Annotated in this window: 59 protein-coding genes and 1 tRNA gene (2 of these 60 running past the window's edge); 39 read left to right on the top strand and 21 right to left on the bottom strand. The window is 33.6% G+C overall.

Annotated elements, in window-relative coordinates:
- A protein-coding gene (gene secA / locus TAGGR_RS00845) for a preprotein translocase subunit SecA (protein WP_059175491.1) crosses the window boundary here: on the bottom strand, nucleotides 1-2329 show its 5' portion. It extends 311 nt beyond the left edge of the window; only the first 2329 of its 2640 coding nucleotides appear in the window; the start codon lies at nucleotides 2327-2329; its stop codon lies off the left edge, out of view.
- Nucleotides 2330-2395: 66 nt separating this feature from the next.
- Between secA and TAGGR_RS00840 the strand changes: the two genes are divergently transcribed.
- Entirely contained in the window at nucleotides 2396-3439 is a 1044-nt protein-coding gene (locus TAGGR_RS00840; RefSeq protein WP_153000402.1) for an Sfum_1244 family protein, read from the top strand.
- Entirely contained in the window at nucleotides 3436-4494 is a 1059-nt protein-coding gene (hypD, locus tag TAGGR_RS00835) for a hydrogenase formation protein HypD (RefSeq protein WP_059175489.1), read from the top strand. The genes TAGGR_RS00840 and hypD overlap by 4 nt, the downstream gene beginning before the upstream one ends.
- On the opposite strand, the gene TAGGR_RS00830 is transcribed toward hypD, so the two are convergent.
- Entirely contained in the window at nucleotides 4491-4913 is a 423-nt protein-coding gene (locus tag TAGGR_RS00830; RefSeq protein WP_059175488.1) for an OsmC family protein, read from the bottom strand. The two genes, hypD and TAGGR_RS00830, sit on opposite strands and share 4 nt — an antisense overlap.
- Nucleotides 4914-4964: 51 nt before the next feature.
- Between TAGGR_RS00830 and folK the strand changes: the two genes are divergently transcribed.
- Complete coding sequence (gene folK / locus TAGGR_RS00825; protein WP_059175487.1) at nucleotides 4965-5423, top strand: 2-amino-4-hydroxy-6-hydroxymethyldihydropteridine diphosphokinase; 459 nt, start codon at nucleotides 4965-4967, stop codon at nucleotides 5421-5423.
- A 33-nt stretch (nucleotides 5424-5456) separates the two neighbouring features.
- Here the strand turns inward: folK and TAGGR_RS00820 are convergent, their stop codons facing one another.
- From TAGGR_RS00820 to TAGGR_RS00785, 8 genes are all read right to left on the bottom strand, one after another.
- A complete protein-coding gene (locus TAGGR_RS00820; RefSeq protein WP_059175486.1) occupies nucleotides 5457-8207 on the bottom strand; it encodes a tetratricopeptide repeat protein in 2751 nt (916 codons plus the stop codon).
- Nucleotides 8188-8844: a hypothetical protein gene (locus TAGGR_RS00815; protein WP_059175485.1), complete on the bottom strand. Its 657-nt coding sequence runs from the start codon at nucleotides 8842-8844 to the stop codon at nucleotides 8188-8190. The genes TAGGR_RS00820 and TAGGR_RS00815 overlap by 20 nt, the downstream gene beginning before the upstream one ends.
- The gene (locus TAGGR_RS00810) at nucleotides 8810-11512 is read right to left on the bottom strand and encodes an endo alpha-1,4 polygalactosaminidase (RefSeq protein WP_059175484.1); all 2703 of its coding nucleotides are present in this window, start codon (nucleotides 11510-11512) and stop codon (nucleotides 8810-8812) included. Before TAGGR_RS00810 ends, TAGGR_RS00815 begins: the two co-directional genes overlap by 35 nt.
- Nucleotides 11475-12905, bottom strand: coding sequence for an exopolysaccharide Pel transporter PelG (gene pelG, locus TAGGR_RS00805; RefSeq protein ID WP_059175483.1), 1431 nt, complete (start codon nucleotides 12903-12905; stop codon nucleotides 11475-11477). Before pelG ends, TAGGR_RS00810 begins: the two co-directional genes overlap by 38 nt.
- Nucleotides 12853-14340, bottom strand: a complete 1488-nt coding sequence (pelF, locus tag TAGGR_RS00800) for a GT4 family glycosyltransferase PelF (protein ID WP_059175482.1) — start codon at nucleotides 14338-14340, stop codon at nucleotides 12853-12855. The genes pelG and pelF overlap by 53 nt, the downstream gene beginning before the upstream one ends.
- The gene (locus TAGGR_RS00795; RefSeq protein WP_161936151.1) at nucleotides 14337-14924 is read right to left on the bottom strand and encodes a tetratricopeptide repeat protein; all 588 of its coding nucleotides are present in this window, start codon (nucleotides 14922-14924) and stop codon (nucleotides 14337-14339) included. The genes pelF and TAGGR_RS00795 overlap by 4 nt, the downstream gene beginning before the upstream one ends.
- A gap of 356 nt (nucleotides 14925-15280) precedes the next feature.
- The gene (locus tag TAGGR_RS00790; RefSeq protein WP_059175480.1) at nucleotides 15281-16510 is read right to left on the bottom strand and encodes a hypothetical protein; all 1230 of its coding nucleotides are present in this window, start codon (nucleotides 16508-16510) and stop codon (nucleotides 15281-15283) included.
- Between the two features lie 12 nt (nucleotides 16511-16522).
- Nucleotides 16523-17008 carry a DUF4136 domain-containing protein gene (locus TAGGR_RS00785; protein ID WP_082673503.1) on the bottom strand — a complete coding sequence of 162 codons (486 nt, stop codon included), beginning with the start codon at nucleotides 17006-17008 and terminating at the stop codon, nucleotides 16523-16525.
- Nucleotides 17009-17179: 171 nt separating this feature from the next.
- Between TAGGR_RS00785 and TAGGR_RS00780 the strand changes: the two genes are divergently transcribed.
- From TAGGR_RS00780 to TAGGR_RS00760, 5 genes are all read left to right on the top strand, one after another.
- Nucleotides 17180-18079: a manganese-dependent inorganic pyrophosphatase gene (locus TAGGR_RS00780; RefSeq protein WP_059175479.1), complete on the top strand. Its 900-nt coding sequence runs from the start codon at nucleotides 17180-17182 to the stop codon at nucleotides 18077-18079.
- 31 nt (nucleotides 18080-18110) lie between these two features.
- Nucleotides 18111-19040, top strand: a complete 930-nt coding sequence (locus tag TAGGR_RS00775; protein ID WP_059175478.1) for an AAA family ATPase — start codon at nucleotides 18111-18113, stop codon at nucleotides 19038-19040.
- 89 nt (nucleotides 19041-19129) lie between these two features.
- On the top strand, nucleotides 19130-19894 hold the full coding sequence (locus TAGGR_RS00770; RefSeq protein ID WP_059175477.1) for a DUF58 domain-containing protein: 765 nt from the start codon (nucleotides 19130-19132) through the stop codon (nucleotides 19892-19894).
- Entirely contained in the window at nucleotides 19866-21731 is a 1866-nt protein-coding gene (locus TAGGR_RS00765; protein WP_059175476.1) for a transglutaminase TgpA family protein, read from the top strand. The genes TAGGR_RS00770 and TAGGR_RS00765 overlap by 29 nt, the downstream gene beginning before the upstream one ends.
- Nucleotides 21697-22293, top strand: a complete 597-nt coding sequence (locus tag TAGGR_RS00760; protein WP_059175475.1) for an L-threonylcarbamoyladenylate synthase — start codon at nucleotides 21697-21699, stop codon at nucleotides 22291-22293. The genes TAGGR_RS00765 and TAGGR_RS00760 overlap by 35 nt, the downstream gene beginning before the upstream one ends.
- Here TAGGR_RS00760 and TAGGR_RS00755 read toward each other — a convergent pair.
- On the bottom strand, nucleotides 22276-24384 hold the full coding sequence (locus TAGGR_RS00755; protein WP_059175474.1) for a RelA/SpoT family protein: 2109 nt from the start codon (nucleotides 24382-24384) through the stop codon (nucleotides 22276-22278). The two genes, TAGGR_RS00760 and TAGGR_RS00755, sit on opposite strands and share 18 nt — an antisense overlap.
- A gap of 38 nt (nucleotides 24385-24422) precedes the next feature.
- On the opposite strand from TAGGR_RS00755, the gene murA reads away from it, so the two are divergent.
- From murA to TAGGR_RS00710, 10 genes are all read left to right on the top strand, one after another.
- Nucleotides 24423-25673: a UDP-N-acetylglucosamine 1-carboxyvinyltransferase gene (murA, locus tag TAGGR_RS00750; RefSeq protein WP_059175473.1), complete on the top strand. Its 1251-nt coding sequence runs from the start codon at nucleotides 24423-24425 to the stop codon at nucleotides 25671-25673.
- A gap of 66 nt (nucleotides 25674-25739) precedes the next feature.
- Nucleotides 25740-26129 (top strand): glycine cleavage system protein GcvH, encoded by a 390-nt coding sequence (gene gcvH / locus TAGGR_RS00745; RefSeq protein ID WP_059175472.1) that lies wholly within the window; start codon nucleotides 25740-25742, stop codon nucleotides 26127-26129.
- Entirely contained in the window at nucleotides 26129-27451 is a 1323-nt protein-coding gene (gene lpdA / locus TAGGR_RS00740; RefSeq protein ID WP_059175471.1) for a dihydrolipoyl dehydrogenase, read from the top strand. Before gcvH ends, lpdA begins: the two co-directional genes overlap by 1 nt.
- A complete protein-coding gene (locus TAGGR_RS00735; protein ID WP_059175470.1) occupies nucleotides 27448-28644 on the top strand; it encodes a DUF401 family protein in 1197 nt (398 codons plus the stop codon). The genes lpdA and TAGGR_RS00735 overlap by 4 nt, the downstream gene beginning before the upstream one ends.
- A gap of 26 nt (nucleotides 28645-28670) precedes the next feature.
- Entirely contained in the window at nucleotides 28671-29951 is a 1281-nt protein-coding gene (eno, locus tag TAGGR_RS00730) for a phosphopyruvate hydratase (protein ID WP_059175469.1), read from the top strand.
- Nucleotide 29952: 1 nt separating this feature from the next.
- On the top strand, nucleotides 29953-30282 hold the full coding sequence (locus TAGGR_RS00725; protein WP_059175468.1) for an FtsB family cell division protein: 330 nt from the start codon (nucleotides 29953-29955) through the stop codon (nucleotides 30280-30282).
- Nucleotides 30279-32411 carry a glycoside hydrolase family 57 protein gene (locus tag TAGGR_RS00720; protein WP_059175467.1) on the top strand — a complete coding sequence of 711 codons (2133 nt, stop codon included), beginning with the start codon at nucleotides 30279-30281 and terminating at the stop codon, nucleotides 32409-32411. Before TAGGR_RS00725 ends, TAGGR_RS00720 begins: the two co-directional genes overlap by 4 nt.
- A gap of 51 nt (nucleotides 32412-32462) precedes the next feature.
- Nucleotides 32463-32555: transfer RNA gene (locus TAGGR_RS10370), tRNA-OTHER, on the top strand.
- A 47-nt stretch (nucleotides 32556-32602) separates the two neighbouring features.
- On the top strand, nucleotides 32603-33466 hold the full coding sequence (locus TAGGR_RS00715) for a UbiA-like polyprenyltransferase (protein WP_059175466.1): 864 nt from the start codon (nucleotides 32603-32605) through the stop codon (nucleotides 33464-33466).
- A gap of 196 nt (nucleotides 33467-33662) precedes the next feature.
- Entirely contained in the window at nucleotides 33663-34982 is a 1320-nt protein-coding gene (locus tag TAGGR_RS00710; RefSeq protein WP_059175465.1) for an amidohydrolase family protein, read from the top strand.
- 7 nt (nucleotides 34983-34989) lie between these two features.
- On the opposite strand, the gene holA is transcribed toward TAGGR_RS00710, so the two are convergent.
- Together holA and lptE are read right to left on the bottom strand one after the other, a co-directional pair.
- Nucleotides 34990-35859: a DNA polymerase III subunit delta gene (gene holA, locus TAGGR_RS10550; protein ID WP_059175464.1), complete on the bottom strand. Its 870-nt coding sequence runs from the start codon at nucleotides 35857-35859 to the stop codon at nucleotides 34990-34992.
- Entirely contained in the window at nucleotides 35859-36371 is a 513-nt protein-coding gene (lptE, locus tag TAGGR_RS10545) for an LPS assembly lipoprotein LptE (protein WP_161936149.1), read from the bottom strand. The genes holA and lptE overlap by 1 nt, the downstream gene beginning before the upstream one ends.
- A 125-nt stretch (nucleotides 36372-36496) precedes the next feature.
- Between lptE and TAGGR_RS00695 the strand changes: the two genes are divergently transcribed.
- The 5 genes from TAGGR_RS00695 to TAGGR_RS00675 are packed head-to-tail and all read left to right on the top strand — an operon-like array spanning nucleotide 36497 to nucleotide 40553.
- Nucleotides 36497-37120 (top strand): indolepyruvate oxidoreductase subunit beta, encoded by a 624-nt coding sequence (locus tag TAGGR_RS00695; RefSeq protein ID WP_059175462.1) that lies wholly within the window; start codon nucleotides 36497-36499, stop codon nucleotides 37118-37120.
- On the top strand, nucleotides 37071-38366 hold the full coding sequence (locus TAGGR_RS00690) for a phenylacetate--CoA ligase (RefSeq protein ID WP_059175461.1): 1296 nt from the start codon (nucleotides 37071-37073) through the stop codon (nucleotides 38364-38366). The genes TAGGR_RS00695 and TAGGR_RS00690 overlap by 50 nt, the downstream gene beginning before the upstream one ends.
- A gap of 9 nt (nucleotides 38367-38375) precedes the next feature.
- Nucleotides 38376-38798, top strand: a complete 423-nt coding sequence (locus TAGGR_RS00685) for an ACT domain-containing protein (RefSeq protein WP_059175460.1) — start codon at nucleotides 38376-38378, stop codon at nucleotides 38796-38798.
- Between the two features lie 9 nt (nucleotides 38799-38807).
- Nucleotides 38808-40112 carry a phenylacetate--CoA ligase gene (locus TAGGR_RS00680; RefSeq protein ID WP_059175459.1) on the top strand — a complete coding sequence of 435 codons (1305 nt, stop codon included), beginning with the start codon at nucleotides 38808-38810 and terminating at the stop codon, nucleotides 40110-40112.
- A 9-nt stretch (nucleotides 40113-40121) separates the two neighbouring features.
- Complete coding sequence (locus tag TAGGR_RS00675) at nucleotides 40122-40553, top strand: ACT domain-containing protein (protein WP_059175458.1); 432 nt, start codon at nucleotides 40122-40124, stop codon at nucleotides 40551-40553.
- Here the strand turns inward: TAGGR_RS00675 and TAGGR_RS00670 are convergent.
- Nucleotides 40542-42092, bottom strand: coding sequence for a thiamine pyrophosphate-dependent enzyme (locus TAGGR_RS00670; RefSeq protein WP_059175457.1), 1551 nt, complete (start codon nucleotides 42090-42092; stop codon nucleotides 40542-40544). The genes TAGGR_RS00675 and TAGGR_RS00670 overlap by 12 nt on opposite strands.
- Nucleotides 42093-42172: 80 nt before the next feature.
- Between TAGGR_RS00670 and cimA the strand changes: the two genes are divergently transcribed.
- The 4 genes from cimA to TAGGR_RS00650 are packed head-to-tail and all read left to right on the top strand — an operon-like array spanning nucleotide 42173 to nucleotide 44998.
- The gene (cimA, locus tag TAGGR_RS00665) at nucleotides 42173-43759 is read left to right on the top strand and encodes a citramalate synthase (RefSeq protein ID WP_059175456.1); all 1587 of its coding nucleotides are present in this window, start codon (nucleotides 42173-42175) and stop codon (nucleotides 43757-43759) included.
- Nucleotides 43756-44091, top strand: coding sequence for a phosphoribosyl-AMP cyclohydrolase (hisI, locus tag TAGGR_RS00660; protein ID WP_059175455.1), 336 nt, complete (start codon nucleotides 43756-43758; stop codon nucleotides 44089-44091). The genes cimA and hisI overlap by 4 nt, the downstream gene beginning before the upstream one ends.
- Nucleotides 44088-44429, top strand: a complete 342-nt coding sequence (locus TAGGR_RS00655) for a histidine triad nucleotide-binding protein (RefSeq protein WP_059175454.1) — start codon at nucleotides 44088-44090, stop codon at nucleotides 44427-44429. Before hisI ends, TAGGR_RS00655 begins: the two co-directional genes overlap by 4 nt.
- A 5-nt stretch (nucleotides 44430-44434) precedes the next feature.
- Nucleotides 44435-44998, top strand: coding sequence for an NUDIX hydrolase (locus TAGGR_RS00650; protein WP_059175453.1), 564 nt, complete (start codon nucleotides 44435-44437; stop codon nucleotides 44996-44998).
- Between the two features lie 35 nt (nucleotides 44999-45033).
- Here the strand turns inward: TAGGR_RS00650 and TAGGR_RS00645 are convergent, their stop codons facing one another.
- Entirely contained in the window at nucleotides 45034-45216 is a 183-nt protein-coding gene (locus TAGGR_RS00645; protein WP_059175452.1) for a ferredoxin, read from the bottom strand.
- Between the two features lie 89 nt (nucleotides 45217-45305).
- Here TAGGR_RS00645 and TAGGR_RS00640 point away from each other — a divergent pair, with 89 nt between their 5' ends.
- From TAGGR_RS00640 to TAGGR_RS00600, 9 genes are all read left to right on the top strand, one after another.
- The gene (locus tag TAGGR_RS00640) at nucleotides 45306-46562 is read left to right on the top strand and encodes a glutamate-5-semialdehyde dehydrogenase (RefSeq protein WP_059175451.1); all 1257 of its coding nucleotides are present in this window, start codon (nucleotides 45306-45308) and stop codon (nucleotides 46560-46562) included.
- Nucleotides 46559-47179, top strand: coding sequence for a nicotinate-nucleotide adenylyltransferase (gene nadD / locus TAGGR_RS00635; protein WP_059175450.1), 621 nt, complete (start codon nucleotides 46559-46561; stop codon nucleotides 47177-47179). Before TAGGR_RS00640 ends, nadD begins: the two co-directional genes overlap by 4 nt.
- A gap of 4 nt (nucleotides 47180-47183) precedes the next feature.
- The gene (locus TAGGR_RS00630) at nucleotides 47184-48050 is read left to right on the top strand and encodes an AAA-type ATPase lid domain-containing protein (protein WP_059175449.1); all 867 of its coding nucleotides are present in this window, start codon (nucleotides 47184-47186) and stop codon (nucleotides 48048-48050) included.
- Nucleotides 48051-48145: 95 nt separating this feature from the next.
- Nucleotides 48146-48517 carry a 30S ribosomal protein S6 gene (gene rpsF / locus TAGGR_RS00625; RefSeq protein WP_059175448.1) on the top strand — a complete coding sequence of 124 codons (372 nt, stop codon included), beginning with the start codon at nucleotides 48146-48148 and terminating at the stop codon, nucleotides 48515-48517.
- Complete coding sequence (locus TAGGR_RS00620) at nucleotides 48510-48896, top strand: single-stranded DNA-binding protein (RefSeq protein WP_059175447.1); 387 nt, start codon at nucleotides 48510-48512, stop codon at nucleotides 48894-48896. The genes rpsF and TAGGR_RS00620 overlap by 8 nt, the downstream gene beginning before the upstream one ends.
- Nucleotides 48897-48907: 11 nt before the next feature.
- On the top strand, nucleotides 48908-49141 hold the full coding sequence (rpsR, locus tag TAGGR_RS00615; protein ID WP_082673502.1) for a 30S ribosomal protein S18: 234 nt from the start codon (nucleotides 48908-48910) through the stop codon (nucleotides 49139-49141).
- A gap of 2 nt (nucleotides 49142-49143) precedes the next feature.
- On the top strand, nucleotides 49144-49425 hold the full coding sequence (locus TAGGR_RS10970) for a DUF507 family protein (protein ID WP_059175445.1): 282 nt from the start codon (nucleotides 49144-49146) through the stop codon (nucleotides 49423-49425).
- Nucleotides 49422-49700 carry a DUF507 family protein gene (locus TAGGR_RS10965; RefSeq protein WP_059175444.1) on the top strand — a complete coding sequence of 93 codons (279 nt, stop codon included), beginning with the start codon at nucleotides 49422-49424 and terminating at the stop codon, nucleotides 49698-49700. Before TAGGR_RS10970 ends, TAGGR_RS10965 begins: the two co-directional genes overlap by 4 nt.
- A complete protein-coding gene (locus TAGGR_RS00600; RefSeq protein WP_059175443.1) occupies nucleotides 49700-50014 on the top strand; it encodes an HNH endonuclease in 315 nt (104 codons plus the stop codon). The genes TAGGR_RS10965 and TAGGR_RS00600 overlap by 1 nt, the downstream gene beginning before the upstream one ends.
- Here the strand turns inward: TAGGR_RS00600 and TAGGR_RS00595 are convergent.
- Complete coding sequence (locus tag TAGGR_RS00595; protein ID WP_059175442.1) at nucleotides 50011-50889, bottom strand: cation diffusion facilitator family transporter; 879 nt, start codon at nucleotides 50887-50889, stop codon at nucleotides 50011-50013. The genes TAGGR_RS00600 and TAGGR_RS00595 overlap by 4 nt on opposite strands.
- 4 nt (nucleotides 50890-50893) lie before the next feature.
- Entirely contained in the window at nucleotides 50894-51565 is a 672-nt protein-coding gene (locus TAGGR_RS00590) for an N-acetylmuramoyl-L-alanine amidase-like domain-containing protein (RefSeq protein WP_059175441.1), read from the bottom strand.
- Between the two features lie 15 nt (nucleotides 51566-51580).
- Here TAGGR_RS00590 and TAGGR_RS00585 point away from each other — a divergent pair, with 15 nt between their 5' ends.
- On the top strand, nucleotides 51581-52405 hold the full coding sequence (locus tag TAGGR_RS00585; protein ID WP_059175440.1) for an N-acetylglucosamine-6-phosphate deacetylase: 825 nt from the start codon (nucleotides 51581-51583) through the stop codon (nucleotides 52403-52405).
- Here the strand turns inward: TAGGR_RS00585 and dksA are convergent.
- The gene (dksA, locus tag TAGGR_RS00580) at nucleotides 52392-52778 is read right to left on the bottom strand and encodes an RNA polymerase-binding protein DksA (RefSeq protein ID WP_082673501.1); all 387 of its coding nucleotides are present in this window, start codon (nucleotides 52776-52778) and stop codon (nucleotides 52392-52394) included. The two genes, TAGGR_RS00585 and dksA, sit on opposite strands and share 14 nt — an antisense overlap.
- Before the next feature lie 108 nt (nucleotides 52779-52886).
- Here dksA and TAGGR_RS00575 point away from each other — a divergent pair, with 108 nt between their 5' ends.
- Nucleotides 52887-53609 carry an ABC transporter ATP-binding protein gene (locus TAGGR_RS00575; protein WP_059175439.1) on the top strand — a complete coding sequence of 241 codons (723 nt, stop codon included), beginning with the start codon at nucleotides 52887-52889 and terminating at the stop codon, nucleotides 53607-53609.
- Between the two features lies 1 nt (nucleotide 53610).
- Nucleotides 53611-54369 carry an ABC transporter permease gene (locus tag TAGGR_RS00570; protein ID WP_059175438.1) on the top strand — a complete coding sequence of 253 codons (759 nt, stop codon included), beginning with the start codon at nucleotides 53611-53613 and terminating at the stop codon, nucleotides 54367-54369.
- Here the strand turns inward: TAGGR_RS00570 and uvsE are convergent.
- The 3 genes in view from uvsE to TAGGR_RS00555 are tightly spaced (at most 2 nt apart) and all read right to left on the bottom strand, a layout consistent with a single transcriptional unit that may run on beyond the window.
- Nucleotides 54346-55251, bottom strand: a complete 906-nt coding sequence (gene uvsE / locus TAGGR_RS00565; protein WP_059175437.1) for a UV DNA damage repair endonuclease UvsE — start codon at nucleotides 55249-55251, stop codon at nucleotides 54346-54348. The genes TAGGR_RS00570 and uvsE overlap by 24 nt on opposite strands.
- A 2-nt stretch (nucleotides 55252-55253) precedes the next feature.
- Nucleotides 55254-55964, bottom strand: a complete 711-nt coding sequence (locus TAGGR_RS00560; RefSeq protein WP_059175436.1) for a hypothetical protein — start codon at nucleotides 55962-55964, stop codon at nucleotides 55254-55256.
- Nucleotides 55933-56549 carry the 3' portion of a bifunctional methionine sulfoxide reductase B/A protein gene (locus TAGGR_RS00555; RefSeq protein ID WP_059175435.1) on the bottom strand. The gene runs 295 nt beyond the window's last position, so only the last 617 of its 912 coding nucleotides appear in the window; its start codon lies beyond the right edge, outside the window — the gene reads right to left on this strand; its stop codon occupies nucleotides 55933-55935. The genes TAGGR_RS00560 and TAGGR_RS00555 overlap by 32 nt, the downstream gene beginning before the upstream one ends.

Raw genomic sequence — 56549 nt, 5'->3', positions numbered from 1 at the left:
TTGCCAATAAATGGTCTTTCCACTTCGTATCTATGACATGCAGAAAAATCATCTTTTCCACATCTCGCATTAATTGAGTTCCAATTTTTGCCTCTTTCTGTTCATAGGCTTCTTTGAGTTTTTCCAGTATGTGCTGTTTTATTTCATCTTTTGATTTATTGCTCAAATCAACATCTACATCAAATCTCGCATTGATTTGATCTCTCAGTTTTTCAATACCTTCATCTTCCTGAGCTAAATAAAAATCAACCATTTCATCAATTTCTATCTCAAGAAGTTCAAAAACTTTATCTTTTAAAGAATCACTCTCTAAAACTTCTCTGCGAAATGCGTAGATTTCCTTTCTCTGACTATTCATCACATCGTCATACTTAAGCAAATGTTTTCTTATATCAAAGTTATGAGCTTCAACTCTTTTTTGAGCATTTTCAATTGCCTTTGAGACCATTTTATTTTCAATTGGAGTGTCATCTTCGATTTTCAAAAATCGCATGAGACTCTGAAGTCTCTCTCCACCGAAAAGTCTCAATAATTCATCTTCAAGGGAAAGATAAAAACGAGAAGAACCCGGATCACCCTGTCTTCCTGCCCTACCCCTGAGCTGGTTGTCAATTCTTCGGGATTCATGCCTTTCTGTACCAATTATGTGAAGTCCGCCAAGAGAGACAACTTTTTCATGTTCCTGTTTGCAGATTTCTTTTGCCTTTTCTAAAGCCTCTTTGTAATCTTCTTCGGTGTAATCTTTTCCGGCAAGCATTTCCCTTGCTAAGAATTCAGGATTTCCACCAAGAAGAATGTCTGTTCCTCTTCCAGCCATGTTTGTAGCAATTGTGACAGCACCAATTCTTCCTGCCTGAGCAACAATCTCAGCTTCTTTATCATGATACTTAGCATTCAAGACATAGTGAGGAATGCCCTTTTTCTTAAGCATTTTACTTAAGAGTTCAGACTTTTCGATTGATGTCGTTCCAACGAGTACCGGTCTTCCAACTCTATAACACTCCTCAATCTCTCTAACAACTGCTTCATATTTAGCTTTTTCAGTTTTATATACTGCATCTGGATAATCCTGTCTTATCATTGGCTTATGGGTAGGAATCACAACAACCTCAAGATTGTAAATCTCCGCAAACTCAGCCGCCTCAGTATCTGCTGTTCCAGTCATTCCAGCAAGTTTTTTATACATTCTAAAGTAATTCTGAAAGGTTATGGTTGCAAGTGTTTGATTTTCCGCCTCTATTTTTAATCCTTCCTTTGCTTCAATAGCCTGATGAAGTCCGTCAGACCAGCGCCTTCCTGGAAGAAGTCTTCCTGTAAATTCGTCAACAATGATGACTTTTCCATCCTTTACAACATAATCGACATCTTTCTTAAAGAAGTAATGGGCTCTTATTGCCTGATTTATGTGGTGGACTATCTCAATATTTGAAGGGTCATATAGATTGTCTATACCCAATAGTTTTTCTGCCTTACGAGAACCCTGCTCAGTTAATACTACTGTTTTAAGCTTTTCATCAAGTTTAAAGTCTTCATCAGGTTTTAAATACTTAATGATTCTGTTTACAGCATAATAAATATCAGTTGATTCCTCTGAAGGACCTGAAATAATAAGCGGAGTTCTTGCTTCATCTATGAGAATGCTGTCAACTTCATCAACTATTGCATAATTCAGTTCTCTCTGGCATAGTTCATCAAGGCTGTATCTCATGTTATCTCTTAGATAATCAAAGCCAAATTCATTGTTTGTTCCATAGGTTATATCAGCAAGATACGCCTCTCTTTTGGTGCAGGGACGAAGTCTGTCAAAACGTTTGTCAGGAACACGATATTTTGGGTCATAAACAAAAGAAGCATCAGGCTGAATCACTCCAACACTTAGCCCGAGAAAATTGTAAATTGGTCCCATCCATTGAACATCTCTTCGGGCAAGATAATCATTGACTGTTACTACATGAACACCTTTGTCTTCCAAAGCGTTTAAGTATGCAGCAAGAGTTGCAACGAGAGTTTTACCTTCACCAGTTTTCATTTCCGCAATTTTACCTTCGTGTAAAACTATTCCACCAACGAGCTGAACATCAAAATGTCGCATTCCAAGAGTTCTCTTAGCGACTTCACGGACAACTGCAAAAGCTTCTGTCAGAAGCTCATCAAGAGTTTGTCCTTTAGCAAGTCTTTCTTTAAATTCTTCAGTTTTTGCTTTTAAGGCATCATCAGAAAGAGAGGAAATTTCGGGTTCAAGGGCATTGATTTCTTCAACAATTTTAAAATATCGTTTAAGTTCTCTCTCATTCTTTGTTCCAAAAATCTTTTCTAAAATTTTCACCATAGTTGTATGTTAAAATACTGTAGATTGTTAATTCAAGAAAAATTGCTGATGTAGAGTGATAACGCTATGTTAGATCCAGATTTTTTTAATACTGTACGCTATAATTGTAATGTATCAGACGCTAATTATTGGGGATATTTTTCCATCTGTACCTTGCTTCTTCGCCTCAGACAACTTTTTAAAATCGAAAAAGACCTTGAACCATGGGACAAAATCAACAACGAAGATATATTTCCGTGGATTGAAAAAAAAGAAGAAACCTGGAAAGAGCTAGAAGATGCTAAATTGATACCAATTAGAATTAATGGAAAATCTTATTCACCCTTTGATATTGACAACATAAACAATGCTATTGTAAACGATGGTTTTGTATATGGAGCTGGTTTTGCATTATTTATGAAACCGAGCTTTTTTGTTGGTTTAATTCATAACGTTGAGAAAATTGAAGGATATGATGTTTACTTTGTTGATAAAGAAGTTGTAAGAGATATTTTTTCATCCCCAGGAATGAGTATTGAAAAAAAAGTCTATATAAGATTAACAGATATAAAATACAGAATATGGGAGGAACTACATAGCTGGATTGGGAAAAAGGGTCTCTATGAGTATATTTTAAAAAAATTTGGCAATCCCTCTGAGTGGCAGAATCCCTTTAGAGAGTTTAAAGAGATTATTGATAAATACTCAAAAATTGTTCTTTACCATGAGATAGCAGAACAGCAGGTAAGTATACCTAAATGGAACGAAATGATAAAAGAATGTAATAACTCAAAAACAGAGCATATTTTAAGAGGAATTAAAGATTTTGTTGCTGATTTCTCTGAAAAAGGACCTCTTCATAAAGCGTTTATAGAAAAAGACAAGGAGTTTCTTGCTCTTTACATTATATTTCAGGGAGCATATCAGAAAAAAATCTTAAAACCTGCTTTATTGCAAATAGAAAAGGCATTAATAGCCGATGACTGGGATGCAATCGAAGAAGTAAGGATTAGAGAGCTAAATAAATGGAAAAATAATTATGAGCAAATTTTAAAAATATTTGAATCTCAGGGTATTGAAGCAGTTAAAAATTTAACCAATAAGATATTTGAAAGAGGAGGAATAAATTGAAAGAATTCATTGAAGCTATTGAAAAACTCTCAAAAAAAATTGAAAAACAAGTAAATCTTATGGAGGTTTGCGGAACCCATACAGTATCCATCTTCAGACATGGCATAAGAAGTCTCATACCATCCAACATAAGACTGCTTAGCGGACCTGGATGCCCTGTGTGTGTTACTCCAATAGAAGACATTGACAGAATGCTCTACATTGCAAAACAGCCTGATGTAATTCTTACAACTTTTGGAGACATGATGAGAGTTCCTGGAAGTGACGGCTCTCTTTATAAGGCAAAGGCAGAAGGAGCTAATATAAAAATGGTTTACTCTCCTCTTGATGCATTAAAAATAGCTCATGAAAATAAAAATAAAAAAGTAGTATTTTTTGCAGTTGGATTTGAAACAACTGCTCCTCTCATAGCAGCAACAATTGCTGTTGCAGAAGATAAAAAAATTGAAAACTTTTATATTTATTCAGTTCATAAACTGGTTCCACCTGCATTGGAAGTTTTAGTGAATACTGAAGAATTAAAGCTTGACGGATTTATTCTTCCAGGTCATGTTAGCACAATAATTGGGACTAAACCTTATGAGTTTATTTCATCAAAATATAAAAAAGCCTGTGTTATCACAGGATTTGATGCAGATGATATTTTGCAGGCAATACTTATGCTTCTTAACCAAATTATTAATAATGAACCAAAGATTGAAATTCAATACAAAGATGCTGTAAAAGAGGAAGGTAATCCTAAGGCAGTTGAATTTCTATACAAATACTTTAAACCAGTTGACAGTAATTGGCGAGGTATTGGAGTAATTCCTAAAAGCGGTCTTAAGCTCAGAGAAGAATACTCATCCTACGATGTTGAAAAAGTTTTTGACATACCTCCAATACAATCAAAAGAACCAAAGGGATGCCAGTGTGGTCTTGTTCTTAGAGGAGTCAAGATACCACCTGAATGTCCTCTATTCGCAAAAATATGCACACCAGAGAATCCTGTTGGAGCATGTATGGTAAGCTCTGAAGGAAGTTGCGCAGCCTATTACAAGTATGGAAGAAGTTAATCAACTTCTACAATTTTGTATGAATGAATTATCTTTGCAGAATGCTCAAGTGTTGCCTTAACTGAGCAGTATTTTTCCATACTTAGCTCAACAGCTCTTTTTACAGCCTCCTCTGATAGATTTTTACCTTTGACAATAAATTCAATTTCTATTTCAGTAAATCTTTTTGGGTATTCCTCAGCCTGTTTTCCCTGAACATTTATCTCAATACCCCTTACATCCTGCTTTTTCTTTGCAAGAATGCTTGCTATATCCATACCACTGCATCCACCGAGTCCAACAAGCAAAAGTTCCATTGGACGCATTCCTGTATTGTCACCACCGTAATCTGGACTTCCATCCATAACAATTGCATGACCTGTCCCTGACTGTCCTATAAACTGCAGCCCACCTGCCCATTTTACCTTTGCTTTAAGCATAAAGCCCTCCTATTGATGAATTTTTTTAATTTTACCATTAAAATATTTTTTATGCATAGAGTTTTTCTTTCCATAGGATCAAATATTGGTGAAAAAGAAAAAAACTGTCTTCAGGCTATTTCTATGCTTGAGCAGTCAGGATTGATTATTGATAAAAAATCTTGCATTTATATTACAAAACCTTGGGGCTTCAAAAATCAGCCAGATTTTGCAAATATGGCTGTTGAAGCATTTACTGAACTTGAGCCAGCTGAACTTCTTAATTTAATAAAAAAAATAGAAAAAAACATGGGACGCAAACCTACAGTAAAATACGGTCCGAGAGTCATTGATATTGACATTATCTTTTACGATAACCTCATATATGAAAGTAAAAACCTAACTATACCACATCCACTTATGCATGAAAGATGCTTTGTTCTCAAACCCTTGAATGACATTGCACCAGATTTTGTCCATCCTGTCTTAAAATTGACAGTAAAAGAACTCCTTGAAAATCTTAATCTTTAGGATTTATTCCATTAAGCACCTTTGCAAATTAATTTAAAACCATATTTTATAAGAAAAAGTTATTCTAAGAGAGTTATCTTTTAATCCTCCTTTATTTTGTTCAAAACCTAATTGCAAGCTCAAATTGTCTTTACTTAAAACAGATCCGCCAACTCCAACTAATGTCGCAAAAGAAAAAGCTCCTATGCTGTTGTAACCAGTGTCAAAACTGAAGAAAGGCCTCCAAACTCTTGTATAAGAATCCCTATTTTCAAAACCGTAGGAAAATTCTATACCTGTATTGAAATAATTTTCAGGTAAAGCTTTAAAGTCCTCATAAGGTGAAAGTTCTGAAATGCTTCCTTTTTTTTCTTTTTCTGAATAAGTTCCGTAATTAGTATAAAATCTTATTACATAATCAGGATATCCGGTTCTAAGTTTGTATTGCACATCAGCATTGTAGTTGAATCCTCGCCCAATCCTTTCACGATCAGAAGAATAATAACTAGATTGCTGTAATTCTAAATGAAACAAGGTTTTGGGTGTAATATTATAATAAGCACCAACTTTTAAACTATCTTTCATACCATCAAGTAATAAATACAATGTCTCATCAGTTTTAAGATTTTTCCCTATTTCATAAAATACGGTTATGTTTTGAGAAAACATCATCTCTCCATAGAGCTTAGCGGAAAAATTTTCATTTAAACTTTTTATTTGTCCCATGTAAATCCTTGCGAAACCTCTGTCAAAAATTTTTTCAAAAAAGAGATACTCTCTTTGAACGAATACAGTTTTACTAAGCTCTGAGGAATTCCTGCTGATAGGGCTAAAACTATCAAAGTTTAGTCCAAGTCCAAATCCTTTTTGTAACATACCAATGTATAGTTCGTTTTCGATCTGTATGCCTGAAAGCTCTTTTCTTTTCAAATAACTAATTTCTGAACTAAATTTATCTTCATATTTAACAATAGCATCCCTAAAATCTTTATAAAGAAGGCTGTCATAGATATTTTCTTTAAGCCCTTTAGATGCATAATATAAAGATTTCTTTATTTCCCCTGTTCTCTGCAATGCAATTACTCTATCTCTTATAGGAAGCATATCTGCATTATTTTCAAGCATTTCAGACATAAGATATCTATCATCCTGCCATAAAGCTAAATTTAACCACATCCAGGGCTTTAGTGGATACTTGTAAAATTTTGCAAGTCTTAACACTTTTTCTTTTTTTTCATGATAAAACAAATAAGACAGATATATGTCTTTCCATACAGGAGCCGAAAGAGTTTGTTTTGCTTCATAGAGAAGTTTTTCATAGGTCGGTGCATTCATAGAGTAAATTCCAAGTGAAAGATAAATTCTTAGAAATTCCGGGTCTTTTAAAAGTTCTCTGTTTTGTTTAATCATATCTGTTCTTTTTTTAAACTCTTTAACTCTGAGATTTTTTGCTTCCCATTCCTTTCCCGAAAGACTGAGTATATCAGCCATTAAAACAGGGTCATTAATTGAGGCTTTCTTGTAAATCTCGTATGCTTTATGTCCATTTTGTAAATTTAAATAGGCATTACAAAAAGCTTGGGCTACTTCTGAATCAAATTGGTATCTACCATATTCAATTAAAATTTTCCTCAATTTCTTTAACTCTTCAAGCTCTATAAGTGAGTATATATAAAATGAAAGAACAGGCTTAGAAAGTCTTTCTTTGAGTACGGATTCCATAACAGTCAAAGATTCTTTGTTTTTGCCCATCTGCCTTAGTGCGGTTAAGTAAGCTATGAGAATGTTATCATTGTTAAACATTTCAGGTTCTGAAAGTGAAAACATCTTTAAAATCTTATCCCAGTTTTCAGTAGAGTAAGCTAAATAAAATGCTTTTTCAAGTAGCAATCTTGATTTCAGTTTTTTCCATCCTTCAAAACTGACTTCTATAGCCTTCTGGGAATCCTCAAAGGACAAAACAGTAGAAAGTCTATCATAATCCTGAAGCTGTGCTTGTCCTGATTTTATCAGTATAAAAGAGGCATACTTGACAGAATTCCAATCCTGTAACATCCATGCAAGATCAGAAAAAGTATTCCAGAATTCTTTTTCTTCAGGTTTTACATTGTGGTAAAATTTTTTAAAAACCTCTAATGCCTCAGCAAATTTTTTTTGTGAATAAAGAATATTTGCCTTTAGTAGCACTTCCTTCACAGTAAAGGCATGTAATTTTTCTATTTCATTTAAAATTTCCAGAGATTCCTCTTTTCTGCCTGTTAAAAAGAGTATTTCAGAAAGTAAAACTTTTGAGTCTTTGTCTGTGAGTTGTTTTAAAATTTTTATTAATCCTTCAACATCTCCCAATCCTTCATAAATAGCTTGTTTTTCCTGAGGAGAAGTTTTTACAAAACTTAAAAGCTGTTTAGCAATATCATATTTTTTTAATGCAAATGCTAAGCGAAAGGCTTTTTCGGCTATACTTCTGTCTTTTGAGATTTCAAAGGCTTTTACCAGAGGAACAATAGCCTCTTCAGCCTTGCCATTCCATATCAAAATGTCTGCATAAGTTTTCCACCAAAAAGAGTTTTTTGGAAACATAGAAGTTGCTTTTTTAGCCAATTTTTCTGCTTCTTGAAGTTTACCTGCTCCTAAAAAAGCAGACAATAAAAGCCTGTAAAGTTCTTCATCTTTTGATATTTCCTTATATTTTTCAGCATTATTTTGTTTAGCAGAAGTTTCTGGCTTCAATACATTTTTTTGTGCAAGGCATTGATCTAACTGAAACAATAAACTGAAAATTAAACTAAAAATTAGAATCCACATTGATGATACCTCTTTTTTTTGCAATTTTAATAGCTATTTGGCTGGCAAACTCTGAATCTCCTGTGGCAAGAGCAGACTTGAGTATAAACGAGTCACATTCTGTATCATCATTACAAAGATACATGTACTTTTGTATCAAATACTTTACAAATGCATATCTTCCGAGAGTTTTACTTTCTTTAATAGCCCAAAAAAGGTCATCTGAGTCTTTTGTCGTTGAAACCAAATTTTCTAAAAGTCTTTCGATTTTTTCAATGATTTCTTTTTTTTGTTCCTGATTAGAAAAATACATGTTTTTTAAAATAGTGTACTCTGCTATTAATAAATTTTTTTTGTCATATGAAAAAAATTTTTTACTTTCATTAATTGTTTCATAAGCTTTTGAATAATCACCTTTCATCGCATATCTTATTGCTAAGGCTCCTACAATTTCTGGAGTTTTGTAAATTTTTGAAATATTTTTAAGATAAACTATTGATAAATCAAGATTTGAATTTTCTTCTTGAAAAATTCTTTTTTCAAGCTCGCCTTGAGGGAAAAGAAAAATAAAGAGTCCTGCAAAAAGCACTACAAAGCCAAGAATTTCTTTTATAGGGAAACTCTTAATCAGGACATACTGATTTGATTTCTGCTCCATATTTCCCTTCTTTTTTAAGTAAAACTTCACAGTTTCCTTTTTCATAATTTAGTTCCAAAGGAACATAAGATTTTAATTTTATTGAATAAAAATTTTGTTGTTTTGTAAAGCTTTCTATCTGACCATTTGAACTCACCAGGTAAAAAGTTTCAGGTTTTTTCTGTGAGAGCTTTATTACATGATCTCCTGAACCGTCAAGATGTACATAAATCTCATCTACTCCAATTGAAAAGCCGACGACACCCTTACTTTTTCTTATATCTGGAAATCCCAATTTTATTGGCATTCTAAGAGTTCTTAAATAACCTGCGTTTTTTACTATAAAACCTTCTGGTATTTTTATGATTGCTGTTTGCCTGAAATCAAGCACTCTTTCTGCGTATTCTGACAGAAACATAGGATTAGGTGACTGAGAAAGAGCATATCTGTAGACTTTTTTTAAAGCATTTAAAGAAGCAAGTTTTTTCCCAGAGTAAAAGTGATAATAAATAGAGATAGGTTTTAGTCTTTTTGGCTTTTCTGTAAGCTCAAAACTCTGTATTACATTTGAATATCCCCAAAATGGACCCTTCCATAGATTAGTAAATATATTTTCGTTTGTTATTGGAGCATAAACTTGAAAATAATTTCCATAGTTTAATCCCATTGGTGATACTCTAGAAAGAAAAGGTTCTTGTTGAGTTATTGCGGTGTCTCCACCATTTACATTAAAAACTCTGGCTTTATAGGTAAGTTTGATTTGTTCCTCATCAGGGCTACAATCTCCAGTCCAGAGAAAAACCTTAACTGTTTTTTTTGTATCTTTCAATAGACTTTGGATATAGTTTATAGAGCCAATAATCTCTCTTTCAAAATTTGTTTTATAATTCTTAATCGGCAGATTATGCCCGTATTTAAGTTCATAGGTACGAAACTCTGCAATCATATTGTTTGTTTGCCATGCAAAAGGATGTGAAAAAGAGTGAGAAGCCATTTCAACATTTGGAAGCTCAAAAATGCTTTTCGCTATTAATTCTAATTTTTTGCTTTTTTCAGGATATAACCCCCATGGAGCAACTTCACCCTCTATAATTGATACAGTATGAGGAATAGTGAAGACTTTAATAATTTCGTCTCTAATTATTTCTCCTGTTGTTTTCAAAGTATTAAACTCAGAAATTTCAGTAAAACCATCTCCATATATGTGAGCAGTTAAAATTCTTCTTCCATTTTCGGTAGTTGTATCAGGTATAGGGAATAAGTCATTTCTAAAAACTCTTGCAAATATCTCAAAAGGATTGTAAATCCAAAGTTCATTTTCATTATTTATAAGAGTATTATTAACCGCATATCCACCCCACTTTGTAATCGCAAAGGGAATGTGTATTTGTCCTGCAGAATTTTCTAACTCAATCATATCCTCTGCCTCTGAAATTCTGATGAGACTGTCTGTATATGAAACTACTAACGGAGCTTCAAACCCATCTCCTGATATCTTTCTAAGTATCCTAAAACTCAAAATTTTTTTGTCTTTATTTTCGTACAAGCTAATTCCTAAATCATTAAAGGCTTGAGAATTTCTTGCAAAAGGAAAGGCGTTTATAAAAAATAGCTTTAAACCGTATTTTTTAGCCTGAAGAAGCCATTTTTCGAGCTTTTCATTTTGACTATCTATATTCATAGAGATCACACCTGCATATCCAAGATTCGGATATACCTCTGGAAGTTCACTATTAATATCATAAACTTCTGGGACAAAACCTAAATACTCCAGGGGCATCTGGATCAGCCTGTGAACATCTGCCAGTTGTCTTATAGGTGTTGAATTAGAGTCATAAAGTAAAATTACTTTTCTTGGTATTATCTCACATTCACAATAACCTACTTTTGAAAGTTCTGCATCGGAAACATAAGGAATAACACCTAAAGCTGAAATTTTTTTTACGACTGAGATTGATTTTTGTCTTTCATCTGGCTCTACATAATCAATCGCTATTACTGGAATTCCATAAAATTTTATCTTTTCAATCTGTCCAAGTAAGTATTTTCTTTCGTCTTCACTGACAGCTCTATATTTTTTATTTTTATCAAGTCCCCAGAACAAGCTTTCCACTGCAACTCCATCTACTTTAGTTCGAACCTGATCAATTATTTCAAAACCTCTGTTTAAAACTATTAATTTGTCTGGAAAGAGTTCTCTTAACTTTTTAATTAATTCAATCTCTGCTTCTTGAAAATCTTTCCATTCTTTCTGAGACACCGCTAATTGATAAGAATCTAAGGTATCCAGGAAAAAACCATCAAAACCTTTATTTACAATATCTTTTGCCACTATATTAACAAGAAAATCCCTGTATTCTTTACTTCTTAGATCTGCTATGAAACTGTCCCAGGTTATGTTTCTACCTATTGCAAATTTTTTTAAGTCGTTAAAGTATTTTCTGTGCTTTTGTATTTCTCCTACACTTATGTAACCTATTAATTTGGCTCGATTTTTCATGTAGAACTTTTCTTTTATTTCTTTAATATGAGAGTAATCTTGATCTAAAAATATCCAATCATAGGTATAAAAAATATCATCTGGAAGAACATTGTCGTGGTAATAAAACAAAACACATCGTGGAGTTATTGTAGCATTAACATCAACAAAACTAAACAATAGAAACAAAAGTCCTATAATGTATATCATCAAGAAACCTCCTTAAAAATAATATACCAGTGGTTGTAGCAATAAGCAATGATAAAGCAAATCCATAACCATAGTAATAGGGACCTAAAAACTGAGTCAAGATGCTTAAAATAATGTTTCCTGTGCAGAATATAATGCTTATCAAAGCTATTTGTCTTCTTTTGTCAAAATAAGACAAAAAAGCAAAAACTACCATAAATGAAAGCTGAAGCAATGCGCCAGTTAAAAGAATATTGAAAAGAGGTATATAAAGTGAAGGAAGTTTAAGAAAGTAAAAAATTTTTTCCTCAAAGAAAAAAATAAGTACTGACCATATTCCCTGAACCCTTAATGTATCGTAAAAAGTTGTTCTTACATTTTCTATCATTTTATTACCAAGTCTATAAAGATCATCAAGCCTTCCCCAGTCTCTCACTGCTCTGTAGTAGTTATCATAGCTTTCTGCGAACTCAATTTCAACTTTCATGAAAAAAATCGCTATACCAGGAATTAAACTAATATAAGCAAGAATAATAGGGATATCATAAAGCACAGAAGTTCTTAAATTACCAAATACCTGATTTCCTGTAAATGGGTTAAACCAAAAAATAAATTTATCTGACCAGATACCAAGATTATAAAAAAAACCAGCTACACCAAGACTGTAATAGGACTTCCTTTTGCTAAGAAAGTCAAATTCAAATAATCTGTCTGTGGAATAATCAAGAATTATTCTTGTAACTAAAAGAAATAAAAGCAAAACCTGCCCAGTATAAAAGGATATAAATGTCCAAATTATACCGAATCTTGAAGTAAAGAAAAGTAATACCCCTATTAATAAATAACAAAAACAGAATGAAAAAATAATGTATCTGTAACTTTTGAGTCCTGACAGAAGAGCATTACTTAGCCATACACCGCTTAGAGTTGATATTGTGAATGAAAAAATTATGTGATAATAAAAGGGAAGAGATTCAAAAAAATAAAATGAAATAAACAGAGATATTACAAAAGAATATCCCATGCAAATAGCAAGAGCTCCAAAGTAGTTTGGCAAAACTCTGTCTATCTGTTTTTCAAAAAGCCTGTCTGCCACATAACGAGTAAACATTAACTGTAATGGACCTGACAGAATAAGACTTATAGCTACAGTGTATGTTATATAAATCTGATATATTAAAGTCGTGTTAGGTTCCTTTACGAATTTATTTGTCAACAAAGAAAAAAAGAATACACTAACAACTGCTATAATCCAATTACCCGAACTCAAAACAGCTGAATAAGCTGTCGCAGTTACCAGGCCTATCAGACTTCTCTTTTCTAAAAATTTTTTAAGCTGAATCGAAATCCCTGCCATACTTTTATTTAATAAAGTAGTTATAAATGCTTCTGTAGTTATTAATAAATCTTTCAAAAGAGTAAAACTTTTCTACTCTTTCAATACCTGCCCTTCGTGCCATTAAATATTGTTGTTTATCTGTAAGAAGCTTATAGTAAGCTTCACTGAGAGACTTTGAATCTCCTACACTAACAACTTCGCCTGCTTTTCCTAATTGTATGTCTTCTTTGTTCAATCCGCCATATACAAGCTGTCTGCATGAGCCTACATCAGTTGTTACACATGGCAGACCTGCTGCAAAAGACTCAAGAACAACAAGTGGCATTCCTTCACTGATTGAAGTAAGAGTGCACAGACCTATCTTAGGTAGTATATCTGTTAATTTTTGTGTTCCTAAAAATTTAACTTTTTTTTCTATACCCAATACTTCTACCATTAGTTTACACTCCTTAGCATAATCAGGGTCTTCCTCTTCAGGTCCAACTATCCAACCTTCTGCTTCAGGTAATTTTTCTACAAGTAGTTTTATAGCTTTTATAAAAGTTTTAATGTCCTTGATAGGTGTCACTCTACCAATCAAAGCAACAACTGGTGGAATACCTTGCTTTCTATCCCTTAAATGTGAATATCTTTGTATCTCAACTCCATTTGGTACAACTTCTATTTTTTCTGGCGGACAACCGAGAGAAATTTGCGCAGCTTTTGCATCTTCAAATAAACAAAAAACTCTATCTGCTTCTTGATAACAGATTTTACCCAGATTTACAAAAAAATTGATCCATAGATTTTTAGGCTCTTCAATTTTTAAATCTTTAAAAAAATAATTGGAACCTGTATTTATCCACTGTGCATTTAGAAGATCTATCTTTCTTTCTCTTGTGTAAATACCATGTTCAGTAATTATAAATGGAATACCTCTGACTTTCTTCAGTAATGCTCCTAAAAATCCAGCATATCCAGTAGATGGACTATGAATAAGTGAGATATTTCTGTCAATAACTGAAGTAATGGCTCTTACAACTATCCATAAAGGGATAAAAATATTCCTGAGGGTCCAGAAAAAATCTACAAAAGGTATACTTAAATTTAATTCAACATAAAGGTCTTCAATCATCTCAAAAGTTTTTCTGCTATAAAGAATCTCGCTGAATGTTACTTCAGATAGATAAAAATTAATATTTGACAACTCTTCTGGAAAGTGCTTTGAATTGATAAGAAGAGATTTTAATTTTTTTACCTTATCAGAGCCTTTTATATAACATAAAGGTGGATACTCCTTTTCAGAAAAGATAAAATAATCTTCAAGATATACTATGTTTTCAGGAAGTTTGTATTGAATACCCGGATAATCTTCCTGTTTTGAACCCAAGAAAATTATACCGAATCTGAGGTCTTTCATTGCTTCTATTATTGAATGAATCCAACTTGATACTCCACCAAGGACATAAGGATATGTGCCCTCTGAAATAAATAAAACATCTATGGGAACCTGTTTATCAATTATCTTCATCTCCACACTTTCAGTATTAATTCAGTTTTGGGATCTGGTAATGTAATGTTTTTTAATTTTTTCAAAATATTAAAAATTTCTGCAAAATTTCTTTTATAGTAAAGAATCTCCATTAGATACACCAAAATTCTTTCAGCAGGGAAACCGAGCTCTAAAGATTTATAAAAAGCCTCTTGAGCAGAATCATTATTACCTAACTTTAGATAAATTCTACCAAGAATAAAATAAACTTTTGGTTCTTCTCTTATTTGTAAAGCTTTCTGTATATATTTTAAAGCTTCCTTAAGATATGCCTCTATAAGTTCTTTATCAGAAATATTGAGATAAACAATCTCCCAGTAAAGTTCTCCTAAGGAGTAAAAAATTTCAAATTTCTCTCTTTCATCTTTCGTTTTTTCTAACTGTTTTTTCATTAAACTTATTTTTTCAATTATATTTTTTTCCAAATTTGTTAAAAGGGAAAAAGCTAAAAGTCTTATTTCATCTTGATCAGTATTGACAGTTTTTTTTAGAAATTTTGTAGAAGTTGGATGAATAAACTTGCTCATATAGAAAACTGTTTTAAAATTTTGAGCCTTTGGCATCCCTTCTCCTACCTTTCTGCCAGAAAAATCCAGTTTAGGCAAGTTTTCTGTACTTGTAGTTTCATAAAAATTAAGAAGATTTATTTTCCTTGAAACTAAAGCTAAGTACATAAAAAAGGAGAGAAACATTCCAGCAGGTCCTGTAAAATATGTCATGAAAAACAAAGCCCAGAAAATTTTTTTATTTTGTTGCCTTTTAAGAATTAGAATTAATCGTGTCAAACAATAAGACAGGATTAAGGAGGACAAACCATGCAAAACAAAAAACACTAATAAACCATAAATACTGTTTAAACTAAAAACAATTAATACTCCTTTAAGTTCTAATAACAGGGATAGATAAAACTTTTTGTCCACTATAATTCTACTCCTTGAAGAAATTTTTCAGGTGTAGGTTCATCTAAATCATATATACCCAGAAGTTTTACTCCCTTTAATTCAGACAATGCTCTATTAGAAAAGCTTACAGCACCAGCGTAGTTGGTGAATGGTAGTAAAAAAATTATTAAATTTTTTTCTTTAACAAAACAATAAAAATCAGATGTTCTTATCAAGTAACGAACTTTATGAATGAGGTTTTCTGTTTCTTCACAGGAAAAAACAACAATGCTGCTATTTATTTGTGATTTCTTTTTCAATTCATACATTTTGTAAAATTCTTTTATAAACTCAAATTCGCAAAGTGGTTCTCTGTCTGTATAATAATTAGATATTTTTCTGCTTATGGAAAACTCTTCAAGAAGATACTGAAGAAGAGTGTGAATATAATTTAGAACTTCTTCATTAAAATTTATAAATAACATATCTTTTATTGTAAGTAAGTAAATCGTTTCTTCTGTCTTTGCAGCTATAACTGCAAGATATTTTAAATTATTCAAATTTGATAAATTTTCACCAATTATTTTTGGTGATATATACTTCGCAGTTTCTATCTCAATTGCATTTTTAATCATCGGGTCATTTTCATCAATTTGCTCCTGTGGTCCTATGCTTGCCAGGACAGTAAAATCGTTTCCCTGTTTTTTATACAGACATGCAGTATAGACCTGAAAGTTTTTCATGATTATATTCATAATAAACTCTGCAAGCAGTTTTTCTTCAGAAGTTGATAGGAGTTTATTTCTGACTTCATTTATCATTTCCCTTAAACTGTAGGATTTCATTATGTAGTTAAATTCCATTTGTTCGTGAGAAAGATTAAGAAAATATAGATTTTTTCTTAAACTTTTTATTTGTTCTAATAAATAGTTCTTTTCTATCTCAGCAGTATTTATTCTTCTTTGCCAGTAATATCTAAATTCGGAGGCTATAAGAACTATGAGAAGATTCCATATAATTTGTTGGAGTGGGAAATCTTTATAAAAATAAAAACAACTTAGTACTAAAATGCCCCAAAAAATAAATCCTCCTAAAAAGCCGTAATACAAAGAAAAAACCATAGACATTAACAAAGTTGGAGAAAAGAAAGTATTAATAAAAAAAGGATCTCTTTTATTAATAAAATATTGAATACCAATTGAAAAAATAGAAAACAGAGAAATCTCGATCAGTATTAGATTGGGGATAAATTTTTTAATAAATTCCATTAATTCATTCTATCACTCTAGTTTGAAAATTTCTCTGACAAGCTTTTGGGATACTGTTCCAAGTGATTCGTGAGCCCATCCACACCAAGCACCAGAAGCTCCTTTCACTACAACTCCTTTTTGAGTATCATAAATAAAAATGCTCAAGCTCACAGTAGGTTCTCCATCTATTCCTGTTTTATATCTGAATTCATTTACTGTACCTGTTATTATGTAATCTGCATTTTGAGAAGCTTTTTTAAATATTCTATCTATCTCTTCTTTAGTGGGTTCTCTATCGTTGAAAATCCATTGTCTTTCTGATACTTTTAATCCTTGAGATCTTAAACTACCCTCTATTGTAGAAGCTATTGTATACCCTGCCAAAGGTGTGTCTGTATAGTTTTCAAAGGGTATTACAGCATATACTTTATCCTTTTGTAAATCAATAGTTTGAACAACACTGGCACAGGAGCATAAAAAGAGAAAAATTACTACTAAAAAATATTTTTTTATCACTTTTACCTCCTATAAATTTTAATAATTGTTACCAGTATACCAGATTAAACTGAATTTTGAAAACCTTTAATAACTCTATTTTAAATTTTAATGGCTGTTTTCTTGACTTTTTGAATAAAAAATTGTCAAAATTTTTTAACTTTTTAAAAAAATTTCAATTAGGAGGGAAAAATGAGCGATATTTATGTAATCGGCCATAAGGCACCTGACACAGACACAGTGTGTTCAGCAATTGTTTATGCAGGTATTAAGGGTTACAAACCAGCCACAGCAGGACCAATTAATGAAGAGACAGAGTTTGCACTTAAGCAGTTTGGAGTACCAGCACCCGAAGTTCTTGAAAATGCTTCAGGTAAAACGCTGGTATTAGTAGACCACAATGAACCAGGTCAGAGAGTTGATGGAGCAGAAAAAATTCTTGCAATTATTGACCATCACAAGATGAACTTTAACTATCCCGATCCAATTTTTATTCATGTTGAACCCGTTGGAAGTACAGCAACAGTTATTGCAAAAATGTTTCCAAATGAAGTAAAAGCAAACAAGGCATACGCTGGTCTGCTTCTTAGTGCAATCCTTTCTGACACCGTTATTTTTAAATCTCCAACAACAACAGAGGAAGATAAAAAGATTGCCCAGGAACTCGCTCAGGTAGCAGGTATTTCTGATATTACAAAATTTGGAGTAGATCTTAAAAAAGCAAAGGCAAGCATTAAAGGAAAACCAGTTGCTGATGTTGTTCATGTTGATTTCAAAGATTATGATTTTAAAGGTAAAAAAGTCGGAATCGGACAGACAGAAGTTGTTGACATTGAAGAAGTTTATGAGCGCAAAGATGAGTTTGTAAATTATCTTAATGAGCTTAAAAACTCTAAAGGCTATGATATGGTAATATTCATGGCAACCGATATCATAAAAGAAGGAACAGAGCTTTACTATGTTGGAAATGCAGCAATTATTGAAAAAGCCTTTAATGTAAAGGTATCAGGTCCTTCTGTATGGCTTCCTGGGGTAATGTCCCGTAAGAAACAGGTAGCACCACCTGTTGAAAAGGTTTACTTAGAAGGTTAAAATAAAAGAGGGGGGTTAAGCCCCCTCTTTTATGATTGAAAAAATAAAGAATCAAAAAATTCTTCAAATTATTGAAAGCCTTCAAAATTGCCTTCAAGGTAAAGAAAAAGCAATTATTTTATCTTTAATCGCAATATTTTCCAAAGGACATCTTCTTATTGAAGATTTTCCAGGTCTTGGTAAAACTTCTCTGGCAGTTGCTATATCAAAAGTGCTTGGTTTAAGTTTTGGTAGAATTCAGTGTACCAATGATCTTCTTCCAACTGACATAACTGGACTTTCGATTTATAATAAAAATACTGGTGAATTTGAGTTTAAAGCAGGTCCTATATTTAACAACATTGTTTTAGTTGATGAGATCAATAGAGCAACACCAAAAACTCAATCTGCTCTACTTGAAGCTATGGCAGAAGAACAGGTTACTGTTGATGGAAAAACGTACAAACTTCCAAAACCTTTTTTTGTTATTGCAACACAGAATCCAGTTGAGATTTATGGAACTTTTCCCCTACCTGAAAGTCAGCTTGATAGATTTATGATGAAAATAAGTATTGGGTATCCAGATAAAGAATCAGAAAAGCAAATTCTTAAAGGAGGAAGTTCAAGAGAAAGTTTATATAAAATAACTGCTGCAATTGAAAAAGATGAAATACTGAAAATTCAGGACGAAATAAAACAAATTTATGTTTCTGACAAAATCATCAACTGGATTATTGACTTTGTTAATACTACAAGACAAGACAACAGAATTCTTTTAGGAATATCTACAAGAGCTGCTCTTGCACTTACTGTTACTGCAAAGGCTTATGCATATTTTTGTGGAAGAGACTATGTAATACCTGAGGATGTAAAGGAGATGATTCCTTTTGTTGTACCCCATCGTATTATACTTAAAGAAGAAACAACTTCAAAACAAGAGGTGATATCATCAATCCTTCAAAGTATTTCAACTCCACCGTAAAAGTTACAAATACAGGCTGGATATACATTGTAATCACTCTTTTTATAGGCTTTGGAGCAGTTAATACAGGAAATAACTTACTATTTTTGATGATATCCTTTCTTTTAAGCATAATGGCTTTGAGCGGTATTCTTGCTTTTTTGAATTTGAATAATATTGAATTTACAATATTGCCTCCGGATGATATTTTTGCTTTAAAACCTGCAGCATTTAAAATAAAAGCAAAAAATAGATATTTTTTCTGGACTTTTATTTTAAGAGTTAAAATTCTTGACAGTGAAATTGTTATTCCTTATTTGAAAGAGAAAGAAACTTTTATCATAAATCTCACATTTCCCCACAGAGGCAGATACATTCTCAAGGAAGTCATTATTTCCTCTTATTTTCCTTTTTATTTTTTCAGAAGAACAAAAAGAATACCAATTAACTTAGAAATCACCATATTTCCATATCCTCTAAAATGTGATTTATCTCATTTTTTATCAGAAGGTAAAACAAAAATAGATTCAAATATTTCAAGGGGTAAATCATATGAAGGTGAACTCGTTGGAGTAAGAGGTTATACTTATGGAGATCCTCTAAAATACATACACTGGAAGGCAACAGCTAAAACATCTTTAATAAAAGTGAAAGAATTTTCACCTCCGGTAGGAACTCCAATAGTTTTAAATCTGAATGATTTTTCAGGTAACATAGAAGAAAAGCTTAGCAAGACAACCTATGCACTCATTGAACTCATAAAAAGAGGAAATCCTGTAGGGTTAAATCTTGACAAAGAATTTTATCCTCCAGAAACAGGACAGGCTCACTTAAGGAGAATGCTTTATGCTCTTGCATTTTATAAATCAGAGTAAAGCTCAAAATATTATATTTATCATCAGCATATTAATTGCTATGATACCTTTCACAGCAATAATTAAATATATTTCTTTTTATGTGAATTTAATATTCCTCTTGTTGATTGCTGTTTCTATATTTTTACATATCAAAAAAATTTTTTTACCAGTATGGCTCCTCAATTTAGTGTCAATTGGCTTTATTTTTATGCCGTTTTTAAACTACTCCTTAGAGGATATCCTTTTATCATCCATAGAAGCTCTCACTCTGATTCTTGCAATAAGATTTCTTGGTAAAAAAAGCTCCAGAGAATACTTACAAATTTATCTTATTTCTTTACTTTTACTTGGAGGTTATTCACTTTTTAACATATCCTGGGTATTTCTAATAAGAGTTGTTCTGATGTTAGTTTTAACAATTTTTTCAGTTTTGATTTTAACCTATATGAGGGAGATTAAAGAGGAATTCATAAATTTTGAGAGAGTAGTAAATCTCTTTAAAATCGCCATCTTTATATCGATTCTCTCAATTCCTTTGAGTGCATTATTTTTTATTATTTTACCAAGAAGCCCTGTTCCACTTATGGATATTGGTTTCAGTAAGTCAAAAACAGGATTTTCTTCTGTTGTAAATCTTGGTTCTGTAAGTGAGATACAGGAAGACAAAACAGTGGTGATGAGAGTAAAAATGGAAAAACTTTCTCAGGAACTTTACTGGCGGGTCATCGTATTTGATACCTTTGATGGAAAAAAGTGGTATAAAAAAATCTCAGAAAAAGACAAGGCAATCATCAATGGAGAGAAAGTAAACTACACTGTAATATTAGAGCCACTCACAGAACAATATATCCCAACACTTGATTACCCATTAAAAGTTTATTTGCCTAATATTTATCAGGAATATCCAGGAGTTTACAGAATGAATTCTCAATCTGAAAAAACAATCAAATATACTGCCACATCTTACATAAACCATGAAATAAAAGAATTCTCTGTCACATCTGCATATCTTGATATTCCTAAAAACATCTCAAAAAAAATTATAGATCTAACTCATGAAATCACAAATCAATCTTTAACTAAAGAAAAGATAGCATTAAGCATATTAAAATTTTTAAGTGAATATCAATATTCTCTCAAAGACCTTCCTGGTGGAGAAAATCCTGTAGAAGAGTTTTTATTCAATAAAAAGAAAGGGAATTGTGAATACTTTGCTACAGCTATGGCTTTAATGTTGAGAATTAAAGGTATTCCATCAAGAGTTGTTGGAGGATTTAAAGGAGGAACATACAATACCTTTGGAGGTTACTACATAATTAGAGCGTCCGATGCTCATCTATGGGTTGAAGCTTGGATTGATGGAAAATGGCTAATGTTTGATCCATCCGGGAAAATAGAAAGATTTCAGGAGCCCATTATTTTTCATCTGATTGACTATCTGTGGAATAACATTGTTCTTGATTACGATTTAAAAGCCCAATTAAAATTGGCAAAATCCATAAAAGTTCCGCAGATCAAAATTTTCCCATTGATTTTTTTAATTCCATTAATTGCCCTTATTCTTTTTGGATTTTTCAGAATATACCATCATTTCAAAAGAAAAAGAAGTTTGCTTTACAAATTTTTTGATATTATGAAAAAATATGGTTTTGAAAGGAAAAGATATCAAGGGCTGGAAGAGTTTATAGCTACAATAGATAATCCAGAAATAAGATTACAGGCAGAAAAATTTGTAAAAGAATATGAAAAAATATATTTTCGAGATAGAGAAATTACAAAGGAAGAACTAAAAAAACTTAAAGTATTACTTGAAAAATTAAATGAAACTTGCAGATGCTACAAAAGTAAATATTAAAAAAGTTCTGGAAATTCTTGAAAATGATGGAATAATAATCTATCCTACCGAGACTCTTTATGGAATTGGAGCAAGATTTGACAGCCAGATAGCTCTTAAAAAAATCTTTGAAATCAAAAAAAGACCAAAAGAGAAAAGTTTTCCACTAATTGTAAACTTAAAAAATCTTAATTTAGTCGTCGAATCTATACCTAAAGAGGCACAAGACCTAATTGAAAAGTTTTGGCCCGGTCCTTTGACTCTGCTTTTACCAGCAAAAAAAAATTTACCGGAAGAAATAACAAAAGATGGAAAAGTAGCAGTCAGAATGCCAGGTGATTCTTTTGCCTTAAGATTAATTAAGGAATCCTCTTTCCCCATCACAGCAACATCGGCAAATCTATCAGGGTTGCCACCAGCAGATTGTATTGATACTGTAGTTGAGTATTTTAAGGAAACTCCAGTTGATCTAATAATTGATGGAGGAAAACTGCCGGGAATCCCCTCAACAATAGTAGATGTAACAGTTAAACCTCCTAAGGTAATAAGAAAAGGTGCTATAGAGCTATCTTTTGACAGATAGAACTTCACTTATTTGATATATTTTATTGATAATATCGGAGAGATGAACTCTGTCTTTTACTTCAATTGTAAAATCAATCAGAGCTCTTTTATCAGAAGTAGAGTTAGCCTTTACTTGAGTTATATTGACCTGATTGGCTGACAAAAGTCCTGTAAGAGTAGCAAGGATACCAGGTTTATCAATACATTCTATACTTATTTTTGTTTGAACTTTAGAAGTGTCATCAGCTGTCCAAAATACCTCTATTAGTCTATCAGGCTCCATATGTTTTACATTCACGCAATCTTTTCTATGCACTGAGATACCCTTGCCTCTTGTAATAAAACCTATTATCTCGTCTCCGGGGACAGGCATACAGCATTTTGCTATGTGATAGAGAACTTCATCAACTCCTCTAAGAGAAATAAACTGTCTTTGATCCTTCCTATGAGTTTTTTTTCTTGGAAGAACAAACTCTTCTTGAGAGATTTCAGGAGAAAGTCTATTTACAACCTGATGAACTGAGATTTTTCCATGTCCAATGAGAAGATACAAATCTTCAAGACTCTGAACAGAAAAAGCCTGTAAAACTTCTTCAATTTTTTCATTTTTAAGAATTGATGGCTGAATTCCACTTTTTCGTAATTCTGCCTCTAGCAGTTGTTTGCCTATATCAATTCCCTGTTGTCTTTCTTCCTGTCTGAGGAAATGTTTTATTCTGTTTCTTGCTCTCTGAGTAACAACAAATTGTAACCAATCTTTTCTTGGCTTCTGATGAGGACTTGTTATGATTTCCACAACATCACCACTTTGAAGTTGATAATTAAGTGGAACTATTCTACCGTTAACTTTTGCTCCTGCACATTTTGCACCGACTTCAGAATGTATTGCATAGGCAAAATCTACTGGTGTTGAGCCGACTGGAAGTTCCTTAACATCTCCCTTTGGAGTAAAAACATAGATAGTATCAGGTACAACTTCAGCTTTTACTGCATCTAAAAGTTCCTTTGGATCAGATATTTCTTTAATTAAATCTCTAAGCCAAGATACAAGTTTTGCTTCTCTTTCTGTCAAATCTTTTCTTTCTTTATATCTCCAGTGAGCAGCAATACCTTCTTCTGCAATTATATCCATTTCCTCTGTTCTTATCTGAAACTCAACTCTTTCTCCTCCAGGACCTATAACAGTTGTATGAAGTGATTGATAATAATTAGATTTTGGAAGACTTATAAAATCTTTAAATCTTCCAGGTATAAGTGTCCACAGAGAATGAATAATTCCTAAGATATCATAACAATGTGGCACCGTATCAGTAATAATTCTTATTCCTATAACATCATAGACCTGCTCAAAAGATATTTTCTGTTTGACCATTTTTTGATATATTCCATAGTAGTGCTTCACTCTTCCGAATATCTTAAAGGGAATATTCATTTCTTTGATTTTTTCAGAAAGTATTTTTATGACACTGTCAATGTATGCCTGCTGATCTTCTTTTCTTTTTGCTACTTTTTGAACAAGGTCATTATATTCGTCCGGGTAAAGAACTTTAAATGAAAGGTCTTCAAACTCTGAACGCATCCATCCAATTCCAAGTCTATTTGCAAGAGGAGCATATATTTCAAGAGTTTCTTTTGCTATCCTTTTTTGTTTTTCTAAAGGAAGAAACTCAATTGTGCGCATATTATGAAGTCTGTCAGCAAACTTTATTAAAATTACTCTTATATCCTTCGACATTGCAAGAAACATCTTTCTAAAATTTTCTGCCTGAGCTTCCTCTAAGGTGGAAAATTGAAGTTTGCTCAACTTTGTAACAGCATCAACTAAAAAGGCAACATCAGGATTAAACATTTCACTTATATCATCAATGGTCATTTCAGCATCTTCAACAGTATCGTGAAGAAGTCCAGCTGCAATTGTAGTAGAGTCAAGTCTCATATCGGCAAGTATATCTGCAACAGCCAATGGATGATATATGTAAGGGATGCCTTCTTTTCTTTTTTGAGCACAATGAGCTTCTCTTGAAAAAATATAAGCTTTTCTTATAAGCTCAACATTAGCATTGGGCCTATATTTCAAAACCTTTTTAATTAAATCATCTATTGTTAACATATTTCTTTATCTCCTTATTTTAGTTTAATATATTTAACATGGATAAGCTACTTATTTTTGGTGGAACTTCTTTAAAAGGTTCGGTTACAATAAGCGGAGCAAAAAACGCTGCTCTTCCAATCATGGCATCAACTCTACTTGCTCAAGGAGTTCATACTCTTAAAAAAATTCCTAAACTAAGGGATGTATTTACAATGACTGAGCTTATTAAAAGAATGGGTGGTATAGTTGAATTTAATGAAGTTTGTAGAATTGATACTACAAAAATAAACAGATTTGAAGCATCCTATGACCTTGTTAAAACAATGCGTGCCTCAATTTTAGTGCTTGGTCCACTTGTGGCAAGATTTGGAAGAGCAAAAGTATCTTTGCCTGGTGGATGTGCAATTGGAGCAAGGCCTGTAAATCTTCATATCATGGGACTTGAAAAAATGGGTGCCAAAATATCTCTTGAAGAAGGATATATAATTGCAAAAGCTACAAGATTGAAAGGCACAAAAATATATTTTGATATTCCCACAGTAACCGGAACAGAAAATCTTATGATGGCTGCCACACTGGCAAAAGGAACTACAGTTCTTGAAAATGCTGCCAAAGAGCCAGAAATTGTTGACCTTGCTAATTACTTAAAACTTATGGGAGCAAAAATAGAGGGGGCAGGCACGAGTATAATAACAATAGAAGGAGTAGATGAATTAATTCCCTTTCAAGATTATGAAATTATTCCTGACAGAATAGAGACAGGCACATTCATAGCAATTGCAGGTGCCTCTGGAGGAGATATAACACTGAAAGGCTGCAGAATTGACCACATTGATGCTATAATGGTAAAGATGAAGGATGCAGGAGTGAGTTTTAAACAAACAAAAGAAGGATTAAGAGTAATCGGACCAAAAAGACCTGAAGCTGTTGATATAAAAACAATGCCCTATCCTGGATTTCCCACTGATATGCAGGCACAGTTTATGGCAATGATGACTATAGCAAATGGAACAAGTGTAATAAAAGAAACAATCTTTGAAAATAGATTTATGCATGTAGCAGAACTAAGAAGAATGGGAGCAGATATCACAGTGGAAGGTAATACTGCTACTGTAAGAGGAGTGAAAAAATTGAAAGGTGCACCTGTTATGGCAACTGACTTAAGAGCATCGGCATCACTTGTAATTGCAGGATTAATTGCTGAAGGAGAAACGATTATTGACAGAATATATCACCTTGACAGAGGATACGAAGAGCTTGACAAAAAGCTCATTCAACTTGGAGCAAAAATAAAGCGAATTAAGTAGACTTGACAAATTATCTCCTGTCAAATTAAATAATCAGAATAAAAAACTTTTTAAAACGGAGGGAAAATGAGTTTAGAAAATTACAAATTTCACAAAGAGCACACTTGGGTAAAGGTCTCAGGTAGAAGTAAAAAAGTAAAAGTCGGAATCACTGATTATGCCCAGGAATCCTTAGGAGATATTATTTATATTGAACTTCCAGAGGTAGATACTCATGTTGAGGCAGATACTGAAATGGCAGAAATTGAGTCAACAAAAACCTCTTCACCTGTCATAGCTCCTGTAAGCGGCACAATAGTTGAAGTAAATGAAGAATTGATTGACCATCCTGAACTTATTAATGAAGACCCATATGGTAAAGGCTGGATTGCTGTGATTGAAATGGATAATCCTCAAGAGCTGGATGATTTGATGGACTATGAAGATTATGAAAGTTATCTTGAAGAAGAGAAATAATGAAAGCCTGTGTAATTGGAGGAGGACCTGCAGGTTATGTCTCTGCCCTTGTTCTAAGAAGATCCGGGGCAGAGGTATTTTTAATTGAAAAAGAAGAGCTTGGTGGAACATGTCTTAACAAAGGCTGCATTCCTACAAAAACATTGATTCATTCTCTTAAAAATTCATCTTTTTCAACAGATTTGCAAACTTTAATGGATAAAAAAGATAAAGTTGTTGATACACAGAAAAAAGGTCTCACGATGCTTCTTAAACAATCAGGAGTAAAAGTTATTAAATCTGAGGCAGAATTAATAGATCCAAAAACATTGTTTATAAAAAACACAGGTGAGAAATTACAGGCAGACAGAATAATTATTGCTACAGGCTCAAGACCAAGACAGCTTCCTATGCTTAATTTTGATGGTGAGAGAATACTTTCAAGTGATGACTTATGGAATCTAAAAAAAATTCCCCAATCCATTACCATCATAGGTGCAGGTGCTATAGGTTGTGAATTTGCCTGGATATTCCACCTTATGGGAAGTAAGGTTACCCTTGTTGAGCTAATGCCAAGAGTGTTGCCAATGGAGGATGAAGAGATATCCAGAGAAGTTGAAAAGCTTTTTAAAAGGAAAAAAATAGAGTTTCATACTGGAGTAAAAATTGAAGATTTAAAAGTAGTTGAAAATTCAGTTCATATAACCCTTTCTAATGGTAAAATTGCAACATCAGAAGTTGTTCTTGTTTCTGTAGGAAGAGATTTTAATAGTGACTGTGTAAAAACTTCTGAAATCAAAGTTGGAAAAAGAAAAGAAATTGTTGTGAATGAAAAAATGCAGTGCAGTGTTGAAGATGTCTTTGCAGCAGGTGATGTTACAGGTGGATGGCTTCTTGCTCATGTTGCATACAGAGAAGCTGAGGTGGCTGCAAAAAACGCAATGGGACACAATGAAAAAATGGACTACAGCGTTATTCCTTCAACAATTTATACAGTTACAGAAGTTGCCTCTGTTGGATTAAAGGAAAATGAGGCAGTAGAAAAAGGATTTGACATCAAAAAAGGAATTTTTCCATACAGAGCTTCTGGCAAAGCCCATATCATTGGAGAGATTGATGGATTCATAAAAGTAATTGCAGATAAAGAATCTGACACAATTATAGGTGCTCATATTGTTGGAGCAGATGCTTCAGAACTAATTCATGAACTTGCACTGGCAATAAAACTTAAAGCAAAATCAAAAGATTTATATGATTTAATTCATTCTCACCCTACCCTCTCTGAGTGTGTTGGTGAAGCAATAAAGGACATCTCTGGTGAAGCAATTCACAAATTAAGATGATTGATATAATCAAAGTCTCCTTTATCTTTCTCTTTATACTATTCTTACTTCGCAAAAAAATAAGTGTTGGATATGCCCTTTTAGCTGGTTCTTTGATATTTTTAATTTTTTACTCCTTTAATTTTAAAAACTTAGCAGCTACACTTCTTAAAAGTCTTACATCCAACACTTCAATAAATTTATTTTTCTCCCTTACTTTAATCAAATCCTTTGAGTACGCTCTAAGAAAAACCGGATTAATGCAGAAGATGACAGAAGCCACGCAAACTTTGCTCAATAACAGGAAACTTTCAATACTCTCAATGCCTCTTATAATTGGAATGTTACCATCTCTTGGAGGAGCCTATCTTTCAGCTCCAATGGTTGATTCAGCTACAAAAAATCTCAACATGTCAAAAGAAGAAAAGGCGTTTATAAACTACTGGTATAGACATCCATGGGAACTAATTCTGCCCCTTTATCCCGGCATAGTTCTCGCTTCTGCAGTTTCAGATGTGCCTTTAAGAAAACTGATACTTCTTAATCTTCCAGTGGCAGTGATACTTTTTATTACAGGTTTATTTTTAAGTATGCGTGGTGTTGAAAGGGACAAAAAAATTAATAAAACTGTCTCTTATATGGGTTTAATGAGTTTTATTCCGATAGTTATGGTTCTTTTGCCTGTGATATTTTTTAAAATTGACCTTTACATTACACTTGCGGCAAACATTTTGATATTGTGTATTTATTACAGAAAATCTCTTAAAGAGACCATATCAATCATAAGGCATGGATTTACTGCTGATGTTTTTGTCCTTGTAGCTGGAGTGATTGTGTTCAAAGAAATGCTTCAGTTATCAGGTGCTGTAGAGGGAATAACACAAGCAATAACTCAATCACAAATTCCATATCTTGTTGTTTTTATAGCACTTCCAATGTTTATCGGAGTTATTACAGGACTGAGTATAGGATTTGTAGGAAGCACATTTCCACTACTAATACATCTGAAACAGACGTTACCTTATGAGATTTCCATAGCCTTTGTGTCTGGCTATATTGGAGTGCTTCTTTCTCCACTTCATCTATGCTTGATTCTTACAAGACAATACTTTAATGCAGATATGATAGGAATTTACAGAAAAATTGTTCCCGGTTGCCTTGCAATAATGATTACTGCATTGATTGAATTTGTTATTTTGAGATATTATAGTTAAACTTTACTAAAAAAGGAGGATTTATAATGGGAGAAATTATTGACATAATTGCAAGAGAAGTTCTTGATTCAAGAGGAAATCCAACAGTTCAGGTAGATGTCTATCTTGACAGCGGAGTGATAGCAACAGCAACAGTTCCCTCTGGAGCATCTACTGGAACAAGAGAAGCTCTTGAATTAAGAGATGGTGATAAAAAAAGGTATTTGGGTAAAGGAGTCAAAAAAGCAGTTGAAAATATAACAAATGAAATTGCCCCAAACATTGTTGGAATGGAATCATTAGATCAGGAAGGCATTGATAAATTTCTAATAGAGCTTGATGGAACAGAAAACAAAAGCAGACTTGGTGCCAATGCAATTTTGGCAGTTTCAATGGCTGTTTGTAAGGCTTCTGCAGAGGAACTCGGAGTCCCACTTTATAGATACATCGGTGGAACCAGCGCTAAAGTTTTACCAATTCCAATGATGAACATAATAAATGGTGGAGTTCATGCAGACAACAACCTTGATATACAGGAGTTTATGATTGTTCCTGCAGGCTTTACAAAGTTTTCTCAGGCTTTAAGAGCTGGAGCTGAAGTCTTCCACACATTAAAGGCAATTCTTAAAAAGAGAGGATTAAACACAGCAGTTGGTGATGAAGGCGGATTTGCTCCTATGCTTAGCAGTAATGAAGAAGCAATTAAATTGATTATTGAAGCAATAAAAGAAGCTGGATATGAACCTGGAAAAGATATCTACATAGCGCTGGATGTAGCAGCATCAGAACTCTTCAGTGACGGATTTTATACAGTTGAAAGTAGAAAACTCAGCTCAAAGGATCTGGTTGAATATTACGAATCTTTGATTGAAAAGTATCCTCTAATATCAATAGAAGATGGAATGAGCGAAGCTGACCGGGAAGGATGGGAACTGCTAAGTGAAAGACTTAAAAATAGAATTCAACTTGTAGCAGATGACCTTGTTGTTACAAATCCGAAAATAATCAAAGAAGCAATGAAAAGAGGAATTGCCAACTCAATTTTGATTAAGCTTAATCAGATTGGTACAGTTTCTGAAACACTTGAGGCAATTGAGCTTACAAAAACAAATAAATATACAGCAGTTGTATCTCATCGCTCAGGTGAAACAGAGGATACAACAATCGCAGACCTTTCAGTTGCATGTAATACAGGATTTATAAAAACTGGTTCCCTTTCAAGAGGTGAAAGAATTGCAAAGTATAACAGACTTTTACAGATAGAGGAAGAACTTGGTAATATAGCTCAATTCAAAGGTCTTTCAGCCTTTTATAATCTGGGCTTTTAAAATGAAAAGGCGGTTTCTCAAAGAACAACTCTTAAGGGAAAAAAAACGAAATGACCGAATATTTCTTTTTTTCTTTTTAGTGATTATTCTATTTCTTGCTTACAGTTTTTTCTTTGGAGACATGGGTTATTTAAAGTATCTTGAACTGAAAAAAAATGAGCAAAAACTTATGAAAGATATTAACCAGATCTTAATGGAAAATAATGCTTTAAAAAATGAGATAGAGCTTTTAAAAAAAGACCCTTCTTACATGGAAAAATATGCCAGAGAAAAATTTGGACTTGTTAAACCGGGAGAAATGGTTTTTCAGTTTCAAAAAGAAGAAAAATGAGCATTAGTCTGGCAATTCTCTGGCATATGCATCAGCCTTACTACTATGATCCCCTAAAAAATAAATTCATGCTTCCATGGGTTAGACTTCATGCAACAAAAGACTATCTTGATATGGTTCTTATTTTGAAAAAATTTCCAGAAGTAAAAGTAAATTTTAATATTGTTCCTTCGCTTTTAAAACAACTCAAAGAATATGAAAATGGTGCAACTGATATTTTTTTTGAATACTCAATTATTCCTGCAGAAGAGCTGAATGAAGAACAAAGAGCTTTTTTAGTTGAAAACTTCTTTCTTGCTAACTGGAAAACAATGATAGAGCCATTTCCGAGGTATAAAGAATTACTTGAAAAAAGAGGTAAAATTTATGGAGATCCAGTTAAACTCTCAAAAAAATTTACTGCACAGGAATTAAGAGACCTTCAGGTTCTCTTTAATCTTGTCTGGATGGATCCTCTTCACAGAGAGGCTGATCCATTTCTGAGGGAATTACAAAAAAAAGGAACTAATTTTACAGAAGAGGAAAAAAGACTGCTTCTTGAAAAACATATTGAAATTGTCAGGCAGATTATTCCTGCCTATAAACAAATGGCTCTTTCAGGTCAGATTGAAATCTCTGTATCTCCTTTTTACCATCCTATTCTTCCTCTTATTTATGACAACTACAAAGCAAAAGAATGTATGCCAGAGGCAAAACTTCCACAATATCAATTTAAAGCACCAGAAGATGCAGAAATTCAAATAAAAAAAGCCATTACCTATTTTGAAGGAATATTTGGTTTTAAGCCTCAAGGGATGTGGCCCTCTGAAGGTTCTGTAAGTGAAGAAGTTATAAAACTGATAGCAGATGCTGGAATCAAATGGATAGCAACAGATGAGGAAATTTTAAGTAAATCAATAAATGAAAATCTAAGAAGTGCTGATAAATTAATCAATCCTTCAATTCTATACCAGCCATATGAGTTTGCAGGAGTTAAAATTTTTTTCAGGGACCGAATACTTTCAGATTTGATAGGATTTGTCTATTCAAACTGGCAACCACAAAGAGCAGTAGAAGATTTTTTAAAGAGGATTTGCGATTCAACAACTTCTGGTATAGTCTCTGTAATTCTTGATGGAGAAAATGCATGGGAATATTATGACAATGACGGAAAAGATTTTCTTGAAAAACTATATGCAAATTTGCAAAAAAGTAAAGATATAAGAACTGTGACTTTTTCAGAGTATCTCCAGGAAAAATCTTATTCAAATCCCTTAAAGAGAGTTTTTCCAGGCTCATGGATTGGTGCAAATTTTTCAATCTGGATCGGACACGAAGAAGATAATCTTTCCTGGGATTATCTTTATAAAGTGAGACAGGATCTTGTTTCACATCAAAAAGAAAATCCTCACAAGGATCTCTCTCAGGCATGGGAGGAACTATATATTTCAGAAGGAAGTGATTGGAACTGGTGGTACGGAGATGAGCATTATACCGAAACAAAGGATGTTTTTGATGAAATATATCGGCATCATTTAATGAGTGTGTATTTAAATATTGGGAAGGAACCTCCTTCCTTTCTTCATGTACCTATTAGTAAAAAAATGAAAGAGATTAAACCAGAAGTTGAGCCAAAAGGTTTTATATATCCTAAAATTGAAGGGAAAATAACTGGATATTTTGAATGGCTTGAGGCAGGAAAATTTAATCTGCAAAGAATGGGTGGAAGCATGCATAAAACAGAAAGCCTTTTTTCTTATCTTTACTATGGATTTAACAGACAAAGTCTCTTTCTCAGGCTAGATCCAAAATTTCCAATTAAAGATTTTAAAGATTTAAAAATACAGATTCAAATCATTGAGCCAGTAAAAGTAAAAATAGTTTTTGATCTCCTTGATAAAGGATTAGCTCAAGTTTTTATCCAGGAAAACGAAACATGGATAAGAAAAGACGAAATAGAAACTGTTGCTTTAGACGAGATATTTGAAATAGAACTGCCCTTTGATGTCATAGAAATAAAACAGGAAGAAAATATCTGCCTATTTATTGAAGTTTTTAAAAACAGTTACCTAATTGATCGAGCTCCAATCGTTGGTTTTATAAAAATCCATATTCCCCCACCAGATTTTGATAAATTAATCTGGCTTTAATAGAAAAAATCTATTTTACTTTTCGGAAATATTTATTTAAAATTTTATTCAGAGGGATGTGGGACTGGTGTCTCTCCTGGTCTGCAAAACCAGTGATGGAGGACAGTGTCCTCCAGTGGGTTCAATTCCCACCATCCCTCTCCATCAAAAATCAATACTTGCCTTAACCAAGAATGTTATAATATTTCATTATGTCCATAGTGAACAAAGCTGTGCTTTATCTCAAAATGATCAAAATTGAACACAGTGTTTTTGCCCTTCCCTTTGCTTTTGCAGGTGCAATGCTTGCTGCAGGAGGAATTCCTGAAGTTGAAAAGATACTCTGGATTACTGTTGCAATGGTTACTGCGAGAGCCAGTGCATTTGGATTTAATAGGATAATTGATAGGAAAATAGATGCTCTTAATCCCAGAACTGCTCAGAGGGAGATTCCTGCAGGAAAAATCAAACTATGGGAAGCAGTTTTATTCACTGTGCTCTGTCTCATAATATTTGTTTATTCAGCATGGATGCTCAATCCCCTTTGTTTTAAACTCTCTCCAGTTGCTATTTTCATACTTTTCATATATTCCTACACAAAAAGATTCACATGGGCATGCCATTTTGTGCTTGGACTGGCTCTTGCCCTTGCACCACTTGGAGCATGGATTGCTGTAAGAGGAAGTTTTGACCTGGAAATAATTCCCATGGTCTTGACAGTTATTTTCTGGCTTGCTGGCTTTGATACACTCTATGCACTCTGGGATGTGGATTTTGATAAAAAATACGGGATATACTCAATCCCCAGAATCTTTGGAGTTAAAAAGGCAATATATCTTGCAAGGCTCTTTCATTTTATTGCATGGAGCTTTCTTATTTTAACAGGTCTTGTTTTCAAGCTAAATATATTTTACTGGTTTGGAATGGCAGTGGTTGCTTATTTATTTATTCATGAACACAGACTTGTAAAACCCGATGATCTTTCAAAGTTGAATGTGGCATTTTTTAACATGAACGGTTACATAAGCATAACAGTGTTTTTGTTTACTGCAATGGCTGTTTTGATAAAAATTTGATAACTTTATTACGTCATTGCGAGGAAGCCGAGCCAGAGGCGAGGCTGACGACGCAATCTCGTTTTTTTCAGGAGCTAAAGGCATCAGAGACTTCTTCGGAGCATTGAGCCCCTCGCAGTGACAAAAAGAAATAACATAGGAAAAAGAGATTCCTCGGGACATCGAGTCCCTCGTAAATAACTGGATGGAGGTTGTTATGAAATCAGTTTTTATAGTTCGTGGGAAATACTTGATTACTATGAATAAAAAAGATGAAATAATTGAAAACGGAGCAGTTGTTGTTGAAGATGGAAAAATTAAAGATATCGGTGAATTCACAGAAATTTTAAAAAAATATAAAGATTCTTCAATTCCTGTATACGGCAACTCTCATTCAGCATTAATGCCAGGTTTTATAAACACCCATACCCATGCTGCCATGGTTCTTTTCAGAGGAATTGCCGATGATCTTCCACTCAAGCAGTGGCTTATAGAGCATATATGGCCCAGAGAAGCAAAGTTTCTCAGTCCCGAGTTTGTTTATGATGGAACCTGCCTTGCATCACTTGAGATACTTAAAAGCGGAACAACAACTTTTAATGATATGTATTTTTTCACTGAATCAATTGCAGAAGCAGCAAAAAAATTGGGTATCAGGGCAATTATTGGTCAGGGAGTTCTTGATTTTCCTACTGCATCAGGTAAAGGAGCAGATGATTATCTTAAAAAAGCTTCAGAATTTATTGAAAAGTATAAAGATGACGAACTAATTGTCCCTGCAGTAGCACCTCATGCCATTTATACCTGCAGCAAAGAAACTCTACTTAAATCAAAAGAGCTTGCATTGAAAACCAGTGTTCCCATTCATATCCATCTAAGTGAGACATTTCAGGAAGTTGAGGAATGCATAAAAAAGCATGGCAAAAGACCTATTAAGTATCTACGAGATATAGGATTTCTTGAAGGCAGAATAACTGCTGCTCATTCAGTATGGGTTAATGATGAAGAAATAGAGCTTATGGCAGAACATGGAGTTGGAGTCTCTCACTGTATTGAGAGCAATCTCAAGCTTTCAAGTGGTATTGCTCCTGTGGCAAGGATGATTAAAAAAGGCGTTAAGGTAAGCATGGGGACAGACGGTGCAGCAAGCAACAACAATCTTGACCTTCTTGAAGAAATCTCCATTGCTGCAAAGGTTCAAAAAGGTGTGACTGCGGATCCAACAGTTCTTAATGTAAAAACCTGCATGAAAATGCTAACAATATGGGCAGCGGAATCACTCGGATTGGAAAACCAGATTGGAAGTATAGAAATCGGTAAAAGAGCAGACATGATTTTAATGAATCTTAGAAAGGCTCATCTACAGCCTGTTTATGATATATATTCAACAATAATCTATTCTGCAAAGGCATCTGACATTGAAGATGTCTTTGTAAATGGTGTTCCTGTAGTACTTAATGGCAGGCACCAATTCGTTGATGAAGATGAAATTATAGAGAAAGCATTGTGGTGGGCTGAAAAAATTCAGAATTCGTAAATCTTGTTCAATTCTCAATCTTTAACAACTCATACACAAGCATATCAAGGCTTAAGCTACGAGCCTGCCTTAATGATAGATTTGTTCTGTAAAGAAGTGAGTAAACTTTTTCATCTGAATCTTTTTTATTACTGTAATACCAGTTCAATGCACCAAGAATCATGTCTGGCTCTGTATTTTGAAGTTTATCAAGAATTTTGAATGCCCTTTCTCTGTCCTTTTTCTTTATTGCATCTATAAGGTCAAAGGCTGTAAACTCACCGAGCTCTGTGAGAATGTCCTTAATGTCAAAAAGTCCGAGATGAGATTTATCACTGAGAAGTGATATTTTTTCTATTTCAGATGAAATTATGCCAGGCTGTCCACCTGTAATATCAATCAGGTAATAAATCACATCAGGTTTTAGAGTTATTCCAAACTGTGATGCTTTATAGAGTATCCATGTGGGAAGCTCTTTTTCATGAATATCTAAATTATAAACAACTGCATTTTTAATCTCTTTTATAAAACCAATCTCTTCAGATATATCCCTATACGAGGCATTGCAAAGAACAATGAAGTTAACAGAACCATTAATTGATGTTTTAATCTTTTTAAGCCATTCGATTCTTTTTTCCGTTCTTCTTATCTTTTCAAAATTATATACCAGGACTATTCTCTTAGGCGTAAACAGAGAAAAAGAAGCAAAAGAGCTGATGTCAACTTCTTCAGGAGAATCATATATTTCAATTGAAATTGAATTAAAATTCTTACGAATAAGTCTTCCTACTTCAAAAAGAAAAAACTGCTCTTGTGCATAAAAAAAATAGAGAAACTTTTTAAGTCCTTTTTTTATTTCCTCTTCGAATTTCTGTATTTCAAGTAGATACTCTTTCATTAATCAAAGTTTTGTTCAGTCTCAAAAATAAGCTTTCTTACCATATCGTCACATATATCCCTAATCAAAGAATTAGTGGCAATGGCTTTGTCAGCAATTATGCTTGATAAATCTCTTGTAGTTCGGAAATATGTAGTAAAGGGTGATGATGGTGTAAACTCTTTTATTTTATCTCCCTTTTCATTATAGAGAATTGCTCTAACCTCCATAACAATTTGATATTCAACAGTGTTAAGTCCTATTTCTGACAGAGTAATCAGGCGATAGTTTTTTATTTGAATATCAAGAACTCTCTGAGATGTTGATGTAACAGTAAAACCATTATCAATAAGTGTTTGATATGCAATTTTTCTAACATTATCCTGAAGTCCTGGTTCAAGTGTAGAATTTTCAACATTTCTTAAATAAATTTCCTGAAAAGGCAAGTCAGCTTTTGTATGAAGATTGTATCCACAACTTTGGAGAGTTAAATTTAAAATTAATGCTATCAGAACTAAAGTTATATGTTTCATTTTTTTCATTCTAGATATTTATGATATCACAAATTACCCATACTTTGTTGAGTTTTTCCAAACCAAAGTCCTTTAAAAAATTTTTTTATTGCCAACTAATTTTATAATATGGTAGAATTTTTCCTATGTTAACAACCAACATAATCATAAGTGGAACCGGTGGGCAAGGGATTATTCTTGCAAGTAGAATTATCACTCATGTTGCTTTTCAAAGTGGTTATGATGTTAAAGAGAGCGAGATTCACGGAATGGCTCAAAGGGGTGGAAGTGTTGTAAGCCATATAAGATTTGGAGATAAGGTTTTTTCTCCTCAAATTCCAGCTGGTGAAGCTCAAATTATGGTAGCCTTGGAAGAACTTGAAGCATTAAGATATTTACGATTTCTAAAAAAAGGAGGACTTATCATTTTAAATAAGAAAAAAATTCTTCCTGCAATGACCGAAGAAAAAGATTATCCCCAAAATGTTGAAAATTTGCTAGAACAAAAGGGATTTATTGTAATTCCCGTAGAAGCAGAAAAAATGGCAAAACAAATTGGTAATATTAAAATAGAAAATTCTGTAATCTTAGGAATTCTATCAACTGCTTTATCCTTTAAAGAAGAAATATGGCATGATGTAATTTCAAAGGCGGTTCCACCAAAAACTATCGAACTCAACATAAAAGCATTCAATGAAGGCAGGAGGTTAATAGAAGAAGATGCAATTTTGGAACAAAGAATTAGAAACTTTACCGAGGCAAAAACTTGAAGAACTTCAGTTTGAAAGACTAAAGAAAACTATCAAAAAAGTTTATCAAAAGGTCCCTCACTACAAAAAAAAATTTCAAGATGCAGGAGTAAATCCTTCAGAACTTAAATCTCTTGAGGATATTAAAAAATTCCCTTTTACCACAAAAGAAGATCTATTTGTTGACTATCCTTATGGACTACTTACTGTTGCACCTGAAAAGGTAGTGAGGCTGCATACATCAAGTGGAACAACTGGAAAACCTAAAGCAATATTTTTCTCAAAAAGAGACATAAACAACTCTGCAGAGCTCATTGCCCGTTGTCTTGTAATGACAGGTGCTACAAGAGGAGATATTTTACAAAACAGCATGACCTATGGACTATTTACAGGAGCTTTTGTAATGCATTACGGAGCAGAAAAAGTGGGAATCCTCGTTATTCCTGCAGGACCTGGAAATACAGAAAGACAGATTAATTTAATGAGAGACTTTGGAACAACAATGATTCATATAACACCAAGTTATGCCCTTTATGTTGCCTCTGTGCTCTATGATAAAGGAATTGATCCCCGTAAGGAGTTGAAACTTAAAAGAGCCTATCTTGGTGCAGAGCCATACTCTGAAGAAACAAGAAGAAAAATTGAAAACATGCTCGGCATAGATGTTTATAACTGTTATGGACTTACAGAGATGAATGGTCCGGGTGTTGGATTTGAATGTCCTTACAAAGAAGGGCTTCATATATGGGAAGACAACTTTCTTATAGAGATAATTGATCCTCAAACAGGAAAAGTTTTACCTGATGGCGAAATTGGTGAGCTTGTTTTAACGACACTTAACAGAGAAGCAATGCCTCTCATAAGATACAGAACAAGGGATTTAACAAGGATTATTATAGAACCTTGTAAATGCGGAAGAACTCATAGAAGAATCTCAAGAATTCTTGGCAGATCCGATGACATGTTTATTGTAAAGGGAGTAAACATCTTCCCGCAGCAGATTGAACAGGTGTTGATGGGAATAAAGGGAGTTGCCCAGAACTATCAAATTGTTCTTGAGTCGTACGATGAAATGGTTATTAAAGTTGAGATAGACAGAGAGCTTTTCGATGGAAAGATTGAAAAATTGATAAAATTAAAAGAAGAAATAATTGAAAAAATAAGATCTGCTACAATGGTAAAACCAAAAGTGGAATTACTTGAACCTGGAACACTACCTGTAAGTGAAGGAAAAGCTAAAAGAGTGATAGATAAAAGAACGATTTAGGAGGCTTAAATGGATAAAGTCCACATAATTTCAGTATTTGCTGAAAATAAACCTGGAAGACTTGAGAGAATAACAAAAGTTCTTGCAGAGGCAAACATAAACATTCTCGCCTTTTCCATTACAAGTACAAATGGTTTTGGAATAATAAAGTTTATGGTAGACAGATGTAAAGAGGCTTTTCAACTGTTGAAAGAAAAGGGATTTACAGTATCGCTTAATGAAGCAATTGGAATTGAAATGAAAGATCAACCTGGCGGACTTTATGAGGTTGTTAAAATTTTATCTTCAAAGGGCATAAATATTGAAAGTGCTGCTGTTTATGTGGCTGAAACAAGAAAAAAGGCTTATCTAATTGTTGAAGTAGAGGACACTAAAAAGGCTATGGAAACTCTTAAAGGTGAAAATCTTAAATTCTTAAAACCAATTGAATGAGGTGAGATTATGATATGGAATAAAGAAATGGAGTGTATGGAAGAAGAAAAACTGAGAGAACTACAGCTTGAAAGATTAAAACAAACAGTTAAAAGAGCCTATGAAAAAGTTCCATATTACAGAAAAAAATTTGATGAGATAGGACTGAAACCAGAAGACATTAAAAACCTTGATGACATAAAAAACATTCCATTTACATCTAAGGCAGACTTAAGAGAAGTTTATCCTTTTGGAATGTTTGCTGCTGAGCTTGGTGAAATTGTTGAGATACACATGTCAAGTGGAACTACAGGCAAACCAGTTGTAGCAGGATATACAAGGAATGATATTGAGATATGGGCAGAAGTAATGGCAAGATGTCTTACAATGGCTGGCGCTACAAAGAATGATATTGTTCAGAACTGCTATGGTTATGGACTTTTTACTGGAGGATTTGGAGTTCATTACGGAGCTCAAAAAATAGGAGCTCTGGTAGTACCAGCAAGTGCTGGAAATACGAGAAGACAGATTGAGATAATGAGGGACTTTGGAACAACAATTCTTACATGCACTCCCTCTTATGCTTTATATATGGCTGAAGTAGCCATTGAGATGGGAGTTGAACCGAGAACTCTTAAACTTAAAGCTGGATGTTTTGGTGCTGAAATGTGGACCGAGCAGATGAGAAAAGAAATCGAAAAGAGATTCAATATAGATGCTTTTAATATTTATGGATTAACAGAAATAATTGGACCCGGTGTTGCTCACGAATGTATGGAAAAAAAAGGTTTACACGTTTTTGAAGATCATTTCTATGTAGAAGTAATTGATCCGGACACAGGAGACCCATTACCCGATGGTAAAAGGGGAGAACTTGTTATCACAACTCTTACAAGGGAAGGAATGCCCATGTTAAGATTTAGAACAAGAGATATAACATCAATCACCAGAGAAAAATGCAGTTGTGGAAGAACTTTTGCAAAAATTGAGAGAATTCGTGGAAGAACAGATGATATGATAAAAGTAAGAGGAGTTATGGTATTTCCTTATCAGATTGAAAGAGCTATTCTTGAAGTTCAAGGAGTTGAACCTCATTATCAGATTGTTGTTACAAGACCTCAACATCTTGATGAAATTGAGGTAATGGTAGAGATGTCAAAGGAGACATTTTCTGATGAGGTAAAACACATTGAGAATCTCAAGAAAAAACTTGAGAAAAGAATTGAAGAGACAATAGGTATAAGAGTTAAAGTTACACTGGTAGAACCAAAAACTCTGCCAAGAAGTGAAGGAAAAGCTAAAAGAGTTATTGACAAAAGAACACTGATAGATTAGGAGGTAATGATGAAGATAAAACAGATATCAGTTTTTTTAGAGAATAAAAGAGGAAGACTTTACGAAGCTCTAAGTGCTTTGGCAGACCAAAACATAAACATAAGAGCTCTGTCAATTGCTGATACATCCGAGTTTGGAATTTTAAGAATGATTGTTACAGATCCTGAAAAGGCTAAAGAAGTTCTTGAAAAAAATGAATTTACTGTGAAACTTACTAATGTAATAGCCATGGCAGTTAAAGATAAACCTGGAGGTTTAGCAGAAGCTCTTAAACATCTTTATGATGCAAACATAAATATTGAATATATTTACGCTTTTGTTGAAAAATCAGGCGAAAAGGCAGTTGTGGTCATACGAACTGAAAATCTTGATAGAACAATCTCAATTCTACAAGAAAAAGGAATAGCTCTATTAAGCTGGGAAGATGTTTTAGCTCTTTAGCCTTTTAGCCAGTAAAATACATGCTCTACGGGCTATAACCACATTGACACCAGGATTATCAAGTCCTTTTTTAATTGCCTCATATGTTGCCTTTTTATCATAGGGATCAACGACCTCTACAGAGTCTGCTCCACATGACCTGCAGAGTTCAACAAGATCTATTTTCTTCGTTTCCTCTCCTTTTGCTGTAATTCCTGTCAGCGGAGTTGGTTGATGTCCTGTCATAGCTACTGCTGAATTATCAAGAATACAGACAAGAAGATTCAGTTTGTTATAGACCGCATTTATCAATGCTGGAATTCCTGTATGTATAAATGTAGAATCTCCAATTACAGCAGCTACTCTCTTTATACCCTGTGAGACGACCCCTGCTGCTTTACTTATACTTGCTCCCATGCAAAGACAGGTATCAATTGCTGTCAGAGGAGGATTTGCCCCAAGAGTATAACAGCCAATATCTCCTGTAACAAATGTTGGTCTGGCTTCATTCAATGCCTTGTAAAACTCTCTATGAGGACATCCTGGACATAATGTGGGAGGTCTTAAGAGAATTTTATCTTCTGTCTCAAAGGACTTTAATTTACCAAAAATTTTTAACAAAGGTTCAACTCCTAATTCACCCTCAAGAGGCAGATCTCCTGAGAGTTTGCCTCTGATGTTTAAGCTGTACTTTCTTGCAATGGTCTCAACCAGAGGATATCCTTCTTCAATAACAATAACTTCATCAAGAGTTGTAACAAAGTTTTTAATTAAATCTTCATCAACTGGATAAGCTGAAATTTTGAGAATTGGTAGCGACTCTTCTAGTTCTTTTGCGTAAAGATAAGTAATTCCACAGGCAATTATACCTATTTTCCCTTTCCCCGGCAATATTTTATTAAATTCGTATTCTTTTATAATTTCTTTTATTTTTTCCTGCTTTTTGTTTAGTTCTCTGTGAAGTCTCACAACATTTTTGGGAACTGCAATTAAGTAGTCAGGATTCTTTTCAAGTTTAATCTCTTTTTCAGAATTTATACTTCCAAGGCTTACAGGACCATAGCAGTGAAGAAGTCTTGTAATACTCCTTATCATTACAGGAAGACCTAACCTTTCTGATATTTCAAAGGCAAGGTAGGTCATATCCTTAGCTTCCTGGATATCAGAAGGTTCAAAACATGGAATCTTTGCAAAAGAAGCATAAAAACGTGAGTCCTGCTCATTTTGAGAGGAATAAGCACCAGGATCATCCCCTACTGCCAGAACAAGCCCCCCTCGTACTCCAAGATAAGCTGATGTCATGAATGGATCAGATGCTACATTCAGACCAACATGCTTCATCGAACATAGAGCTCTTCTGCCAGTTAGGGATACTCCATAGGCAACTTCATAGGCAACTTTTTCATTTACAGACCATTCAGCCTTTACATTTGAATTCTTAGCAATATATTCAAGAATCTGCGTTGCAGGAGTACCTGGATATGAAGAAGCATATGAAATTCCTGCTTCAATAGCTCCACGTGCAATTGCATCACAGCCTAACATTAAAGTCTTTTCCATATTTTTTCCCCTCATAAGTTGATAGATATTTAATATACCATACCTTGCTTAATACTTCAAAAATGTAATATATTATCTTTATGCAAAAACTTGTTGAAATTTATGATACCACACTAAGAGATGGCTCTCAAGCAGAGGATATATCCTTTTCAGTTGATGACAAATTGAGAATAACAGAAAAACTTGATGAACTCGGAATTCATTATATAGAAGGTGGATGGCCTGGTTCAAATCCTAAAGATGCAGAGTATTTTAAGAAAGTCAGGAAACTTTCACTTAAAAATGCTAAAGTAGTTGCCTTTGGAAGCACCCATAGACCTAAAACAAATGTAGAGAACGATTCAAATATAAAAGCTCTAATTTCATCTGAAGTTCCTGTATTTACAGTTTTTGGTAAAACCTGGGATTTTCATGTAACAGAAGCTCTCAAAATCACTCTTGAAGAAAATCTTGAACTTATTTTTAATACAATCAATTATTTAAAAAAATACGCTGAAAAAGTCTTCTTTGATGCAGAACACTTTTTTGATGGATTTAAAGACAATCCTGAGTATGCTATAAAATGTTTAAAAACTGCTCAACAAGCTTATGCAGACTGTATCATACTCTGTGATACAAACGGTGGAACCCTCACAAATGAAGTAGAAAGAATAATAAAGGAGGTTAAAAAATCAATAAACACTCCCCTTGGAATACATGCTCACAATGATTCTGATTGTGCTGTTGCAAATAGCATTATAGCAGTTTTAAATGGAATTACTCAGGTTCAGGGAACTATAAATGGATTTGGTGAAAGATGTGGAAATGCTAATCTTTGTTCTATCATTCCAAATCTTCAGCTTAAACTTGGATATAAATGTATTGATGAAGATAATTTAAAAAAGCTTACAGAAGTTTCAAGATTTGTCTATGAAATAGCTAACCTCATGCCTTTTAAAAGACAGCCATTTGTTGGAGAAAGTGCTTTTGCACATAAAGGAGGAGTTCATGTAAGTGCAGTAAGAAAACGTCCTGAAACTTATGAACATATTAGACCTGAACTGGTTGGAAATCGTCAAAGAATCCTTGTTTCAGATCTTTCAGGTAAGAGCAACATCCTTAAAAAAGCAGAAGAATTTGGTATTGTTCTTAATCCTGATTCTCCTGAGGTACAGGCAATAGTGGATGCAGTAAAAACTTTAGAAAATGAAGGATATCAATTTGAAGGAGCTGAAGCATCACTTGAACTTTTATTTAGAAACACATTGGGATTAAAGAGAAAATTTTTTGATTTAATAGGTTTTAGAGTTATAGATGAGAAAAGAAAAGGTGATGAAGCAACATTAAGTGAAGCAACAATAATGGTAAAAGTGGGAAAAAGCATTGAACATACTGCAGCAACTGGTAATGGACCAGTAAATGCTCTTGATAACGCTTTAAGAAAAGCTCTTGAAAGATTTTATCCTGAACTAAAAAGAGTAAAACTTAGAGATTACAAAGTTAGAGTGGTTAATTCAGGTAAAGGAACTGCTTCAAAAGTGAGAGTTTTGGTGGAGTCAGGAGATGAAGAGAGTGTATGGAGCACTGTTGGTGTCTCAGAAAACATAATTGAAGCTTCATGGCAGGCAATAGTAGACAGCATTGAATATAAGCTTTACAAAGAGAAAACGAAAAAAGGTGAAGTATGAACATACCAGATCTAAAATTTGATGAAAAAGGACTAATCCCTGCAGTAATTCAAGAGATAGAGACAAAAGAAGTTTTAATGGTTGCCTATATGGATAAAGAAGCTCTTAGAAGAACTATTGAATCAGGATTTACCCATTTCTGGTCACGTTCAAGGCAGACTTACTGGAAAAAAGGGGAAACTTCAGGAAATGTCCAGGAAGTAAAAGAGATTTACTATGACTGTGATGCAGACACACTCCTTATCATGGTGAAACAGCACGGCAGTGGAGCCTGTCATACAGGAAATAGAACCTGTTTTTACAGAAAAATTGATTTTAAGAGCGTAAAATGAATTGTGTATTTTGCAGAATTATAAAAAAAGAAATTCCGTCAAAAATTGTTTATGAGGATGATTTGGTTTTAGCCTTTGAAGATATCGCACCGCAGGCTCCAGTTCATATTCTCGTAATTCCAAAGAAACACTACTCTACCGTGCTTGAAATGAAAGAAGAAGAAAAGGAGCTTATCGGACATATTTTTATGGTTATAAATAAAATTGCCAGAGAAAAAGGCTTTGATGAAAGAGGTTTTAGAGTTGTCGTAAACTGCAATCCTGAAGCAGGTCAGACAGTCTATCATGTTCATTTTCATCTTTTAGCTGGTAGACAGATGCATTGGCCTCCAGGATAGCATTTATGAAGATTCTTAAAAAAGAAACGGTCTGGCAGGGGAAATATCTAAAAGTCGTTTTACTTTCCTATGAAGACAATCAGGGAAAAATAAGACAGTGGGAAGCTGTTGAAAGAGTAAACTGTAAGGGAATTGTAGTAGTTATTCCTATAACAGAAAACAATGAAGTCGTCTTTATCAGACAGTTCAGACCTGTTCTTGATGGATATGTTATAGAATTTCCAGCAGGATTAAATGATAGAAGAGAATCATTGGTTGAAGTTGCAAAGAGAGAATTGATTGAAGAAACAGGTTTGTTTTCAGAAGAAATCATATTTCTTGCAGAAGGACCTGTTTCTTCAGGTCTTTCCACAGAGGTTTTAACAGTATTTATTGCAAAAAATGTAAAAGAAGCTTCAGAAGAGATACAGAAAAAATTCCCCCCTGATGAAAGCGAAAACATAGAAGTATTAAAGATTCCATTTAATAATGCCTTAGAAAAGCTTAATGAATTGAGAAATAAAGGGAATTACATAGATCTAAAAATATTTGGTTTTTTAGAACTTGTCAGAAAATTTTTTAATTTTTAATTTGAGGGTAGAGGCATTCCTCCACCCTCAAAAAATTATTCAAATCTGATAGCTTGAGAGGGACAAAGATCTGCAGCCTGCTGACAATCACAGGTATTGCATTTGTCAGGACCAATAACCCATGCTTTGTCATCTCTCATCTCAAAAACCTCTGGACATATCTCTACACAGCTTCCACAACCTACGCAAAGATCGTAATCGACTACTGGTGTTGGCATAATTACCTCCTCCTTTTTAAAATTTATTTTTATAAAATATACCAAAAAAAGTTAAAATATGCAATTAAATTTTTTAGGAGGTCAGTCAGATGGAGATTAAACAATTAGTTTTAAGTAAAGCAAAAGAGGCTAAAGAAGCCTCACGTCTTATTGGAAAAGCATCAACAGATACAAAAAACAAAATTCTTCTTAGAATGGTTGAGTATCTTAAACAGGGTAAAGATGAACTTATCAAAGCAAACAAGGTAGATGTGGAAAAAGCAAAGGAAAAAGGATTATCAAAAGCTTTAGTTGATAGGCTTACTTTAACAGATAAAAGAATTGATGAGATGATAAAAGGACTTGAAGAGGTAATTGCTCTTGCAGACCCAGTGGGTGAAATAACAAAAATGTGGCTCAGACCAAATGGAATGCTTGTTGGTAAAATGAGGGTGCCCATAGGAGTAATTGCTGTGATTTATGAATCAAGACCAAATGTTACGGTAGATGTAACTGGATTATGTCTTAAGGCGGGTAATTCAGTTCTTTTAAGAGGAGGCTCTGAAGCGATAAATTCAAATGCAGCTTTAGTAAAAATTTTAAAACAGGCTTTAAAAGATGAAGGAATGCATGAAGGAGTTGTAAGCTTTATTGATATTCCTCAAAGAGAAGCAGTCCTTGAGATGATCAAGCTTGAAGGCCTGATAGATTTAGTAATTCCTCGTGGAGGAGAATCACTTATAAGAACTGTTACTGAAAACTCACGAATTCCAGTACTTAAACACTACAAAGGTGTTTGTCATGTTTTTGTTGACAGAGACGCTGATTTAGAGATGGCAGAAGAGATTTGTTTTAATGCGAAGGTTCAAAGACCAGGTACTTGTAATGCCATGGAAACGATGCTTGTCGATGAAGCTGTAGCTGAAATATTTTTACCTAAAATGTTAAAGAGATTTGAAAAAGCAGGAGTTCAGCTTAAAGGATGCCCAAAAACAAAGAAAATATATCCAAATGCGATGGATGTGGCAGAAGAAGACTTTTATAAAGAGTATCTTGATTTAATCCTCAATGTTAAGGTTGTAAAAGATATTGATGAAGCTATTGATCACATAACAAAATACGGGTCAGCCCATTCTGATGCAATAGTTACAAGGGATTACAATAAAGCAATGAGATTTTTAAGAGAAGTTGACTCTTCAGCTGTTTTTGTTAATGCTTCAACAAGACTTAACGATGGATATCAATTTGGTCTTGGTGCTGAAATAGGAATTTCCACAGACAAAATTCATGCTCGTGGTCCGATGGGTCTTGAAGAGCTCACATGCACTAAGTTCATAGTTTTTGGTTCTGGACAGTTAAGACAATGAAAATAGGAATTTTTGGAGGAACCTTTAATCCAATCCATTATGGTCATTTGAGAGTTGCAGAAGAGGTAAGAGAGAGTTTTTCAATGGATAAAATTATATTTATTCCTGCAGGGATTCCGCCATTAAAAAGACATAATATTTTGTCAGGAATGCACAGATTGAAAATGACAGAACTGGCAATCAGGGGCAACCCATTTTTTGAAGTCTCTGATATCGAAGTGAGAAGTAAAAAACCTTCCTATACTTTCAATACTCTTAAATATTTAAAAAAACTTTACCAAAAGGATGCTCTTTTTTTTATAATGGGAATTGATGCTTTTCTTGAGTTAAAATTCTGGTATAAATATGAAGAACTATTAAAGATGATTGATTTTATAGTAATGTCAAGACCTGGTTTTGAGAGTTTACAAGTTTCTGAGTTTATTGAAACTAAGGAGTCAGATAACTGTTTTAGAATAAAAAATTCAGATAAAAAAGCTCTTTTTATTTCAGTTTCACCATTCTGGACATCATCAACACAAATAAGACAGATGATTCAGAATGGAAAAAGTATTCGTTACTTAGTACCGGAAGAAGTTCGAAAATACATTGAAGAAAACAAACTCTACAGGGAGTAGATTTATGGAACCAATGCAATTAATTAGAGTATACAAAAGCCAAATGATGAGAGAGATTTTAGAAGAGCTAAGAAAGCTTACCTTTGAAAAAACCATAATCTTCATCTATGGAGAAAAGGGAACTGAAAAAGACTACATCGTAAAATTTATTCTTGCACAAATAAATCATCCTGAGATTATAAAGGTTCCTGAGGAGATACACAAAAAAACTTCCTTCAGGCAAGAAAGTATAGTTTATGTCATTAAAAATTTTGAAAACATTGATTTTTCTTTTGTTTTTAATCCTGAAAAAAATTTTAAATGTGCCATTTTTATCTCTGACTATGATTATGTTGAACTCTATAAAAATGGAGCAATACCATTTGAATTATATGAAAATTTATTAAGTTCAAGAAAAATTTATATACCACCTTTAAGAGAGAGAAAACAAGATATTATTCCTCTTGCGAATTTTTTTCTACAGGAGATTTCAGAGTGTTTGAATATTCATAAAAAGGAATTATCAAAGGAAGCTCAAGAGGCAATATTAGAGTATCCATGGATTGAAAATGCCTATCAGCTCAAGCAATATTTAGCTAAAGCCTGTATTATGGCAAAACATCAAAGACTCACATCAAAGGATTTATTTGGTGAATACAATGATCAACTTTCAATTAAAAATTTTCTTGAATTAAAAATTGGCAATCTCTTAAAAGAGTTTGCAAATATTGAAAACTCAAATCTCTATGAGACTGTCATACAGGAAGTTGAAAAAGCACTATTTTTTCTTGCAATTAATGAAACAGGAGGGAATCAGCTAAAGGCTGCGAGAATCCTTGGAATAAACAGAAATACCTTGAATAAAAAATTAAAACATTATAATTTGATTTAAAAATCAGAAATATGTTATAAAATAAGTTGTAATTTTAATTACTCCATGCTCTTGTCTAATAAGACAAGGGCTTAAAATCCAGATGGAGGTATTGTATGAACAATTTCTATGAAAAAGTAGTACTTCTTTTACCAACACTTTCTGAAGAGGAAGTGAAAGAGTCAATCAACAAAATCTCATCTCTCATTACTGATAATGGTGGAGAAGTTTTAAAAGTAGACAACTGGGGCAAAAGAAAACTTGCCTATAAACTTAACAAACAAAATATGGGTTACTACGTATTATTTCTCTTCAGAGCTCCTTCTTCAGCAATAAAAAAAATGGAAGATTTTTACAGAGTTTATGATCCAGTATTCAAATTTATGATACTCAAACTTACAAAACAGCAGATTGCTAATCTTCCACCTGAGATAAAAGGTATACCTATTGAACCTTCGGAAGTTTCTTCTCAGGAGCAAAATGTTTAATAGAATAATACTCATAGGGAATCTCACAAGGGATCCTGAAATAAGGTATACACCTTCAGGAGTAGCAGTAGCTACGGTTCCAATAGCTGTCAATTCAAGATACAAACAGGGTGAAGAGCTCAAAGAAGAAACCCTTTTTATTGATGCCATAGTTTTTGGAAAACAAGCTGAAACCTGCAGTCAGTATTTGAACAAAGGAAGAACTGTATTGGTTGAAGGACGACTACGTGAAAGAAGATGGGAATATGAAGGACAGAAAAAAAGTAAATTCGAAGTTATTGCTAATAGTATAAAATTCTTTCCCAAGAGAGAACCTGCAGAACATTATGAATTAAATCAGGTTCCACCGGAAGAATACACAGATTTAGAACCATTTTAAAGGAGGTTAATGTGCAACAGACATCACAAAGAAGATTTTTCAGAAAAAAATACTGCCGATTCTGTGCAGAAAAAATTGATTTTATTGATTACAAAAATGTTAAAATGTTGAGAAGTTTTATGACAGAGAGAGGCAAAATTCTCTCAAGAAAAATGACAGGGACATGTTCAAGGCATCAAAGGCAGTTAACTAAAGCTATCAAGAGAGCAAGAGCGATTGCACTATTACCATACATAGAGATTTAAAAATGAGAATACCTAAAAGTTGGGTGCCATATATAGCAAACAGGATAATAGAAAATCTTTTAAAAAAAGATATGATTGAGATGACTGTTTCGAAAGAACAGTTGCTTAAAGAGGCTGAAAATCTTATTTTGGACGAATTGATGGTAGAAGACAGACTGAATGAGGAAGTAAGGGAACTTCTTAAGAAGTATGAAACTGAAATTGAGAGAGGTAAGCTTGACTACAGAAAACTCTTTGAGATGACCAAACAAAAACTTGTAAAACAGAGAAACTTAGTTCTATGATGCTTTCAGAGGAAAAAATAACTCATACTTCACATGTGTTATTCAATGGCTTGATTAATAAAGGATTAATCAAGCTTAAGGTTGAAGAACAGGAAGTAAGAAGAGAAATCAAAAGAAGTTTTATTCAGGCATTAAAAATTGGTGAAGCGATTGATGAAGTTGTTAGAAGAAAACTTCAATCATTTTCAAAAAAAATCATTGAAGGAAGTCCTGAGTGGAATGTGCTTTACAATAAATTCTTTGAAGAAGAGGAAAAAAAGAGATTTGGTAAGTAATGGATAGATTTATCCCTAATGTAACATTGGAGGAAATTAAGAAGGAAAAACAGAAAGCAAGACTTCTTAAAAACAGTTCCTGGTGGCGCAAAAAAATTTCTAAGAGAAGATGCTATTACTGTAACAAAGAGGTATCTGAAAAAGAGCTTACAATGGACCATGTTATACCTCTTGTAAGAGGAGGAAAATCAGTAAAAAGTAACATAGTTCCTGCCTGTAAAGAATGTAACAATAAAAAGAAATACATGCTTCCCTTTGAGTGGGAACAATATTTACAATCATTAAACTCTATTGATTCTGAAAAAATTCTCTAACTTTTCTCAAAAGGTTCTACATGAATCACAACATCAACAACATCTGGAAATTCTCTTTTAATTAATTCTTCCACTTTTTCTGCTATATCATGGGCTTTTGATACAGAAATAGAGGGATTTACCAAGATTTTTAAATCAACAAATATCTGACCGGCTGTCCCCCGAGTCCTTATGTCTTTGCAGGCTTCAACATCTCTGCAGGCTTCAACAACTTTTGCAATTTTTTCACCATCAAGGGCTGTTCTATCAGCGAGGATATTTGCAGATTCTTTTATTATAAGAATTGCCTCTTTTGCAACAAAAATTCCAACAACTAAACCAGCTATTGGATCAACAAAAGTCAACTCTGTTAATGTTGTGATTACTACGCTCACTATTACTCCAATGGTTATATAAATGTCAACCTTTGTATGAGCTGAATCAGCTATTAAAAATTCACTTTTAAGCTCTTTTCCTTTTTTCTTTTCATAAATTGAGACAAAAATATTAACAATGAGAGTACCAACGAGAACAATAAATGCTTTTTCATCAGTTTCAGGTTTTTTAGCTGTTATAAGTGATTCATAGACATTTCTGACTATTTCCAGTGCTGTGAGAGACATTAAAACTCCAATAAAAATTGCAAAGACTGTTTCAAATTTTCTGTGCCCATAAGGATGTTCTCTATCAGGTGGATGACTTGCTATGGAAAGAGCAATTAAGCCACCTATGTTTGAAATTCCATCGAAAAGAGAGTGAAATCCATCCGAATAAATAGCCACAGAGTTTGTCAACCATCCATAGATTATCTTTGCTGAAGAAACAGAGAGATTCAATAAAAGCGTGATTAGAAGAACTTTTCTTATTTGTTTTTTTCTTTCATGAAGATGTAACATTTTATTAATACTCTGCCCTGAAAATTATTATACCTTCTTTTTGTTTTGAATATTGTAAAAAATCTTCATCCACTACATAACCTTTCTTGCTTGAAGCATGTCTGAGCTTTAAAGTGTCACCATCTAAAATAATTATTCCTACATGGGTGACATCAAGCCCCTCTTTGGATGTATAAAAACCACAGTAATCACCTGTTTTCAGTTTAGATGTGATTTTTCCTATAGCTTCCGCTGGAATGTAATTAATAACTCTATGTTTAGGCTCTATGCCCTCAATAAAATTAAGTTCTTTCACAACTGTTAAAAATTGCTCATTAAGTGCTTCAGTCACATTTTTTACTGTCTTTAGCTCATTCCAGTCTGTAAAAAAATGCCTTCTTTTTTTAAAATCTACAATTCCGTCAAAATATCTAACATATCTCAAATTTTCGACAAAAGAACTATAACTGTCTGACATTCTCATTGCTTCAACATATTCAATAAAAGTCATACAATCAACTCCTTCAAAGTCAATGACAAGTTGTTCCTGTTGGATAAAACTACCAATAAGTGAATTTTTTTTGTAAGGAATGCCAAGAAAATGTTGAGAGATTTTGACAATTTTTCTTTCAGTAGAAAGTGTTTTGACTTTATCGAGCAGTTTATCTATGTCAATTTTACCTGTTTTAAATATCATATGTTATGATAAAACATGTCTTTGATTGATATCCACTTTCATGGAACAAATAAAATAGACATAAAAGATGTCGATAGTCCAGAACAGGTTCTTTTAATTTCTCAGGAATATGGTTCAATGGGAGTTGACAGTTTCTTACTTACTCTTTATCCAGATGATATTTACCAAATGAGAAAAACTTTGCTGCATATAAAGAAAGCTATGCAATACCAAAAGGAAGGAGCAAAAATTTTGGGTGCCTATCTTGAAGGTCCCTTTTTAAATCCTGAAAAAGCAGGAGCTCTTGACAGTTATTACTTTTTGAAACCTGATCTGGATATTTTGAATAGATTAATCGATGAATTTAATGATATCGTCAAAATAATTACAGTAGCACCTGAGCTTCCTAAAGCAATTGATGTCATAGAAAAATGTGCTGAAATGGGAATTATTGTAAGCATGGGACATTCCCTTGCCACATATAGAGAAGCTCAGGAAGGATTTAAAGCAGGGGCAAGCCTTATAACCCATCTTTTTAATGCTATGAGAGGAATTCATCACAGAGAACCAGGAATTTCAGGCTTTGGAATCATCAATCAAGAGATTTATGTAGAGTTAATCGGAGATGGAAGGCATTTAAATGATGAACTTTTAAAATGGATTTTTCAGATTAAAAATCCAGAAAGAATCATCGTAGTTTCTGATATGGTCAAACAGAAGTCAGAAGTTCAGAGGCTTCAGGGTGGTTCGATGAGTCTGAAGGATGCAATAAAAAGGCTTAAAAATTTAAATATTGATGAGTATAAACTAAAACTTGCAGGAGAGGAAAATCCGAAAAGGCTTTTAATTAACCTTCTTTAAGCTTTTCAGCCTCTTCCTGTTCTGTCTTACATTCAATGCATAAATCAGTAACAGGCCTTGCTTCAAGTCTTTCTATGGGAATCTCTGCACCACAGGACTCGCATATTCCATAGGTACCGTTTTCAATTTTTTCAAGTGTTTTTTCTATTTTTTTGAGAAGTTTTCTCTCTCTATCTCTAAGTCTTAGGAGAAAACTCCGATCAATTTCCTGAGAAGCAATGTCTCCAATTTCAGATAAATTGCTTTCAGAGGGAAAGTTTGAAAGCAAAATACCAGCATCAATAAGAATCTGTTTCTTCTGTTCAAGAAGTTTCTTCTTTATTTCTAAAATTCTCTCTTGTCTTGACTTTTTATCCATAATATAGTTTTTCATATTATCAGAAAATGGCAGAAAAGGTCAAATAAAATGAGGCAACATAGATTTTCCTTCATTGGTTGGGTTTTTTACTGAACTTAGCTAAAAATATTATACTAAAAAGTTGTGAGCGCAGTTCTGGGGAAAAATTTAACAAAATATTATAAAAAATTCAAGGCATTAGACTCTGTTAGTTTTGCAATAAGAGAGGGAGAATGCTTTGGTTTTCTCGGACCAAATGGTGCAGGAAAAACTACTCTCATGGGAATGATTTATGGATTTATCAAACCTTCTTCAGGAGAAATAGAAATATTTGGTATAAAGTTAGATAGCAATAACCTTCCTCAAATAAAAAAAAGAATTGGTGTTATTCCACAGGATAACAACCTTGATCCTGATCTTGATGTTTTAGAAAACCTTCTGGTTTATGCAAGATACTTTGATATTGATAGAAAAAAGGCTATAAGTAAGGCTATGGAACTTCTTAATTTTGTAAAACTTGAAGAATGGCGAAAAACCAATGTGAGAAAACTCTCAGGAGGAATGCAGAGAAAACTTGTCTTTGCAAGGGGTTTAATAAATGACCCTGATATAATAATTCTTGATGAGCCCACAACAGGACTTGATCCCCGTAGCAGAAGACAGATATGGAATAAGATTGAGATATTAAAACACTCAGGTAAAACACTTATTCTTACAACCCATTATATGGAAGAAGCTGAAAAACTATGTGACCGAATTGCAATAATGCAAAATGGAAAAATAGTCGTTGTTGATACACCTCAAAGGCTTTCTCAGGAATTCGGCGGTAATCTTGAAAACGTATACTTAAATTTAACCGAGGGATAATATGAATCTAAAGAGAGCATTTAGAGTATGGCAGAGGAATGCAACAGTCTATAAAAAACTCTATCGTTCAAGTCTAACGCTAAATTTTTTTGAACCAATGCTATATCTAATTGCACTCGGTTACGGACTTGGTGGATTTATCAAGGAAATTAACGGGATTTCGTATATTGAGTTTATATCACCTGGAATTATAATGTCTTCAGCCATGTTTGCTGCCAGTTATGAATGCACATACGGAACCTATGTAAGAATGGTCTATCAAAAAACATTTGATGCAATTATGGCAACCCCCATAACATTTAATGAACTTGTTCTTGGAGAACTGCTATGGGGAGCAACAAAAAGCCTGATTTACGGAACTGTTATAATTTTAGTTATCTCACTTTTTGGACTTGTAAAATCCTTTTATGTGTTTTTTCTTATCCCGTTTATCTTCATGTGTGGATTGTTATTTGCCAGTTTGTCCCTGATTGCAACAGCTACAGTTCCAGGAATTGATTCATTTAACTACTTTTATACTCTAATTCTTACGCCTCTATTCTTATTTTCAGGAATTTTCTTTCCTCTGAATGACATGCCTGAGATTGTAATTAAGCTTTCTCAGATAAACCCATTACTTCATTTTGTAAATATCTCAAGAGGATTTTGTTACGGAAATATCTCCCATAGTCTAGTCTATGACATGCTCGTCGTAGCTTTCTATCTTATACTCCTCATTCCTCTGCCATTTATTTTGCTAAAGAGAAGGTATGTCCTGTAGTCTTTCCTGATTAATAATCAACTCCTCTCTAAGCTTTTTCAGAGCATTCTCCTTTCTCTTTGCTTCAATCATTATGTGAACCTTTTCAATACCCGTAGCCTCTATGAGCATTTTTAGGCTCAAAAAGTCCTCAACTTTCACATAATCTCCGTGAACTCCGTATCTTCCATCTCCATCAGATGAAAGATGAACCTTTGGTATCCCATTGTTTTTCCATGTATTGAAAACTTCCTCAAGCAATATCTTTGAAGGATTCAGTCTATGATGAAAAAAATCAAAAACAAAGGGAATTTTTAAAACTCTGGCTATTTCCAATACATCTTTAGCATTAAAAAGTCTCTCGTCATTCTCAATAGCAAGCCTTCTTTTGAGCCATCCATTTTTCTCTACGGTATTTATAAAGCTCTCAATCGCCCGAATTTTCTCCCCATAAACTCCTCCTATGTGGACTATAACCACCCCATCCTGACCTACCCCAAGTTTGTCAAGAAGCCAGAAGTGATAGTTCAATTCTCTTAGCGAGTTTTCTATTACTCTTCCATTCGGTGAATTTAGAATAACAAACTGTCCAGGATGCATGGTTATTCTGATCCGGTAATTTAAAACTCTCTTACCCAATTCCTCTATGTGGGGTTCTAATTCCTTAAACCACTTATCTTTGAATTCCCTGTGAGAAGCATAGGGAATAAAGTTTGAACCAAGCCTGAAAACCTCTATCTTTTCTTCTCTACAGAGTTCAAGCAGGCTTAGAAAATCCCTTTTATTTCTGTTGAAACTCTCAAAAACTCTTTCAAAGGAGAGATTTTTCAGTCTAAAAGAGTGATTTGTCGATAGACTTCCATCTCCATTTGTGCAGAATATTCCAAATCCTAAGTGGGTCAATTTTATTCTGTCCTTAATATGAAACTGTCAACCTTTGTTTCTGCCCTTCCAAGACCGCCTACAAAATTAGAATATACACCCACAAAGCCTTTAGTTATTCTTGAGACATCAACCTCACCTTTTAGTTGCATCCCATTCCAAAAAAATTGGGCACTACCCTCTCTCACAACGATCTTCACTCTATGCCAGCCTGAAGACTTAGGAATTCCTCCGGGTATCTCCTCTCCCCTCCAGAATCTCAAATAAACAGGATAGTGATTGGTATCCCTTCCTACATAGGCTACATTCAGATTCGGATCTTTTTTGTTAAAATCGCAAAGGAATCTGTAAAATCTTGAGTTTATCGGATCTATCAAAAAAGCAAGACCTGAAAGTGGTCCCCTATCTGAGTCTGTAACAGGGCAGAATAAATAAGCTTCAAGGGTAAAGTTTTTTACCTCCTCAGTAACAGCATAACTAAGAGCTGCGAAGCCACCTGCATTTGAGTTTCTCAAAACTCCAACTCCTCCGTCTCCATCAGGTGCAGATTTGTCCTTTACAGCCTTAAGATTGTCAAGAAAAAAATGAGGGAAGAAGTTCCATTTAAGCTGTGTCTTCCCATCTGAGAAACTATCTGAGTATGTCTCACATTGAGCTTTACCGTAGAGAAACATCATAAAAAGCAAAATGAAAAACAAATACTTAGAAATCCCAGATTTTATTGATATTGACATGGCAGTAACCTCCTGGATTTTTTTCAAGATAGTCTTGATGATAATCCTCAGCCTTATAGAAATTTTTTGCCTTTTCTACTTCTGTTGTAACCCCTATTCCCTGATTTTTCAGCTCCTCTAATACTCTATCAATCACTACTTTTTGATTTTCATCGAAATAATAGATTGCCGAACGATACTGAGTACCTATGTCATTTCCCTGTCTGTCCTTCTGACTCGGGTCATGGATTTTAAAGAAGTGTCTGAGAATTCTCTCAAGATTTATTATTTGAGGATCAAATGTTACCAGAACTACCTCTGCATGTCCTGTCTTACCTGTGCATACCTCTTCATAGGTAGGCTTTTCCTTCCATCCACCTGAGTAACCTACAACCGTGTTTTTTATCCCCTTTACTCTTTTAAAGTATGCCTGAATACCCCAGAAACATCCACCACCAAGAATAATCTGTTCAAAATTTTTATTAACATCATTAAACATTGAGAGATAATCAATATATCCTTCCTCAACGAGTTTATCAAGAGGGACAAAACGAAGGGCTGCTGAGTTTATGCAGTATCTTAAGCCAGTTGGTGGTGGACCGTCAT

This window comes from Thermodesulfovibrio aggregans, assembly GCF_001514535.1.
Lineage (GTDB): Bacteria > Nitrospirota > Thermodesulfovibrionia > Thermodesulfovibrionales > Thermodesulfovibrionaceae > Thermodesulfovibrio > Thermodesulfovibrio aggregans.
Note: the sequence above shows the minus strand (reverse complement) of the source record. Positions and strands in the feature narration are given on the sequence as shown.

What these genes read in the sequence shown, in the direction of transcription:
- TAGGR_RS00840 (WP_153000402.1), top strand. Translation starts at nt 2,396, where the DNA reads ATGTTAGATCCAGATTTTTTTAATACTGTACGCTATAATTGTAATGTA.
- TAGGR_RS00830 (WP_059175488.1), bottom strand. Translation starts at nt 4,913, where the DNA reads ATGCTTAAAGCAAAGGTAAAATGGGCAGGTGGGCTGCAGTTTATAGGA.
- folK (WP_059175487.1), top strand. Translation starts at nt 4,965, where the DNA reads ATGCATAGAGTTTTTCTTTCCATAGGATCAAATATTGGTGAAAAAGAA.
- TAGGR_RS00820 (WP_059175486.1), bottom strand. Translation starts at nt 8,207, where the DNA reads ATGTGGATTCTAATTTTTAGTTTAATTTTCAGTTTATTGTTTCAGTTA.
- TAGGR_RS00815 (WP_059175485.1), bottom strand. Translation starts at nt 8,844, where the DNA reads ATGGAGCAGAAATCAAATCAGTATGTCCTGATTAAGAGTTTCCCTATA.
- TAGGR_RS00810 (WP_059175484.1), bottom strand. Translation starts at nt 11,512, where the DNA reads ATGATATACATTATAGGACTTTTGTTTCTATTGTTTAGTTTTGTTGAT.
- pelF (WP_059175482.1), bottom strand. Translation starts at nt 14,340, where the DNA reads ATGAAGATAATTGATAAACAGGTTCCCATAGATGTTTTATTTATTTCA.
- TAGGR_RS00795 (WP_161936151.1), bottom strand. Translation starts at nt 14,924, where the DNA reads ATGCCAAAGGCTCAAAATTTTAAAACAGTTTTCTATATGAGCAAGTTT.
- TAGGR_RS00790 (WP_059175480.1), bottom strand. Translation starts at nt 16,510, where the DNA reads ATGGAATTTATTAAAAAATTTATCCCCAATCTAATACTGATCGAGATT.
- TAGGR_RS00780 (WP_059175479.1), top strand. Translation starts at nt 17,180, where the DNA reads ATGAGCGATATTTATGTAATCGGCCATAAGGCACCTGACACAGACACA.
- TAGGR_RS00775 (WP_059175478.1), top strand. Translation starts at nt 18,111, where the DNA reads ATGATTGAAAAAATAAAGAATCAAAAAATTCTTCAAATTATTGAAAGC.
- TAGGR_RS00770 (WP_059175477.1), top strand. Translation starts at nt 19,130, where the DNA reads ATGATATCCTTTCTTTTAAGCATAATGGCTTTGAGCGGTATTCTTGCT.
- TAGGR_RS00765 (WP_059175476.1), top strand. Translation starts at nt 19,866, where the DNA reads ATGCTCTTGCATTTTATAAATCAGAGTAAAGCTCAAAATATTATATTT.
- TAGGR_RS00760 (WP_059175475.1), top strand. Translation starts at nt 21,697, where the DNA reads ATGAAACTTGCAGATGCTACAAAAGTAAATATTAAAAAAGTTCTGGAA.
- TAGGR_RS00755 (WP_059175474.1), bottom strand. Translation starts at nt 24,384, where the DNA reads ATGTTAACAATAGATGATTTAATTAAAAAGGTTTTGAAATATAGGCCC.
- murA (WP_059175473.1), top strand. Translation starts at nt 24,423, where the DNA reads ATGGATAAGCTACTTATTTTTGGTGGAACTTCTTTAAAAGGTTCGGTT.
- gcvH (WP_059175472.1), top strand. Translation starts at nt 25,740, where the DNA reads ATGAGTTTAGAAAATTACAAATTTCACAAAGAGCACACTTGGGTAAAG.
- lpdA (WP_059175471.1), top strand. Translation starts at nt 26,129, where the DNA reads ATGAAAGCCTGTGTAATTGGAGGAGGACCTGCAGGTTATGTCTCTGCC.
- TAGGR_RS00735 (WP_059175470.1), top strand. Translation starts at nt 27,448, where the DNA reads ATGATTGATATAATCAAAGTCTCCTTTATCTTTCTCTTTATACTATTC.
- eno (WP_059175469.1), top strand. Translation starts at nt 28,671, where the DNA reads ATGGGAGAAATTATTGACATAATTGCAAGAGAAGTTCTTGATTCAAGA.
- TAGGR_RS00725 (WP_059175468.1), top strand. Translation starts at nt 29,953, where the DNA reads ATGAAAAGGCGGTTTCTCAAAGAACAACTCTTAAGGGAAAAAAAACGA.
- TAGGR_RS00720 (WP_059175467.1), top strand. Translation starts at nt 30,279, where the DNA reads ATGAGCATTAGTCTGGCAATTCTCTGGCATATGCATCAGCCTTACTAC.
- TAGGR_RS00715 (WP_059175466.1), top strand. Translation starts at nt 32,603, where the DNA reads ATGTCCATAGTGAACAAAGCTGTGCTTTATCTCAAAATGATCAAAATT.
- TAGGR_RS00710 (WP_059175465.1), top strand. Translation starts at nt 33,663, where the DNA reads ATGAAATCAGTTTTTATAGTTCGTGGGAAATACTTGATTACTATGAAT.
- holA (WP_059175464.1), bottom strand. Translation starts at nt 35,859, where the DNA reads ATGAAAGAGTATCTACTTGAAATACAGAAATTCGAAGAGGAAATAAAA.
- lptE (WP_161936149.1), bottom strand. Translation starts at nt 36,371, where the DNA reads ATGAAACATATAACTTTAGTTCTGATAGCATTAATTTTAAATTTAACT.
- TAGGR_RS00695 (WP_059175462.1), top strand. Translation starts at nt 36,497, where the DNA reads ATGTTAACAACCAACATAATCATAAGTGGAACCGGTGGGCAAGGGATT.
- TAGGR_RS00690 (WP_059175461.1), top strand. Translation starts at nt 37,071, where the DNA reads ATGCAATTTTGGAACAAAGAATTAGAAACTTTACCGAGGCAAAAACTT.
- TAGGR_RS00685 (WP_059175460.1), top strand. Translation starts at nt 38,376, where the DNA reads ATGGATAAAGTCCACATAATTTCAGTATTTGCTGAAAATAAACCTGGA.
- TAGGR_RS00680 (WP_059175459.1), top strand. Translation starts at nt 38,808, where the DNA reads ATGATATGGAATAAAGAAATGGAGTGTATGGAAGAAGAAAAACTGAGA.
- TAGGR_RS00675 (WP_059175458.1), top strand. Translation starts at nt 40,122, where the DNA reads ATGAAGATAAAACAGATATCAGTTTTTTTAGAGAATAAAAGAGGAAGA.
- TAGGR_RS00670 (WP_059175457.1), bottom strand. Translation starts at nt 42,092, where the DNA reads ATGGAAAAGACTTTAATGTTAGGCTGTGATGCAATTGCACGTGGAGCT.
- cimA (WP_059175456.1), top strand. Translation starts at nt 42,173, where the DNA reads ATGCAAAAACTTGTTGAAATTTATGATACCACACTAAGAGATGGCTCT.
- hisI (WP_059175455.1), top strand. Translation starts at nt 43,756, where the DNA reads ATGAACATACCAGATCTAAAATTTGATGAAAAAGGACTAATCCCTGCA.
- TAGGR_RS00655 (WP_059175454.1), top strand. Translation starts at nt 44,088, where the DNA reads ATGAATTGTGTATTTTGCAGAATTATAAAAAAAGAAATTCCGTCAAAA.
- TAGGR_RS00650 (WP_059175453.1), top strand. Translation starts at nt 44,435, where the DNA reads ATGAAGATTCTTAAAAAAGAAACGGTCTGGCAGGGGAAATATCTAAAA.
- TAGGR_RS00645 (WP_059175452.1), bottom strand. Translation starts at nt 45,216, where the DNA reads ATGCCAACACCAGTAGTCGATTACGATCTTTGCGTAGGTTGTGGAAGC.
- TAGGR_RS00640 (WP_059175451.1), top strand. Translation starts at nt 45,306, where the DNA reads ATGGAGATTAAACAATTAGTTTTAAGTAAAGCAAAAGAGGCTAAAGAA.
- nadD (WP_059175450.1), top strand. Translation starts at nt 46,559, where the DNA reads ATGAAAATAGGAATTTTTGGAGGAACCTTTAATCCAATCCATTATGGT.
- TAGGR_RS00630 (WP_059175449.1), top strand. Translation starts at nt 47,184, where the DNA reads ATGGAACCAATGCAATTAATTAGAGTATACAAAAGCCAAATGATGAGA.
- rpsF (WP_059175448.1), top strand. Translation starts at nt 48,146, where the DNA reads ATGAACAATTTCTATGAAAAAGTAGTACTTCTTTTACCAACACTTTCT.
- TAGGR_RS00620 (WP_059175447.1), top strand. Translation starts at nt 48,510, where the DNA reads ATGTTTAATAGAATAATACTCATAGGGAATCTCACAAGGGATCCTGAA.
- TAGGR_RS10970 (WP_059175445.1), top strand. Translation starts at nt 49,144, where the DNA reads ATGAGAATACCTAAAAGTTGGGTGCCATATATAGCAAACAGGATAATA.
- TAGGR_RS10965 (WP_059175444.1), top strand. Translation starts at nt 49,422, where the DNA reads ATGATGCTTTCAGAGGAAAAAATAACTCATACTTCACATGTGTTATTC.
- TAGGR_RS00600 (WP_059175443.1), top strand. Translation starts at nt 49,700, where the DNA reads ATGGATAGATTTATCCCTAATGTAACATTGGAGGAAATTAAGAAGGAA.
- TAGGR_RS00595 (WP_059175442.1), bottom strand. Translation starts at nt 50,889, where the DNA reads ATGTTACATCTTCATGAAAGAAAAAAACAAATAAGAAAAGTTCTTCTA.
- TAGGR_RS00590 (WP_059175441.1), bottom strand. Translation starts at nt 51,565, where the DNA reads ATGATATTTAAAACAGGTAAAATTGACATAGATAAACTGCTCGATAAA.
- TAGGR_RS00585 (WP_059175440.1), top strand. Translation starts at nt 51,581, where the DNA reads ATGTCTTTGATTGATATCCACTTTCATGGAACAAATAAAATAGACATA.
- dksA (WP_082673501.1), bottom strand. Translation starts at nt 52,778, where the DNA reads ATGAAAAACTATATTATGGATAAAAAGTCAAGACAAGAGAGAATTTTA.
- TAGGR_RS00570 (WP_059175438.1), top strand. Translation starts at nt 53,611, where the DNA reads ATGAATCTAAAGAGAGCATTTAGAGTATGGCAGAGGAATGCAACAGTC.
- TAGGR_RS00560 (WP_059175436.1), bottom strand. Translation starts at nt 55,964, where the DNA reads ATGTCAATATCAATAAAATCTGGGATTTCTAAGTATTTGTTTTTCATT.